The organism is Burkholderia sp. MSHR3999 (assembly GCF_000833595.1).
GTDB lineage: Bacteria > Pseudomonadota > Gammaproteobacteria > Burkholderiales > Burkholderiaceae > Burkholderia > Burkholderia ubonensis.
Window position 1 is genome coordinate 2,281,081 of the sequence record NZ_JRFO01000007.1, and the last position, 57,671, is coordinate 2,338,751.

The 57,671-nt window shown below is 67.3% G+C and carries 47 protein-coding genes and 2 pseudogenes (2 of these 49 only partly in view); 21 read left to right on the forward strand and 28 right to left on the reverse strand.

The window, feature by feature from the left end; genetic code table 11:
* On the reverse strand, positions 1–1,023 hold the 5' portion of the coding sequence (locus KY49_RS33395) for a methyl-accepting chemotaxis protein (RefSeq protein WP_042588501.1). The gene continues 513 nt to the left of window position 1, outside the view; the window shows 1,023 of its 1,536 coding nt (coding positions 1–1,023); its start codon is at positions 1,021–1,023; its stop codon lies off the left edge, out of view.
* A 253-nt stretch (positions 1,024–1,276) separates the two neighbouring features.
* Between KY49_RS33395 and KY49_RS33400 the strand changes: the two genes are divergently transcribed.
* Positions 1,277–1,711 (forward strand): YciI family protein, encoded by a 435-nt coding sequence (locus tag KY49_RS33400; RefSeq protein ID WP_042588502.1) that lies wholly within the window; start codon positions 1,277–1,279, stop codon positions 1,709–1,711.
* 52 nt (positions 1,712–1,763) lie between these two features.
* Here KY49_RS33400 and KY49_RS33405 read toward each other — a convergent pair whose 3' ends face one another.
* On the reverse strand, positions 1,764–2,459 hold the full coding sequence (locus KY49_RS33405) for a hypothetical protein (protein WP_042588503.1): 696 nt from the start codon (positions 2,457–2,459) through the stop codon (positions 1,764–1,766).
* Between the two features lie 283 nt (positions 2,460–2,742).
* Between KY49_RS33405 and KY49_RS33410 the strand changes: the two genes are divergently transcribed.
* Positions 2,743–2,922, forward strand: a complete 180-nt coding sequence (locus KY49_RS33410; protein WP_042588504.1) for a hypothetical protein — start codon at positions 2,743–2,745, stop codon at positions 2,920–2,922.
* 94 nt (positions 2,923–3,016) lie between these two features.
* On the opposite strand, the gene KY49_RS33415 is transcribed toward KY49_RS33410, so the two are convergent.
* Positions 3,017–3,295 (reverse strand): hypothetical protein, encoded by a 279-nt coding sequence (locus KY49_RS33415; RefSeq protein ID WP_042588505.1) that lies wholly within the window; start codon positions 3,293–3,295, stop codon positions 3,017–3,019.
* A 263-nt stretch (positions 3,296–3,558) separates the two neighbouring features.
* On the reverse strand, positions 3,559–3,876 hold the full coding sequence (locus KY49_RS37955) for a hypothetical protein (protein WP_139253257.1): 318 nt from the start codon (positions 3,874–3,876) through the stop codon (positions 3,559–3,561).
* A gap of 252 nt (positions 3,877–4,128) precedes the next feature.
* Between KY49_RS37955 and KY49_RS33420 the strand changes: the two genes are divergently transcribed.
* From KY49_RS33420 to KY49_RS33430, 3 genes and pseudogenes are all read left to right on the forward strand, one after another.
* Complete coding sequence (locus KY49_RS33420; RefSeq protein ID WP_042588506.1) at positions 4,129–4,923, forward strand: DinB family protein; 795 nt, start codon at positions 4,129–4,131, stop codon at positions 4,921–4,923.
* Positions 4,920–5,648 (forward strand): annotated as a pseudogene (locus tag KY49_RS33425) (alpha/beta fold hydrolase). Before KY49_RS33420 ends, KY49_RS33425 begins: the two are co-directional and overlap by 4 nt.
* A 124-nt stretch (positions 5,649–5,772) precedes the next feature.
* Entirely contained in the window at positions 5,773–6,675 is a 903-nt protein-coding gene (locus tag KY49_RS33430; protein WP_042588507.1) for an alpha/beta hydrolase, read from the forward strand.
* Between the two features lie 123 nt (positions 6,676–6,798).
* On the opposite strand, the gene KY49_RS33435 is transcribed toward KY49_RS33430, so the two are convergent.
* Together KY49_RS33435 and KY49_RS33440 are read right to left on the reverse strand one after the other, a co-directional pair.
* A complete protein-coding gene (locus tag KY49_RS33435; protein WP_042588508.1) occupies positions 6,799–7,029 on the reverse strand; it encodes a hypothetical protein in 231 nt (76 codons plus the stop codon).
* A gap of 264 nt (positions 7,030–7,293) precedes the next feature.
* On the reverse strand, positions 7,294–8,199 hold the full coding sequence (locus KY49_RS33440) for a hypothetical protein (RefSeq protein ID WP_042588509.1): 906 nt from the start codon (positions 8,197–8,199) through the stop codon (positions 7,294–7,296).
* A 79-nt stretch (positions 8,200–8,278) separates the two neighbouring features.
* On the opposite strand from KY49_RS33440, the gene KY49_RS33445 reads away from it, so the two are divergent.
* Entirely contained in the window at positions 8,279–8,617 is a 339-nt protein-coding gene (locus KY49_RS33445; RefSeq protein WP_042588510.1) for a helix-turn-helix domain-containing protein, read from the forward strand.
* A gap of 275 nt (positions 8,618–8,892) precedes the next feature.
* On the opposite strand, the gene pqqE is transcribed toward KY49_RS33445, so the two are convergent.
* From pqqE to KY49_RS33470, 6 genes are all read right to left on the reverse strand, one after another.
* Positions 8,893–10,029 carry a pyrroloquinoline quinone biosynthesis protein PqqE gene (gene pqqE / locus KY49_RS33450; RefSeq protein WP_042588511.1) on the reverse strand — a complete coding sequence of 379 codons (1,137 nt, stop codon included), beginning with the start codon at positions 10,027–10,029 and terminating at the stop codon, positions 8,893–8,895.
* A 1-nt stretch (position 10,030) separates the two neighbouring features.
* Entirely contained in the window at positions 10,031–10,312 is a 282-nt protein-coding gene (gene pqqD / locus KY49_RS33455) for a pyrroloquinoline quinone biosynthesis peptide chaperone PqqD (protein WP_010093544.1), read from the reverse strand.
* Positions 10,309–11,028, reverse strand: coding sequence for a pyrroloquinoline-quinone synthase PqqC (gene pqqC / locus KY49_RS33460; protein ID WP_042588939.1), 720 nt, complete (start codon positions 11,026–11,028; stop codon positions 10,309–10,311). The genes pqqD and pqqC overlap by 4 nt, the downstream gene beginning before the upstream one ends.
* 2 nt (positions 11,029–11,030) lie before the next feature.
* Complete coding sequence (pqqB, locus tag KY49_RS33465; RefSeq protein ID WP_042588512.1) at positions 11,031–11,954, reverse strand: pyrroloquinoline quinone biosynthesis protein PqqB; 924 nt, start codon at positions 11,952–11,954, stop codon at positions 11,031–11,033.
* 64 nt (positions 11,955–12,018) lie between these two features.
* Complete coding sequence (gene pqqA / locus KY49_RS36655; RefSeq protein ID WP_006485436.1) at positions 12,019–12,093, reverse strand: pyrroloquinoline quinone precursor peptide PqqA; 75 nt, start codon at positions 12,091–12,093, stop codon at positions 12,019–12,021.
* A 306-nt stretch (positions 12,094–12,399) separates the two neighbouring features.
* A complete protein-coding gene (locus tag KY49_RS33470) occupies positions 12,400–14,400 on the reverse strand; it encodes a sigma-54-dependent Fis family transcriptional regulator (protein ID WP_042588513.1) in 2,001 nt (666 codons plus the stop codon).
* Positions 14,401–14,714: 314 nt separating this feature from the next.
* Here KY49_RS33470 and KY49_RS33475 point away from each other — a divergent pair, with 314 nt between their 5' ends.
* The 7 genes and pseudogenes from KY49_RS33475 to KY49_RS33505 all read left to right on the forward strand — a co-directional run bounded on the left by KY49_RS33475 (position 14,715) and on the right by KY49_RS33505 (position 21,258).
* Positions 14,715–15,692, forward strand: coding sequence for an alpha/beta fold hydrolase (locus KY49_RS33475; protein ID WP_042588514.1), 978 nt, complete (start codon positions 14,715–14,717; stop codon positions 15,690–15,692).
* A 403-nt stretch (positions 15,693–16,095) separates the two neighbouring features.
* Positions 16,096–17,817 carry a methanol/ethanol family PQQ-dependent dehydrogenase gene (locus KY49_RS33480; RefSeq protein ID WP_042588515.1) on the forward strand — a complete coding sequence of 574 codons (1,722 nt, stop codon included), beginning with the start codon at positions 16,096–16,098 and terminating at the stop codon, positions 17,815–17,817.
* A 75-nt stretch (positions 17,818–17,892) separates the two neighbouring features.
* On the forward strand, positions 17,893–19,101 hold the full coding sequence (locus KY49_RS33485) for a c-type cytochrome (RefSeq protein ID WP_042588516.1): 1,209 nt from the start codon (positions 17,893–17,895) through the stop codon (positions 19,099–19,101).
* Between the two features lie 88 nt (positions 19,102–19,189).
* Positions 19,190–19,504, forward strand: coding sequence for a high-potential iron-sulfur protein (locus KY49_RS33490; protein ID WP_042588517.1), 315 nt, complete (start codon positions 19,190–19,192; stop codon positions 19,502–19,504).
* Positions 19,505–19,522: 18 nt separating this feature from the next.
* Positions 19,523–19,744, forward strand: a pseudogene (locus KY49_RS33495) (porin); the annotation flags it as partial.
* Between the two features lie 154 nt (positions 19,745–19,898).
* Positions 19,899–20,300 carry an OsmC family protein gene (locus KY49_RS33500; protein WP_042588519.1) on the forward strand — a complete coding sequence of 134 codons (402 nt, stop codon included), beginning with the start codon at positions 19,899–19,901 and terminating at the stop codon, positions 20,298–20,300.
* A gap of 28 nt (positions 20,301–20,328) precedes the next feature.
* The gene (locus KY49_RS33505) at positions 20,329–21,258 is read left to right on the forward strand and encodes a pirin family protein (RefSeq protein ID WP_042588520.1); all 930 of its coding nucleotides are present in this window, start codon (positions 20,329–20,331) and stop codon (positions 21,256–21,258) included.
* Between the two features lie 36 nt (positions 21,259–21,294).
* On the opposite strand, the gene pbpC is transcribed toward KY49_RS33505, so the two are convergent.
* From pbpC to KY49_RS33530, 5 genes are all read right to left on the reverse strand, one after another.
* A complete protein-coding gene (gene pbpC, locus KY49_RS33510; RefSeq protein ID WP_052495827.1) occupies positions 21,295–23,709 on the reverse strand; it encodes a penicillin-binding protein 1C in 2,415 nt (804 codons plus the stop codon).
* Between the two features lie 54 nt (positions 23,710–23,763).
* The gene (locus KY49_RS33515; protein ID WP_042588521.1) at positions 23,764–29,769 is read right to left on the reverse strand and encodes an MG2 domain-containing protein; all 6,006 of its coding nucleotides are present in this window, start codon (positions 29,767–29,769) and stop codon (positions 23,764–23,766) included.
* Between the two features lie 211 nt (positions 29,770–29,980).
* Complete coding sequence (locus KY49_RS37960) at positions 29,981–30,784, reverse strand: DUF6708 domain-containing protein (RefSeq protein WP_156162662.1); 804 nt, start codon at positions 30,782–30,784, stop codon at positions 29,981–29,983.
* A 192-nt stretch (positions 30,785–30,976) separates the two neighbouring features.
* Positions 30,977–33,799 carry a T6SS effector BTH_I2691 family protein gene (locus KY49_RS33525; RefSeq protein WP_197083631.1) on the reverse strand — a complete coding sequence of 941 codons (2,823 nt, stop codon included), beginning with the start codon at positions 33,797–33,799 and terminating at the stop codon, positions 30,977–30,979.
* A gap of 478 nt (positions 33,800–34,277) precedes the next feature.
* Positions 34,278–36,170 (reverse strand): DUF3857 domain-containing transglutaminase family protein, encoded by a 1,893-nt coding sequence (locus KY49_RS33530; RefSeq protein ID WP_082062492.1) that lies wholly within the window; start codon positions 36,168–36,170, stop codon positions 34,278–34,280.
* Positions 36,171–36,941: 771 nt separating this feature from the next.
* On the opposite strand from KY49_RS33530, the gene KY49_RS33535 reads away from it, so the two are divergent.
* The 7 genes from KY49_RS33535 (at position 36,942) to arcC (ending at position 44,389) form a co-directional block, all read left to right on the forward strand.
* Positions 36,942–37,145: a hypothetical protein gene (locus KY49_RS33535; protein ID WP_010092364.1), complete on the forward strand. Its 204-nt coding sequence runs from the start codon at positions 36,942–36,944 to the stop codon at positions 37,143–37,145.
* A 94-nt stretch (positions 37,146–37,239) separates the two neighbouring features.
* Entirely contained in the window at positions 37,240–38,745 is a 1,506-nt protein-coding gene (gene glnA / locus KY49_RS33540) for a type I glutamate--ammonia ligase (RefSeq protein WP_042588524.1), read from the forward strand.
* Between the two features lie 346 nt (positions 38,746–39,091).
* Positions 39,092–39,424: a hypothetical protein gene (locus KY49_RS33545; protein WP_042588942.1), complete on the forward strand. Its 333-nt coding sequence runs from the start codon at positions 39,092–39,094 to the stop codon at positions 39,422–39,424.
* A gap of 156 nt (positions 39,425–39,580) precedes the next feature.
* Positions 39,581–41,044, forward strand: coding sequence for an arginine-ornithine antiporter (gene arcD, locus KY49_RS33550; protein WP_042588525.1), 1,464 nt, complete (start codon positions 39,581–39,583; stop codon positions 41,042–41,044).
* A gap of 16 nt (positions 41,045–41,060) precedes the next feature.
* On the forward strand, positions 41,061–42,317 hold the full coding sequence (arcA, locus tag KY49_RS33555) for an arginine deiminase (protein WP_042588526.1): 1,257 nt from the start codon (positions 41,061–41,063) through the stop codon (positions 42,315–42,317).
* Positions 42,318–42,381: 64 nt separating this feature from the next.
* A complete protein-coding gene (locus KY49_RS33560) occupies positions 42,382–43,392 on the forward strand; it encodes an ornithine carbamoyltransferase (RefSeq protein WP_010092369.1) in 1,011 nt (336 codons plus the stop codon).
* 58 nt (positions 43,393–43,450) lie between these two features.
* Positions 43,451–44,389 carry a carbamate kinase gene (gene arcC / locus KY49_RS33565; protein WP_042588527.1) on the forward strand — a complete coding sequence of 313 codons (939 nt, stop codon included), beginning with the start codon at positions 43,451–43,453 and terminating at the stop codon, positions 44,387–44,389.
* Between the two features lie 57 nt (positions 44,390–44,446).
* On the opposite strand, the gene sctC is transcribed toward arcC, so the two are convergent.
* The 10 genes from sctC to KY49_RS33615 form a co-directional block, all read right to left on the reverse strand.
* Positions 44,447–46,258, reverse strand: a complete 1,812-nt coding sequence (gene sctC, locus KY49_RS33570) for a type III secretion system outer membrane ring subunit SctC (protein WP_042588528.1) — start codon at positions 46,256–46,258, stop codon at positions 44,447–44,449.
* Positions 46,259–46,376: 118 nt separating this feature from the next.
* A complete protein-coding gene (gene pilV, locus KY49_RS33575; RefSeq protein WP_042588529.1) occupies positions 46,377–48,059 on the reverse strand; it encodes a shufflon system plasmid conjugative transfer pilus tip adhesin PilV in 1,683 nt (560 codons plus the stop codon).
* Complete coding sequence (gene pilM / locus KY49_RS33580; RefSeq protein ID WP_042588530.1) at positions 48,059–48,538, reverse strand: type IV pilus biogenesis protein PilM; 480 nt, start codon at positions 48,536–48,538, stop codon at positions 48,059–48,061. The genes pilV and pilM overlap by 1 nt, the downstream gene beginning before the upstream one ends.
* A 39-nt stretch (positions 48,539–48,577) precedes the next feature.
* Positions 48,578–49,138 (reverse strand): type 4 pilus major pilin, encoded by a 561-nt coding sequence (locus KY49_RS33585; RefSeq protein ID WP_042588531.1) that lies wholly within the window; start codon positions 49,136–49,138, stop codon positions 48,578–48,580.
* A 33-nt stretch (positions 49,139–49,171) separates the two neighbouring features.
* Positions 49,172–50,248 (reverse strand): type II secretion system F family protein, encoded by a 1,077-nt coding sequence (locus KY49_RS33590; RefSeq protein WP_042588532.1) that lies wholly within the window; start codon positions 50,246–50,248, stop codon positions 49,172–49,174.
* Positions 50,238–51,848 (reverse strand): GspE/PulE family protein, encoded by a 1,611-nt coding sequence (locus KY49_RS33595; RefSeq protein ID WP_042588533.1) that lies wholly within the window; start codon positions 51,846–51,848, stop codon positions 50,238–50,240. Before KY49_RS33595 ends, KY49_RS33590 begins: the two co-directional genes overlap by 11 nt.
* Positions 51,845–52,339: a type IV pilus biogenesis protein PilP gene (gene pilP, locus KY49_RS33600; protein WP_042588534.1), complete on the reverse strand. Its 495-nt coding sequence runs from the start codon at positions 52,337–52,339 to the stop codon at positions 51,845–51,847. The genes KY49_RS33595 and pilP overlap by 4 nt, the downstream gene beginning before the upstream one ends.
* A gap of 13 nt (positions 52,340–52,352) precedes the next feature.
* On the reverse strand, positions 52,353–53,639 hold the full coding sequence (pilO2, locus tag KY49_RS33605) for a type 4b pilus protein PilO2 (RefSeq protein WP_042588535.1): 1,287 nt from the start codon (positions 53,637–53,639) through the stop codon (positions 52,353–52,355).
* A gap of 11 nt (positions 53,640–53,650) precedes the next feature.
* Entirely contained in the window at positions 53,651–55,396 is a 1,746-nt protein-coding gene (pilN, locus tag KY49_RS33610; RefSeq protein ID WP_042588536.1) for a PilN family type IVB pilus formation outer membrane protein, read from the reverse strand.
* A complete protein-coding gene (locus tag KY49_RS33615) occupies positions 55,396–55,917 on the reverse strand; it encodes a toxin co-regulated pilus biosynthesis Q family protein (RefSeq protein WP_042588537.1) in 522 nt (173 codons plus the stop codon). The genes pilN and KY49_RS33615 overlap by 1 nt, the downstream gene beginning before the upstream one ends.
* A 307-nt stretch (positions 55,918–56,224) precedes the next feature.
* Here KY49_RS33615 and KY49_RS33620 point away from each other — a divergent pair, with 307 nt between their 5' ends.
* Positions 56,225–57,328 carry a type IV pilus twitching motility protein PilT gene (locus KY49_RS33620; RefSeq protein WP_042588538.1) on the forward strand — a complete coding sequence of 368 codons (1,104 nt, stop codon included), beginning with the start codon at positions 56,225–56,227 and terminating at the stop codon, positions 57,326–57,328.
* A 184-nt stretch (positions 57,329–57,512) separates the two neighbouring features.
* Here the strand turns inward: KY49_RS33620 and KY49_RS33625 are convergent, their stop codons facing one another.
* A protein-coding gene (locus KY49_RS33625) for a secretion protein (protein ID WP_042588539.1) crosses the window boundary here: on the reverse strand, positions 57,513–57,671 show its 3' portion. Its footprint extends 1,314 nt past the window's final position; only the last 159 of its 1,473 coding nucleotides appear in the window; the start codon falls outside the window, past its right edge; the stop codon is at positions 57,513–57,515.

Genomic DNA, 57,671 nt, shown 5'->3' on the forward strand with positions numbered 1-57,671 from the left:
CACCACTTCCTCGACCGCCGCGCCGCCGCGCTCGGTCGCATCGTTGGCCGTCGCGACGAGCCCGTTGGCCTGCCGCGCGTTGTCGGCGTTCTGCTTCACCGTCGCGGTGATCTGCTCCATGCTCGCGGCGGTCTCCTGCAACGACGCGGCCTGCTCCTCGGTGCGCTGCGACAGGTCGAGATTGCCCTGCGCGATTTCGCCCGCCCCGATCGCGATCGAGTGCGTCGCGGACTGGATTTCGGCGATCATCCCGACGAGCCCCGCCTTCATGTCGGCGAGCGCCGCGAGCAGGCTGCCCGGCGCCGCCTTCGCGACGTCGAGCGGCACGTTCAGGTTGCCGGTCGCGATCGCGCGCGCGATCTGCGTCGCGTGCGCGGGTTCGCCGCCGAGCGTGCGCTTGATGCTGCGCAGGATCGCCCACGCGATCGCGCCGAGGCTTGCCGCGATGCCGAGCGCGATCGCGCCGAGCACGACGGCGAGCTTCGAGAATGCGGCGTCGATGTCGTCGTAGAAGAAGCCGGTGCCGATCCACCAGTCCCAGTCCGGGATCGCCACGACGCCTTGCAGTTTCGGCTCGGGTTCCGCGTCCGGGCTGCGCTTCACGAGCACGTCGACGAGCGCGAAATGCGATTGCGCCATCCCGGCGCGGTACGCCTCGCTGTCGGTCAGCCCGCCGGTCGTCCGGTTGCCCTTGGCCTTCGTGCCGACGAACTTCGCGTTCGGGTGCACGAGATTGACGCCGTCGGCCGTCGTGACCCAGTAATAGCTGCGGGTGTTCGCGTTGAGCCGCGACAGCGCTTCCTTCGCCTGCTGCTGCGCCTGCTCGCGCGTCAGCGCGCCGCTCGTCTGCAGTTCGCGGTACGCGTTGACCAGATGCTCGGCCTTCGTCAGGAGAATGACGATTTCCTCGCGCCGGCCGTCGATCAGCGCGCCGCGCAACGTGTGCAGCGCCGTCGCGGCCAGCAGCACCACGCCCAGCAGCGCCGCGCCGACAAGCAACAGCAGTTTCGTGGAAAGCTTCATGCGAACGCCCCGATTCGTTAACTAACCGGTACAGATAACGACATCCGGCCGCGAGACTTAAGCGGCGTCGCCTCGGCGTAAACCCGCAGTCCGGAGCGCGGCGGAGCGCCGGACGATCCGTCGGCGATGCATGCGCCTGCCGGCCGCGTGTCGATTTCTGGCATCCTGATTCGTCGTAGTGTCGGAGGCGCTCATCGACACGCAATGGCTGTCGGCGGGAGCGCGATCTTTCCCCACTCGAGGAGAAACGAACATGCGCGTCATGGTGATCGTGAAGGCGACGAAAGAATCCGAGGCCGGCGAAATGCCGGGCACCGAACTGCTGGCCGCGATGGGCCGGTACAACGAGGAACTGGTGAAGGCGGGTGTGATGCTCGCCGGCGAAGGGCTGCACCCGAGTTCGCGCGGCAAGCGCGTGCGCTTCTCGGGACCGGGCCGCAGCGTGATCGACGGGCCGTTCGCCGAGACCAAGGAGCTCATCGCCGGTTTCTGGATGTGGAAGGTGAAGTCGATGGACGAAGCCGTCGAATGGGTGAAGCGCTGCCCGAATCCGATGAAGGGCGACTCGGAGATCGAGATTCGGCCGGTGTTCGAAGCGGAAGACTTCGGCGCGGAATTCACGCCGGAGCTGCAGGAGCAGGAAGCGCGGCTGCGGGCCGAAATCGAGGCCGCGCAGAAGAAGCACTGACGGCGGCGGCGGATGGGGGCGGATGGCGGCGGCATGCCCGCCTCGGCCGCGCTCAGCTTCCGATCGCCTTCCCGCCGCCTTCGGCCTCCAGCCCGCGCGGCAGCGGCGACCGGGGCAACAGCTCGAACGTCACGTTGACCGTGCCGCCCTCGCTGGAGATCCGCATCGCGCCGGCGCCGCGCGTTCTCGTCAGGCAGCCGAGAGCGGTCGGCGACGCGCTGGATACGCCGAGCTGGCAGGACCAGACGAGGGTCGCTTCGCGCCGGCCCGCGTCGCTGAATGCGATCAGCCCGCTCCATCCGCTCGGGCCGTTGCTGACGGCGGGGACGAACTCGGCGTGGCGAATGCCCAGCGGCTGCCATCCGCAACGCCCAGGGTCGTAGCGATCGACGTAGAAACGAACCTCGAACCGGTCCTTGCCGGCCGGCAAGCGGATATTGTCCGTGACGACCTGCGGAAGGTCCGGCGCGCCGAACAGGCGGCCGAACCATGTTTGCGACCGGCACTGCGGATGGGTGGACGCGAAATCGATGCCGAGCCACAGCTCGACTTTCGGGTCCTTGCGGCCCTGGATGACGAGCACGTGGTGCGGTTCGTCCGTTTCGGTCGGGCGGTCCGATAGCTGGTTGTGGGGAGCCTCGATGTGGGCTTCGAAGTGCAGGCGGCTGTCGTCGGCAAACGCCCGGCCGGGGATCGCGGCGAGCCAGCCGATCGCTAGAACGAGCACGAAATAAGCGCGCGGTGACATGGCTCCCCCACTATTGGCGGTGCGTTCCCCGGGCGGCGGTGCGCGTTGTTCCGGGTTGCTCGGAGCGGGTTCGTCGGTCCGCGCGCAGAGCGATCCGGTCTGTGATGCCGATCAGGCATTGTGGGCGGTGGGGCGTGGCGGGGTAAAGCTGGGATGAACCCCTGACGGGGTTGTGCGGGACCGGAGCAAGTGCAAAAGCGCTCACCCCGGATCGACAGACGGCGAGGGAGAACCCTATGAAAACACCGAGTCGCATTCGTGCGCGAGGCGTTTCGCGTCGCAGATGCGCGACGAGGGGATTTCGGTGCTGCTGGTGGAGCAGAACGCGCGCATGGTGCTCAAGATCAGCGACTACGCTTATGTGCTGGACGATGGCGGCATCGTCCATTCGGGCAGCTCGCGAGAGCTCGCCGCCGACGAGAATCGGGTGCGCGCGCTGACGGGTGTCAGCACGCGCGAGTAGATATGTCGAGACGCGGAACGAGCCGTTGCAGACGTTCGCCCCGACCTCGCGTCGTAGGCAGTTCCCGAGCTGAAACAGTCTCGAGCGTCTGCAATCAGGTGCTGGCGGCAAGACGCGGGCCCGTGTTGCGGGGCGCAGACTCGGCCTCGGTCCAATGCAACGGTCGTGTGCTGACCCAAGGATCGATGCCGAGCTTCTGCACTTCTTCGAGAAACGCCACGCGCGTGCGCCAGTAATCCGCTTGCAATATCGCATCGGTGACACGCTGCTCCGCAGTGAACAACTCCATGCGCGCAGTCACCAGCATCGACGCAGCGGTTTTTTCCGGCGTGGGTGCGTGGCGCATCGACCAACGATTGATCCAGTTCATCATGTTGACCTCCCCCGAAATAATGGACGAACCCGCATCAGGCAACTGCAAGCGGCCGCGCGCCCGCCCGAACGCGCGCGGCCGCCACTACATTTCTCCAGCCTGATTCCACGCGCCTCCGACACCCCCGCATCGCAGACGATCGCCCCGGCGTGCGTGCGCCCGGCAATGCGCCACGACGCATGCTGGCGCAAGCGTGAGCGACAAACGCGGTATCTGAAGCGGCACGTGGCGCGCGCTACCGGAACAGGCTTTCTGGTATTCGGCTATCGCCCGGAGGCTTCGCGACGTTCGGCGAATGCGCGGACCGTGTTGACGCACCTGACGCCGACGAGGGCTGGCCGCGCCGACGACGTCATGTAATGCGCAACAGGGACATTGATGCGAGACAGCAGCCGCATGACGACCGACAGGTAATTGGACATGATTTCCCCGACCCCGCTTGATGGTTGTTTGTCGCCCGCATCGAGCCAGCTGGCCGTGCGGATTCTGGTGTGCACGGGAAATGGAGCAAGTTGCGGGCCAGTTCTGGAGATGCCAATGGATCCGGGGCGGCCATCGCCAACGATATGGCGGTGAAACATTCCGGAGGCCGCCTTGTTTCAACCGTGTAACGTCGGGTCTCCGGGTTGGGGGCGGAATGCCAGGCCAGATAAGGATCGGCCGGAAAAGCGGAAAGCGCATCGGCGGCACGCCTTCGATCCGACGATATGAATGGCTGCCGAGCCACCAGAAATGTTTCAACTACGCAACGTGCGCGGAGGCGTGCTTCGGATTGACGCAGCGCCTCATAGTAACGTATCGTTTCGATACGTTACTATGAGGCGCTGCCCCACATGCACTCCCGCTTCGACCGCTTCCGCACCACCCCACTCGGCGCACAGCTCGAAGCGCTGATCGAGCAGCCTGACCGCTACGTCGAATTCGCCGCCCTCTCCCGCGTCGGCGTGGCCGCAATCGGCGCGATCCAGGATGAAATCGCCCAAAAATTCCCGGAAATCTCGACCGACACCACCGCACGCCAGTTCTGCGGCGCGATGGTCGCCGACGTGATGCGCCGCCGCGGCCACGACGTCGTTCAGGCGCGCGGCCGCCTCGGCGGCGCGCTGTTCAGCTACGGCGCTGTATTCAGCCCGCACCCGCAACTGCTGCCTTTTGCCGACATCGTCAGCGAACTCGCGCGCATGCCCGACACATTCGCAGCACTCATCGCAGGCGTACCCACCGCACTGAGAACCCAACGCCCGGACGGCACCGGCTTCTCGCTGGTCGAACACGCCTGCCACCTGCGCGATCTCGACGCGATCTTCGCCGCGCGCATCGACGCAGTGCGCACCACCGACCTGCCGGAGATCGCGTCGGTCGACGGCACCGCGCTCGCAGAACAGCGCGACTACGTGCATCAGGATCTCGACGAAGCACTTGATGCGTTCAGCGCCTTGCGGCAACAGCTGTGCGCAACACTCACGACGCTCGCGCCTGAAGAACTGAGACGCTGCGGCCTGCGCGACGGCATCCGGCGCATGTCGCTCGACGAACTCGTGCGCGAGTTGCTCGACCACGACCGCACCCATTCTCTCGAACTCGACGAACTGCTCGCCGAACTGAACCCGTCCCCGCGCCCCGCATGAACCTCCACACCCCCGTCATCTTCATCCACGGCTTCATCGGCACGTTCGACGTGCCTGCGTGGCCCGGCCCGCACCTCGCGCCCGACCTGCTCGGCTACGGCGCGCATCGCGCAGCATCGCCGGACACCATCACGCTCGCCGCACAGGTCGAACACCTGCGGCAAACGATCGACTCGCACTTCGGCGACGCACCGGTCGACATCGTCGGGCACTCGGTCGGCGGCGCGATCGCGATGCTGTTCGCGCACACGCATCCCGCGCGCGTGCGCCGGATCGTCAACGTCGAGGGGAATTTCACGCTGGACGACGCATTCTGATCGGGGTCGGTCGGACGCATGTCACCCGCCGAAGCCGACGCGATGCTCGACACGTTGCGCGCCGATCCGCTCGCGTGGCTGCGCGGCGCCATCGCCGATCCCGCGCCGGAGCTGGCAGCCACGGCCACGCGCTGGCTCGCGCATCAGCCGGCATCGACGCTGCGTGCGATGGGCCGCTCGGTCGTCGCGACGACCGGCGACGCCGGCTACCTGAACGCGCTCGCGCAGGTGTTCGAACGCCATCCGGTCTACCTGACCGCTGGCGAACGTTCGCGCGACGGCTGGCACGTGCCGGACTGGGCGCTGGCGCGCAGCGCCGGCATCGAGATCATCGGCGGCGGCGGGCACCTGATGACGACGGAACAGCCCGACGCCTTCCGCGCATCGATCGAGCGCTGCCTGACATAAAGCGACTGCCCCGCCAACCTGACAAACCCGTAGGCGCCACCGAAATTTGAATGAAAGGCCCCGTTGCTACAGTCATTCCACATAGGGTTTCCGGGCATGCCCGACCATTTGGCGGACACGACGAATGCGACGATCGACGAACCTGGCGCGCGCCCTCCAGCTGATCCTGCTGCTAGCCATCGCAAGCCCCGCCTGGGCCTTCCAGACGCGCGTGGTCACGATTCCCAGCGCGACGATGCGCCAATCGTTCGCGGCGACCGTCGTGCTGCCCAACGCTTACACGCACAGTACCCGCGCCGACCGCTTCCCCGCCGTCTACGTGCTGCACGGCTCGGGCGGCGACCATACCGACTGGACCTCGAACACGCGAATCGGCGAGCTGGCCGACCGCTATCACGTGATTCTCGTGATGCCCGACGGCGGCCGCGAAAGCTGGTACATCGACAGCCCGTTCGATTCGGGCAGCCGCTACGAGACCTTCGTCGGCAAGGAAGTGGTGTCGTACATCGACACGCATTTCCGCACGATCGCGACGAAGCATGCCCGCGCGATCACCGGCCTCAGCATGGGTGGTTTCGGCGCGCTGCGCATCGCGCTCGACCGGCCGGACGCGTTCGGCGCGGCCGGCAGCATCAGCGGCGCGGTCGATCCGCGCAAATGCGGAGACGAGCCGGGCATCGATCACGTTTTCGGCGACCCGGGGCGGCATCCGTCGTTCTGGAGCCGCAATGCGATCGTCGAGAGCGCCCGCGCATTCGCGCACCTGCACATGGACCTGACGATCGACTGCGGGGCCGACGACTCCCTCGTCGGCGCGAACCGCACGCTGCACGAACGGCTGAACGCGCTCGGCGTGCCGCACGACTACGCGGAGCGGCCCGGCGGCCATACGTGGGACTACTGGGCGAATGCGATCCGCTACCAGGTGCTGTTCTTCGCGTCGTCGTTCCAGCGCAGCGGCTACGCATTCCGCCGGCACACCGATGTCGCAGGCCCTGCGACCGCCGCCACGTCACGCGACGGCTGACGCCCCTTACGCATCGCGCGCAAGCGAAGCGATTTGGCGCGCGGCCATCAGCGCCGCATACGGATGTAGATGAACGCGTCGATCATTGCGATCGACGCCATGCAAGCGGGAAATCGGGGGGAGCTAGTTGCGCTCGCGCGCGTCGGCGCTCACGACCCGGTCGAAGAATTCCTGCGCGCGCGCGAGCTCGTCGAGCGCGCGATCCAGCCGGGACATCGCCATCGCATATTCGACCGACGACACGTCGTCGTCGGCTTCGCCGCGCACCGCGCGGAACGCCTGATCGACGTTGCGCGTCGCTTCGACGAAGCGTTGTGCAGCCCGGGCTTCTCGCGAACAGATGTGGGTGGACATCGACACCTCTCCCTCAGAATGCTGTATGAAGCATGCCGACGCTCAGTGTGCGTGGTGCCCATGGCGACGGCATGAACAAAGCCAACTGCCGGTCAACGCATCGGCCGCCGCGCTGCGCGCGTCAGCCGATTGTCCCTCTGCGCTCGCCGGTCCGCCACGACGAGATTGCAACAATTTCTTGCGTGAAGCGCAACGCCCGCCGCACGCGCATCAATCGCGCCGCCCTTCCTGAAACGCTCCCGCCCTGTTCAACCGCCGCGTGCGTTACGCACGGCCGACGCGCGGATGCGTCAGCCCGCCGAACGGCGCGGCTTCGCCCGGCGACAAGTCGAACAGATCGCGCGTGAAGCCGCGCGCATCCTCGGCTGCCGGACGGTTGCGCAAGCGCGTTGCATGCGCCGGCGCAACATACGCCGACGCCGTTTCGATCAGCGGCACGTCGAACAGGTCGCGCGTGAAGCCGCGCACGTCCTCCGTCGACGAGCGGCCGCGCAAGCGCGTGACCAGTTCGACGAAACGATCGAAATCGCCGTCGCGCGTCGCCTTGTTCACCGCCGCGAGATCGCGCGCCTTCAGCACGCTCGGCTGCGTGAGGCGCACGAAATACGGCGCTTCGAGCTCGACGGACAGCGCAAGCGGATAGCTTTTGCCGCCCTGCTCCGCGGGCCGGCCGACAGAGTCGACGACCACCGCGCCTTGCGCGGCGCCGAGCGCCCTGCCGGTGCTCACGTTGCGCAGCTGGTCCGGATACACGCGCAGGCGCGTGCCGATCGTGAGCGCGGTGGACGACGCGCACACGAGCGCGTAGTGATGCTCGCGCGGACGGCCGGACGGCAGCTTCGCGCGGCTCGTGATGAACGTGTGCGGCGGCAGTTGCCGCACCTGGCCGCTCGCATCGACCCACGCATTCCACAACAGCACGTTGCCGCGCCCGCGCTCGGCCGCGCGCGTGCGCGCCGCGACCGGCGAGAACAGCGCGAGCAGCGAGCCCGTGCGATGCGCGGCGACCTGCGCGCTGTTGCCGAGCGGCTGGTTGATCCCCCACAGAAACCGCCCGCCCCCCAGCCGGCGCTCCCATTCCTTGCGGAGCACCACGGTGGCCAGTTCTTCGCCGGACTCGGCGCCGATCTTGGTCCAGCAAAACGTACGAGGGAGGTGTTTCAGTGTCATCAACTTTCTCAGGGCGCAGCCGCTTGCCAGTTTCAGCAAGTCATTCAACAACCGTAACTGTATAGGTATAATGCATGACATGGAAGCCCCGGACGATGATTTTCCCATTGATGACCTGTTGCGCCGCCTGTCGGAAGATACCCGCTCGTCCAGCGAAATAGCGCGGCTTTCCGGAGTCAGCCAGCCGACCGTGTCGCGCCTTCGGCAGTCGAACGGCCGGCGTCTGCGTCGTAGCACTCCATTCAATAAGCTATGCAGTTTCTATGGTGTCGACGTGCATCCGTCGCGACGCCGCTATAACGAATTGCTGCGCGACGCGATCGTCGACGCATGGGACGGCTCGGACGAGCACGGGCGCGCGCTGCTGGTCGTGATCAAGGGTTTGAAGGATTTGCAGGCGAAGGCCGACGACGGATGACGGCGCGTGGCAAGCGCGCAGCAACATCACGCGGGCGGTGACGATCGAGTGTCGTCACCGCCCGCGTCGCATGGCGGCGAGGTCAATGCGTGTTCGCTGCTGACGCGCGCGGCGGCGGCGTCAATGGCGGGTCAGGCTGATCGCAGGCTTGCGCTGACCGCCGGAGGGGATATTCAGGTCAGGGAAGCGTCCAGGTCGCATCTCGCACATCGGCGACGGCTGTGCTCATCGCGTTGCCTTGCTCGTCCTCCGTCGCGGCCGCCCGGCGCGTTCGCTCAATCGCACGCGGCCGCGCAGCGCGCCAGCGAATTTTCCTTGCTGCGAAAGACCAGCGGCTGTTCACCGCATCGCGCGGGTTGCCGCGCAAGCCGCACCGCCTGCTCCACCTGCCCGTGATGCGCCGACTTCGCACAGACCGGATCGGCGTTCGCCGGATCGCCCGTCAGCAGGTACGCCTGGCATCGGCAGCCGCCGTGATCGGCGTGACGCTCGTCGCAGGTGCGGCACGGCTCGCGCATCCAGCCGTCGCCGCGAAACGCGTTGAACGCGTCGCTGTCGTACCAGATCTCCTTCAACGACCGGTCGCGCACGTTCGGCAGCGCGAGCCCCGGCAGCGAGCGCGCGGCATGACACGGCAGCGCGGCGCCGTCCGGCGCGACGCCGAGGAACACCGAGCCCCAGCCGTTCATGCATGCCTTCGGGCGCTGCTCGAAATAGTCGGGCACGACGAACAGGATCCGGCAACGCTCGCCGATGCGCTCGCGATAGCGGTTGACCGTCTCCTCCGCGTCGCGCAGCTGCTCGGCGGTCGGCATCAGCTGGTCGCGGTTGAGCATCGCCCAGCCGTAGTACTGGGTGTTCGCCAGCTCCAGGTAATCGGCGCCGAGATCGAGCGCCATCTCGATGATCTGGCCCACGTGCGGCAGGTTGTAGCGATGCAGCACGCAGTTGAGCACCATCGGATAGCCATGCGCCTTGACGAGGCGCGCGACGCTGCGCTTCAGCTCGAACGTGCGCGTGCTGGTCAGGAAATCGTTCAGCTCGCGCGTCGAATCCTGCAGCGACACCTGGATATGGTCGAGCCCGGCGGACTTGAGCCGCTCGATGCGCGCCGCACTCAAGCCGATGCCCGACGTGATCAGGTTCGTGTAGAAGCCGAGCCCGCGCGCATGCGCGACGAGCGTCTCGAGGTCGCCGCGCTGCAGCGGCTCGCCGCCCGAGAAGCCGATCTGCGCGGCGCCGAGCGCGCGCGCGTCGCGGATCACCGTGCGCCACGCATCGGTGTCGAGCTCCGGGCCGTGCGTCGCGAAGTCGACCGGGTTGTAGCAGAACGCGCAATGCAGCGGGCAGCGGTACGTGAGCTCCGCGAGCAGCCACAGCGGCGCGGACGGACGGGAAGGGTCGGGCGTCATGTCAGTCGAGCCAGCCGCGCAGCCGCGCATGATCGAGGAAGCGGTACACGTCGGCGGCGAGGTCGGACTGGCTGAACAGCTGCTCGAGTTCGCCGATGATGTCGTCCAGCTCGCGCGTGCCGTCGCAGCGCGCGAGGATCTCGCCCGCGCTCGGGTTGAGCTTGACCATTCCTTCCGGATAGAGGAGCACGTAGGCATCCTGGGCCACCTCCCACTGCAGGCGGTACATGCCCCTCAGGCAGGGGCGCAGCGGCACGCCGCTGGCGGCATCGATGGCGTTCATAGGGGATAGGCCTTTTCGACCGCGTCGAGGATCGACCAGAGAATGTCCAGCTTGAATTGCAGGATGCCGAGCGCGTGCTGCTGCGCCTGCGGCGTCGTGAAATGCTGCAGCGTGACCGCAAGCCCGTGCTCGACGTCGCGCTGCGCGAGCGGCACGCGGCTGCGGAAGTAATGCAGCCCGTCCGGCTCGATCCACGGGTAATGCGACGGCCAGCCCGCGAGCCGGTCGAGATGGATCTGCGGCGCGAACATCTCCGTCAGCGACGAGCACACGGCTTCCTGCCACGGCGCACGCCGCGCGAAATTCACGTACGCGTCGACCGCGAAGCGCACGCCGGGCAGCACGTGCTCGAGCGACCACAGCTCCGCGCGATCGAGTCCGCACGCCTCGCCGAGCCGCACCCACGCCTCGATGCCGCCTTCGTCGTCGCCGTTGCCGTCGTGGTCGATCAGCCGCTGGATCCACCGGCGCCGCGTGTCGCGGTCGGGGCAGTTCGACAGGATCGCCGCATCCTTGAGCGGGATGTTGATCTGGTAGTAGAAGCGGTTCGCGACCCAGCCGCGGATCTGCGCGGGCGAGCACGCGCCGCTGTTGAGCCGCCGGTTGAACGGATGGTGGATGTGATAGCGCGATTCGAGCGCGCGCAGCCGCGATTCGAATTCGGTTGCGGTCCATGGCGTCGCGTGCAACGCCGTAGCGGGGATCGGTGCGTTCATCGTCATACCTGGAATTGCATGCCGTCGTGCGCGACGTCGATGCCATGCGCGCGCAGGCGCGCGTGCTCGGCGGAATGCGGGTCGAGAATCGGGTTCGTGTTGTTGATGTGCGTGAGCACCTTGCGCGTGCGCGCGGGCAGCGCGTCGAGCCAGTCGATCATGCCGGGCTGCCCGTGTTCCGCGCACTGCGCGAGATGCCCCATGTCGGCCGCGTGCTTGCTCGACAGGCCGAGATCGATCATCTCGGCGCCGGTCCAGAACGTGCCGTCCACCAGCACGAGGTCGGCATCGCGCATCGCCGCGCGCACGTCGTCGGTGACGGCCGCGAGCCCCGGCGCGTAGAACGCGCGCCGGCCGCTCGCGACGTCTTCGATCGACAGCGCGACGTTGTCGCCGGGCGCGGCCGATGCGCGCCGCGGCGAATAAGGCGGCGCCTTGCTGTCGACGGGGATCGCGGTAAAGCGGATGCCGCCGGCCGCGGGCACCGAGAACGGCTCGCCGAGCGCGATCGTGTGCACGTCGACGCCGCAGTAATGGCCGAGCAGCGGCACGAGCGGCAACCCGGTCGACAGGTCGTCGAGCACCGGCGCGGTCGCGTAGAGCGGCAGCGGCGTCGAACGCTCGCGCAGCATCACGAGGCCCGTCACGTGGTCGATCTGTGCATCGCACAGCACGACGGCGGCAATGCCGCTGTCGCGGATCGCGCGCGCCGGCTGCAGGTCCGGATTCGCGCGCAACTGGGAAAGCAGGTCGGGCGACGCGTTGACGAGGATCCAGTCGATGCCGTCGTCGCTGACCGCGATCGACGACTGCGTGCGCGGCACCACGTCGCCGGCGCCGTTGCGCGCGCGGCGGCAGTTCGCGCAGTTGCAGTTCCATTGCGGCAGGCCGCCGCCGGCTCCCGAGCCGAGTATCTTGATCTTCATGGGCGTCCACTCCCGAGGCTGCCCGCGCCGCGCACGGCGGCACGGGCAGCGCATCGCGCGGCGATCAGCGGTTGGCGATGTACATCGTGATTTCGAAGCCGAAGCGCAAGTCGGTGTAAGACGGGGTCGTCCACTGCATGATGTGTCTCCTTGTTCAGTTGGTGAGTCGAAGCACCGCGCCAATCGAGCGGCCGATTCCTTTTCAGCAAGGAGCGTGCCGAAGTCGCGCAAAGCGCGCGTGAACGCTGCGTGCACCCGCCGCCCGGGCGTCCGGACGCAATCCTTACGAATCGCCGAAACGATCCGCGCGCATGCGCGCCTGCGCCCCCGGCGGGACGACGCCCGGGGACGAGGACGAGTGTTCAATCGTGGAGCACCGGTGTTGCAACCTGACACACCGGCTGTGACAGGTCGCATGCCCGGCGACAGCCGGGCGGCCTGCGCGTCAGCTTTCGTCGGGCGGCTGCCGGCCCGCGTCGGCCGCGGGCATCTTGCGGTAGATCGTGTTGCGCGACACGCCGAGCGCGCGCGCCGCCGCCGACACGTTGCCGCCATGCCGCGCCAGCGCGGCGGCGATCGCGGACGCGGCGACGTCCTGCAGGCGCGTGTCGGCAGCGCATGGCGCGGCGCACGCTGCGGCAGGCGCATCGGGCGCCGCCTGCGCGTCGCCGTCGCGCAGGTCGTCGAAGAAGTCGTCCGGCAGGTGCTCGCGCCGGATCTCGCCGTCGTCGTCGACCATCGCCGCCGCCGTGCGCAGCAGGTTGCCGAGCTGGCGGAAATTGCCGGGCCACGAGCAGCGCTCGAACAGCGCCATCACGTCCGGCGCGACGGTGAGCGGCGCTCGCCCGGCGCCCGCGATCGCTTCCCGCTGCAGCATCTTCTGCACGACGACCGCGAGATCCGTGCGGTCGCGCAGCGGCGGCAGGCGCACCACGAGGCCGTTCAGCCGGTAATAGAGATCCTCGCGGAAGCGGTTCTGCGCGATCATGTCGCGCAGGTCGCGGTGCGTCGCGCAGATGATCGAGATGTCGACGGCGATCGTCTTCGTCGAGCCGAGCGGGTTGACGAGGCGCTCCTGCAGCACGCGCAGCAGCCGCACCTGCAGCGGATACGGCATGTCGCCGATCTCGTCGAGGAACAGCGTGCCGCCGTTCGCCTGCAGCAGCTTGCCGACCGCGCCCTTGCGGCGCGCGCCGGTGAACGCGCCCTCCTCGTAGCCGAACAGCTCGGATTCGATCAGCGTCTCCGGAATCGATGCGCAGTTGACTGCGACGAACGGGCCGTCGCGCCGCGGCGAATCGTTGTGGATCGCCTGCGCGAGCAGTTCCTTGCCGGTGCCGGTCTCGCCGGTGATCAGGATCGGAATGTCCTTGCCGATCACCTTGCGCACCTTCGCGATCACCGACGCGACCTGCGGATCGCCGGTGTCGAGGTAGACGAGCCGCGACAGGCCCGCCGCGTTTCCCGCCGCCGGCGCGGTGGTGCACGCGCGCGCGGCCGGCGCGCCCGCGTCGTGAACATCGGTCGGCCGGCTGCCCTCGGCCAGCGTCTCGCGCCGGAAGTGCACACGCGCGCACACCACCGCGCCGTTGCCGAGATTCAGCATCAGGCGCTGGTCGGGGCTCGCGCGCATGCGGTCGATCAGCTGCGCGGGCGTGACGTCGAACAGCGACGACAGCGTGTGCGCGCGCAGCGCGGCGAGCGGCATCCCGAGCTGGAACTGCGCGCTGCGGTTCGCCGACAGGAAGCGGCCGTCGGCCGTGAACGCGACGATCCCCTCCATCAGCGTGCCGAGAAACTCGGGGCGGCCATGGAACGACACCTGCAGCGTCTCCTGAAACGTCGTCGTAAACAGGTGATTCTCGATCATCTGCACCGACATCTTCGCGAGCGCCATCGTGTGCTGGTGATAGCTGCGGTGGTCGCCCGTCACGTCGAGCACGCCGATCGCGTCGCCGTACGGATCGAGGATCGGCACGCTCGAGCAGGTGAGGAAGCGGTTCGCGGCCAGGAAATGCTGGTCGCCGTGGACGACCATCGGGCACAGCTCGGCGAGCGCCGTGCCGATCGCGTTGGTGCCCTGCCGGTTCTCCGCCCAGTTCGCGCCCGGGCGCAGCGCGACCTTTTCCGCGCGGCGCAGGAAGTCGTCGTCGCCGATCGAATGCAGGATCAGGCCTTCCGCGTCGGTCAGCACGATCATGCTCTGCGTGTTTACGATCTGCTCGTGCAGCGTCTCCATCACCGGCATCGCGTGCACGCACAGCACGCGGTTCTGCTCGCGCTTCAGCACGAGCGCCGCATTCGACAGCACGTCGTAGTCGGGGCGGGCCGACACCTGCAGGCCGAACGTCTCGGACCGCTCGTGCGCTTTCTGGATCGACGGCGCGGGCCAGCCAGCGGGACGCGCGGCCGGTGACCCGGCCGCCTGAGGTACGTCATCGCGCATTGTCTCCTCCGGGGATCCTTCCGGTCATCTGCCGGACTCCATGCCGTCATGCAAGCAAGCATCGGGCCACGCGATCGTCGCGGTGCGGACGGACGTCCGGCGCCGGGTTCGCGGCCATCCATGAAAGACGGTTGTAAGGCATGATCCGGGGAGTCGCGCGCCGAGCCGCCGGACGGGTGAGATTTCCTGATACCGCGATCGCAACGCTGCCGCTACTCGTGCAAATCCCGATCTGCGGCGCTGGCGCGTTTCTGGCTTTGCTTCATTCCGATCACGCGACCATCGCCCGACACCCGCTCCCGAGCCGAACCGACATGACGCCTGCCCCGCTCCAACCCGCCGCGCATGCGGCGCCCGACCGCCGGCGCATCCGCCGCGACGCGCAGTCGGTCGCGTTTGCCGTCGCCGGCAACCCGCGCGGCCACCCGGTCGTCGTGCTGCACGGCGGGCCCGGCAGCGGCAGCCAGCCCGGCATCCTGCGCCTGTTCGACCTGACGCGCGTGCGCGTCGTGCTCGTCGACCAGCGCGGCGCCGGCGCGTCGGCGCCGCGCGGCGGCACGCGCCACAACAGCACGGCGCGGCTGATCGGCGATCTGGAAGCGATTCGCGAACGGCTCGGCATCGCGCGCTGGGGCGTCGTCGGCGGATCGTGGGGCGCGGCGCTCGCGCTCGCGTATGCAGGCCGGCATCCCGAGCGCGTGACCGGCGTCGTGCTGCGCGGCTTGTTCCTGACGTCGCCGCGCGAAGTGCGCGGCCTGTTCACGACGTCGCGCACGCGCGCGCCGCGCGAATGGCGGCGCCTGTGCGCGTCGGCCGGCTGCCGCGATCCGCTGCGCGTGCTGTCGTGCTGCGCGCGGCGGCTGCGCCCCGGCGCGGGCGCGGCCGGACAGCGCGCGGTCGCGCTCGCGTGGCGCGCCTACGAGGACGCGATCCTCGCGTCGCCGCAATCGCGCCGTTCGCATGCGCGCACAATCCGCTCGCACCCGGACGTCCTCCGGTTGATCGACAAGTACCGGGTCCAGGCACATTACCTGCAGCACGGCTGCTGGCTCGGCGAACGCCGGCTGCTCGCGCTCGCACGCCGCGCGTCAGACGCGGGCGTGCCGCTGTTCGCCGCACACGGCATGCGCGATCCCGTCTGCCCGCTCGGCAACGTCGCGCGGCTCGGGCGCGCTGTGCCCGCCGCCCGGATCGAGCGCGTGCCGGCCGGGCATCTGGCGGGCGACCCCGCATTGGCCCGCAGCGTCGCCCGCGCCATCCATGCGATGTTCGCGGCGATGCCGTGCGCGTGACCGCGCATGCCGGCGGCCCCGCTTCGCACCGTCATGACCCGATGCATTTGGTCTCCTGATCATTCTCCTTTGTCTCCTGTTCGGGTCCTGTCGCACGGTGCGCCCGTTCCACGCGGTACGCATCAACGCAGCGGCACGCTGACACAGGCGAGCCGCCGCCTGTGATGTTTGGCAACACTTCGCGCACCGCGGTGTACCTGAATGCAACACCTGCGCCGACGCCGCCGCACAGCGCCTTCGACGCCGCGCAGCGCGCGATGCGCCCGCATGCCGCACCGCGCGAGCTTCGCGGCGCGATGGCATGCGACTTGCGTGAACGGCAGCGCACTCGGCCCGGAACCCCACCGTGCCGGCGCGACGAACCGTTCGCGGCGGCGCGGCCACAATGACTCAGGAGACAACCATGAAGACACTCTCGGCTTCAGCAAGCCGACTGGCGGCGATCGGAATCGCGGCGGCAGCCGCCGTCGCGCTGCACCCCGGCCGCGTCGAAGCGGCCGCGGACTACCCGGCCGTGACCTACCAGCGGCTGACCGATGCGCAGGCTGATCCGGGCTGGCTGACCTACTACCGCACCTACAACGGCCGGTCGCATTCGCCGCTCACGCAGATCGACCCGTCGAATGCGAAGGATCTCAAGCAGGTGTGGGCCTACAAGTTCCCCGCCGACCTCAAGCAGGGCTTCGAAGCCACACCGATCGTCAACGGCAATTACCTGTTCGTGACGACGCCGAAGGACAACGTCTACGCCTTCGATGCGAAGACGGGCAAGCTGCTGTGGAAATACGAGCCGAAGCTCAGCCCGTCGTCGTTCAAGACCGCATGCTGCGACGTCGTCAACCGCGGCGTCGCGCTGTACGGCAAGAACGTCTATGTCGCGATGCTGGGCGGCGAAGTCGCCGCACTCGACGCGCAAACCGGCAATCTCGTCTGGAAGAAGCGGCTGTTCGATCCGGGCCTCGGATACTCGTTCTCGCTCGCGCCGCTCGCGCTCGACGGCGCGATCGTCGTCGGCACGTCCGGCGGCGAATACGGAATTCGCGGCTACATCATGGCCTTGAATCCGGACGACGGCTCGGAGGTCTGGAAACGCTACACGATCCCGGCTTCCGGCGAAAAAGGCGCGGACACCTGGCCCGACGGCATGCAGTCTCACGGCGGCGGCGCCGCATGGCTGACCGGCACCTACGACGCCGTGTCGCGCACGCTGTACTGGGGTGTCGGCAACCCCGGGCCGTGGCTCGCGGCGCTGCGCCCCGGCGACAACCTGTATTCCGACTCGCTGCTCGCGCTCGATGCGAAGAACGGCAACCTGAAGTGGCACTACCAGTACACGAACAACGACACGTGGGACTACGACGGCGTGAACGCGGCGGTCCTCGCCGACATCACGTACAAGGGCAAGGACTACGACGCGATCATCCACGCGGACCGCAACGGCTTCTTCCACGCGATCGACCGCACGACCGGCAAGCTGATCTATGCGACGCCGTTCGTGAAGGCAACCTCGGTCACCGGTTACACGGCCGACGGCAAGCCGATCCAGGACGAATCGAAGTTCCCGAAGGCCGGCACGACGATCGAAACCTGCCCGAGCTTCCTCGGCGGCAAGAACTGGTGGTCGATCTCGTACGACCAGAAGCGCAACATCGCGGTCGTGCCCGCGCTGCACGCGTGCATGAGCCTGACCGGCAAGTCGGTCAGCTACCAGGAAGGCCTGCCGTATCTCGGCGAAGGTTTCGAGATCAAGCCCGAGCCCGGCAGCCAGGGCTACGGCGAGCTGACGGCAATCGACGTGAACACCGGCAAGAAGCTGTGGAGCCACTGGACGAAGAAGCCGTGGAACGGCGGCGTCGCGACCACCGCGAGCGGCCTCGCGTTCAGCGGCTCGCTCGACGGCCGCCTGTACGCATTCGACACGGCGACCGGCAAGGTGCTCTGGGAGAGCCCGCAGCTCGCGAGCGGCATCATTTCGCAGCCCTCTGTATATGAGGTCGACGGCAAGGAATACGTCGCGGTGCTCGCCGGCTACGGCGGCGCGAACCCGATCTGGGGCGGCCCGATGGCCGACATCGCGAAGGACGTTCCGCGCGGCGGCACGCTCTACGTCTTCGCGCTCGACTGATCGGGCTCGAACCCCGCGCCCGCATGCGCCCGATGCGGGCGCGACGCCCCAACGGCTTCAACCGGAAACACGATCATGACGACTCGCCTCACTCCCCTTGCCCTCGCCAGTCTGCTCGCCGTGGGCATGGCGCTGACACCGGCATCCGCGTCGGCCGGCGTACGCATCTGCACGCTGCCCGGCAGCCCGACGACGGCGCTCGACAAAGCCGTTGCGCGCGAAGTGTTCCGCACCGCGGGCATCACCGCATCGTTCAACCAGCGCGGCGTCGACGACGACGGCGGCGACGACGGCATCTCCGCCGCCGAACTGAAGAAATCGCTCGAACGCGACTGCGACGTGATCGTCGGCTTCCCGCGCTCGGCGATCGCCGATGCGTCGGAGTCCAGAATGACGTTCTCGCAGGGCTATCTGCGCGCCGGCTACGTCAGCGTCTCGCTGCGCGACGCGCAAGCCTCGTCCGGCGCGAAGGAAACGATCGCGGCCACGTACGGCAGCCCGTCGCAGTTGATCGCCGCGCAGCAGACGAACGCCCGCTTCGTTCTGGAAAACACGAGCGAGCAAACGATCGGCGCGCTCGCGGCCGGCCGCGCACAGCGCGCCATCGTCTGGTATCCGAGCGTCGTCGCGTATGAGCACGCGCACCCGCAACAGCGGTTCCAGATTGCGGCGACGTCGTCGCCGTACTCCGACTGGCAGTTGTCGTTCGCATTCGGGCCAGGCAAGGAAGCGCTGCAGAAGCGGATCGACGCGGCGTTGTCGCGGATGAACGGCAACGGCCGTCTCGCCGCGCTCACGCGCGGCTGGGCACTGCCGGAGACGGTCGCGCAAGCAGCGGGGGCGCCTGCGCCCGGCCGGTTTCTCGACGGCGCGGTCGCATCCGCCCGGCAGCAGCCGGCGAAGAGCGGCTTCATCAAGGTCTCCGCCAGCGAAGGCAGCGACGTGCCGTCGTTCGACCAGGCGCAGGTGCAGCATGGCAAGAAGATCTATGCGGACGCCTGTGCGAAATGCCACGGCGACCAGCTCGAGGGCAATACCGCCCCCGCGCTGAGCGGGGAAGCCTTCGCTCCCGAAGGCAAGTCGCATATCACCATCGGCGGCGTGTACCAGTACATGTCGAACAACATGCCGGCCGATCGCCCCGGCAAGATGACGGAACAGGAATATTCGGATCTGATGGCGTTCCTGCTTTACTCGAACGGCTATGACGCGTCGAAGGCCAAGCTGACCGCCGATATCGCCAACGCGTCGAAGGCGCCGCTCGTCGCCGGGCCGCGCAAGTAACGCCCCCTTTCGTTTCGGCAGACCCGCCGCGCCGGCAAGCATTCCGGCGCGGCTGGGCGACTTATTTCATTTCATTTAGGAAAACGACATGATCTCCCGCAATCGCAGGACCTTCATCATTCACGCGGCCGGCCTGTTCGCCACGCTCGCAACCGGAACCCGAGCATTCGCGGCCACGCCGCTCGTCGACGAAAACGACGCAACCTCGAAGACGCTCGGCTACCGCGCGAAGGCGACGACCGTCGACGCGGGCAAGTTCCCGAAGTATCAGGCCGGCCAGACCTGCGAGAACTGCCGCTTCTACAGGGCCGCTGCGGGCGAATCCGCCGGCGCGTGCCCGATGTTCGCGGGCAAGGCGGTTGCCGCCGAAGGCTGGTGCAACGTCTATGCGAAGCGTGCCTGAGCGCGGGCACGACACCGCGCCGCGGCGAGCACGAGCGGCTTCGCGCAGGGCAGCGTGACGCTGTACGGCAACCTGGACACCGCACTGCTCTATACGAGCAAGACGCTGGATTCGGCCACCGGGCACAACGCCGGCCATCAGTTCGCGATGACCGACACGGGATTGACGCCCACGACGTTCGGGTTGACCGGCGCCGAGGATCTCGGCGGCGGCCTCGAGGCGATCTTCAAGCTCTCCACCTGAACGGCGGCGTCCGCGTGACTGTTGCCCGCCGAGCGACAGTCCGTTCCGCGCGTGCGGGCTACCGGACGCCGGCCCGCCCCTGTAAGGTTGCGATCGGTGCGCGGCATGCCGCCCCGCTTTCCACCGACCTCTCGAACCTCCAGGATTCCCCATGGCAAATTCGACCGTCGTCGCCCATCTCGGCGCGATCCGCTACCAGGTCACGCTGACGTCCGGCGCCCACGAATGGCGCAGCGACGTGCCGGCCCGTCTCGGCGGCGGCGACACCGGCCCCGATCCGCACGACCTGCTGCTGTCCGCGCTCGGCTCCTGCACCGCGATCACCGTCGCGATGTATGCGCAGCGCAAGGAATTGCCGCTCGACGGCATCGACGTGCGGCTCGCGATCACCGACGAGCAGCCCGGATCGCCGACGAAAATCGCGCGCGACATCACGCTGAGCGGCAACCTGACTGTCGAACAGCGCAACCGTCTGCTGGAAATCGCCAACGCGTGCCCGATTCACCGGCTGCTCACCGGCGACGTCGAGATCGACAGCCGCCTGAGCGCCTGACGTGACACGACTACAGGAGATTCACGACATGGACACGCGCATCGAAACCCCTTCGGCATCATCCGAACCCGGCCCGCAGACCGCCGAGCGCTACCCGGCGCGCGCCGCCGAAGTCGGCGCGCTGCCGATCCACCGCGCCTTGCCCAATCGTCAGCGGAAAACCGTCGGCGCGTGGTGCTTCCTCGACCACGCGGGCCCGGTCGCGCTGTCCGGCGATACCGGCATGCACGTCGGCCCGCATCCGCACATCGGCCTGCAGACGTTCACGTGGATGATCGAAGGCTCGGTGCTGCATCGCGACAGCCTCGGCTACGAACAGGTGATCCGGCCCGGCGAGGTCAATCTGATGACCGCCGGCCGCGGCATCGCGCACACGGAAGACACCGAGGACGCCTTGTTGCCCGGCGGGCGCTTTCACGCGGTCCAGCTCTGGATCGCGCTGCCCGACGCGCATCGCGATCGCGCGCCCGCGTTCGAAAACTACCGGAACCTGCCCGTTCACCGCGACGGCGGATTCACGATCACGGTGCTGGCCGGCGCCGCGTTCGATCGCGTGTCGCCGGCGCAGGTCTATTCGCCGCTGGTCGGGCTGGACTTTGCATCGGACGGCCCCGCCCGTCTCGCGATGCCGCTCGATCCTGCCTTCGAATACGCGGTCTTCGCACTGACGGGCGACGTGGCCGTCGACGGCGCGGCACTCGAACCGAACGAGTTGCTCTATCTGGGCGCCGGGCGCGACCGGCTCGAACTGACGACGGAGGCCGCCGCGCGCTTCATCGTGCTCGGCGGCGCCCCGTTCGAGGAAGACCTGCTGATCTGGTGGAACTTCGTCGCGCGCAACCCGGCGGAGATGGTCGCCGCGGCCGACGCGTGGAACGCGCAGCGCGGCTTCGGCGACGTGCAGGGCGAGACGGCTCCGCGCATGGAAGCGCCCGCGCTGCCGCCGGCGTGGAAATGAGCGCAGCCGGCGCGCGCGCACCGCGCGCCGCGCCGGCTACTGCTCGATCCCGACCGCCAGCGGCCGCTGGTCGCTGCGGCCGTGGTCGTCGACCACCCGCACCGTAAAGCTGCCCGCCGTTGCCGGCTGCCAGAACAGCGCGTCGCCCGGCGCGCTGCGGCCGACGTACGCGTCGTTGACGAACCAGTAGAGCGCATGCGCGCTCGCATCGGCGGTCGCGTTGAACGCGATGCGCGTGCCGCCCGCGTCCTTCACGCGCATCGCATACGTGCTGCCGCGCAGCGGCGACGTGATGCGCGGCGGATCGCCGTCGACCTGCCCGGCGTTGCCGCAGTCGGGATTCTGCGGCGGGCGCCTGCGCGGAATGCCCGCCTGCGCGAACACCTGCTGCAAATCCGACGGCCAGAACTCGAACACTTCGGTGTGCGTGCGCTTGCCGTCATAAGGCGGGCACGCGGGGCGGCCGGTCGCGTCGTCGATCACGACGGGCCGGTGCACGGTGCTCACGCGGATCGGCGACGTGCCCGGAATGAACCACGTCCAGCCCTGCTGCGGACACCACTCGTTCGGCAGGTCGCCGCTCGCGAGACAGATCCGCACGCGCTTCACGCGCGCCGGCGCCGGCCGCGCCGGCTCGGCGAGCGCGCGCTCGGCGTTCAGCGCATCGACGATCTGGAAGAACAGCGGCGCTGCCGCGTCGACGCCGACGAACGCCGTGTTGCTCGAATTGTCGAAATTGCCGACCCACACGACCAGCACGTACGGCCCGAACACGCCGGCCGTCCACGCATCGCGGAACGACCACGACGTGCCGGTCTTCCAGTACACGGGCAGCCGTCCGGGCTGCGCGCCGCTCGTCTCGTCGGGGCGCAGGTGCTGGCGCAGCATGTCCATCGTCATGAAGCTCGCCTCCGCGCTCAGCAGCCGCCGGCCCGGCGCGACCGGCTCGTCGTCGCGCAGCCGCAGCGGCCGCAGCACGCCGCCGTTCGCGAGCATCGCGTACAGGCGCGCGAGATCCTGCATCGTGACCTCGCCGCCGCCGAGCACGAGCGCGAGCCCGTAGTGCTGCGCACTCGCGAGCCGGCGCACGCCGGCCTCCTGCAGGAACCGGTAGAGATCGGGCTGCCTGAGTTGCGACGCGACCCACACGGCGGGCACGTTGCGGCTGCGGTTCAGCGCATCGGTCGCGGTGATCGGCCCGAGGAAGCGGCCGTCGAAGTTCTCCGGCGCGTACGGGCCGAACGACGTCGGCACGTCGCGCAGCACCGTCTGCGGATGCAGCACGCCCTGGTCGAAGCCGAGCGCATAGATGAACGGCTTGAGCGTCGAGCCCGGCGAGCGCCGCGCGAGCGTGCCGTTCACCTGCCCCTGGATCGCGCGGTCGAAGAAGTTCGCGGAGCCGACGAGCGCCTTCACGCCCATGTCGCGCGTGTCGACGAGGATCGCCGCCGCGTTGCGGATGCCCTGCGTGTCGTTGCGCGCGACGTAGCGGCCCACCTGCCGTTCGAGCGCGCGCTGCAGGTCGAGATCGAGCGACGTGACGACGCGCGCGTCGTCGCTTTCATCATCGTCCCCGCCCACACGGGTGCGCCACGCGTCGCGCTCGGCCAGCGCCTGGTCGACCGCGTGCGGCGCGTCGAACGGCAGCGCCGCGAGCGGGCGCATCGCGAGCGGCAGCGCGAACAGCGGCCTCGATGCCGCATCGCGCGGATGGCGGGCGAGCCAGCGCGCATACAGCCGGTTGCGGGACGCGGCGAGCGCGCGGTTGATCGCGTCCTGCCCCGCGCCGCCGCGCACGCGCCGCGCCGGATCCTGCGGGATCACCGCGAGCGCGAGCGCCTCGGGCAGCGTCAGCGCATCGGCCTGCCGGTCGAAATACACGAGGCTCGCGGTGCCCGCGCCTTCGACGTTGCGGCCGTATGGTGCATCGTTCAGGTAGGCCTCGAGGATCTGCCGCTTCGAATAGAACAGCTCGAGCTGCACCGCGCGGCCGACCTGTTCGAGCTTGCCGAGCGGCGTGCGCGTGTTGAGCCGCCACAGCGAGCGCGCGAGCTGCATCGTCAGCGTCGAGCCGCCCTGCGGATTGCCGCCGCGCACGTAGGTGACCCACGCGCCGCGCGCCAGGCCGTACGGATTGAAGCCCGGATGCCGCCAGAACCAGCGGTCCTCGTGCAGCAGCACCGCTTCGACGAGTTGCGGCGACATCCGTTCGAGCGGCACCCACAGGCGGTAGCGGTCGTCCTTCGCGAGCGTGAGCCGCAGCAGCCGCCCGTGCGCGTCGAACACGGCGGTCGACGACGGCTTCCAGTCGCGCAGCGACGGATGCGGCCACAGCCGTAAACCGGCCAGCACCGCCACGACGAGCAGCGCGCCCGCGATCCAGTTCTGCCAGCGATGCAGCCAGCGGCCGGCACGATGCAGCGCCCGGCGGAATGCGGACCCGTCAGCCATGCACGCGTCCACCTTCCGCCGAACGCGGCGCACACATCGCATGCCACACCGCGATCATCGCGCGCGCCCGACCGTAAGCGTCGCGCCGCCCGGCGACTGCGCCTGCACGCGCCGGTCGTACATCGACTCGCCATACGCGGGCGGCACGACGAAGCGGCCCGCGTTGCTCGCCTTGATCCGGTACACGAACTCGCGCACGTCGGTCGTCGCGGTGCCGTAGATCACCACGCGGTCCTCGCGCACGTCCGCGTATTCCGGCTGCCAGGTCGAGCCCGCGACGCCGATCGGCGAGCGCCACCGCGCATTCGCGGCGCTTGCCGCATCCGCGCCGTCGGCATCGCCGTTGCCGTCCTGCGCGTCGGTCGCGGGCGGCGGCGCGATCACCGGATCGAAGCCGCCCGGCAGCAGGTCGACGATCGCGACGTTCCCGACGCTCGCCGAGCCCGTCGCGCGGATCTTCACGTGCACGTCGATTTCCTGGCCGAGCGTGACCTTGTCGAGCGGCTTGCCGCTCGTGTCGGTGTACTCGCGCACGATCTCGAGGCCGTTCCTGATCGCCTTCGCCGACGCGCCCCGGTCGTAGCCCGACTGGCTCGCGATCCACCACGCGGGCAGCGCGCTGCCGTTCACGAAGTCGACCCGCGATGCGCCCGCGCCCCAGGTGCCCGAGCGCACGAGGTTCGCCTGCACCGACGACACGTCCTTCGGCGCGCCGCCCGCGCGCACCTCGTCGATCGCGAGCTTGTCGAGGCCGCCCGCGCTCGAGCCCGCGTACGCGTCGAGCGCGAGGATCGTCATCGCCGACGACAGCGTGTTGTAGCGGTTGCGTTCGAGCGGCGCCGCGACGTTCTCCATCACGCGCGGCGACAGCTTGCGCGCGCGCTCGGGGAAGTGCTTCGCGAGCAGGTACAGCACGCTCGCGTCGCGCGTCAGCGGATCGATGTAGTAGCCGGCTTCGTACGGCTCGTTGCGCGCCGCCTTGCGCTCGAGCAGCCCCTGCGGGCCGGCGATCAGCGCCGCCGCCTCCTTGTCCTGCTTCAGCAGCTGGTACGACGCGGCGAGCCACGCGGCCGCGAGATCGGTCTTCCAGTCGTTCGGGTACGCGTCCTGCAGGCGCTTCTGCACCGCCGCGAGGCTGTTGGTCGTCACGTTGCCCTCGCGCGTCAGCAGGTACACCGCATACGCGCGCTGCCGCAGCAGGTCGAGCGAGCCGAGCCGGTCGTTCGCCGCGAGCTGCTGCAGGTACGCGCTGCCCGTGTCGAGCATGTCCTTCGGCACGGCCGCGCCGCGCTCGCGCGCGTCGATCAGCACGTGCATCGCGTACGCGGACAAGAACGGATCGGCATCCGGCGTCGCGCTCCACAGCCCGAAGCCGCCCTGCGCGTTCTGCCGGCTGCGCAGCGCGCCGAAGAACTGCGCGGCCGCGTCCGCGGCGGCTTTCTCGGCCGACGCGGACGATGCGGCCCGCGGCTGCCGCGGGCTCGTCAGCGCGCGCACCGACAGCCACTTCGATGCGAACAGGCGCGGCACGATCGCGCTCACCATCTGCTCGCTGCAATAGTGATCGAAGTTGACGAGATACGACGCCAGCCCTTCCGACAGCACGAGCGGCGCGGTCGAGATGCTCGCGTCGCGCGCCGCGTATGCGTCGTACATGCTGCGCAGGTTCGGCACGCTCGCCTTCTTGCCCGCGTCGAGCCGCGCGAAGTCGAGCTGCGTGCGGAACGCGGCGGCCGGCCGCACCGACACGTCGACGCTCTGCTGCGCGGCCTTCGCGCCGTAGCGCGCACCGAATGACAGCGTGCCGGAGCCGAGCGCGTCGGTCGCCTTCACGCGGAACAGCGCGACGCCTTCGCGCATCGGCGCGAGCGTGACGTTCTGCGTCGCCGGGCCGACCACCTGCAGCTGCGGGCCCGTCTTCAGCGTGACCGCCACCGGCACCGGCGCGTTGCCGACGCCCGTCAGGTTGTTCGCGACGCCGACGCTCACCTCCGCTTCGTCGCCCGGCGCGAGCGTGGCCGGCACGTTCGGCGACAGCACGAAATCGCCGCGCACGGTCGTCGCGCCTTCGTAGGTGCCGACGAGATCCGGCGACACCGACACGGCCATCACGCGCAGCCGGCCGTTGAAGTAGTCCGGCACCGTGTAGCTGACGCGCGCGTCGCCGTTCACGTCGACGATCCCCGACCAGTAGACGACCGGCTTGTCGCGCTTGCGCTTGAACGGATTGAGCTGGCGGCCGAGCGCGTCGTCGGCGTCGCCGCCGGGCGCGGCCATCGACATCAGCTTCTCGAAGTCCGGCAGGATCAGGTCGAGGATCTGCGACGTGCCGACTTCGAGCATCCGCTTGCGGAAGAAGAACTTCAGCGGATCGCCGAGCTTGTAGCGCGCGACCTGCAGGATGCCCTCGTCGACCGCGAACACGACGACCTTCGCGGGCTTCGCCGAATGCACGGTGAAGGTCGCGGTGTCGCCCGGCTTCACGAGCGCGGGCGCGTCGACCGTGAGCGCGTTACGGCGCGCGTCGAGGTTCACCGAGAACGGCACGACGCCGTAGCTCAGCGGGCTCATGAAGATCTCGTCCGACGACGGATCGCGAATGTACTGCACGTTGATGTAGCCGTTGCCTTCGAAGCCGGCCGGCACCTTGATGTGCTGGATCGAGCTCGTCGTGTCCGCATGGAACCATGCGTGCGCGTACACCTTGTCGCGCTCGATCGTGATCAGGCCGCTGCCCGCGTAGGGCGCGCGGATCGCGATCTCGACCTGCTCGCCGGGCTTGTAGTCATGCTTGGCCAGGCTCACCTGCAGCTCCGCGTTGCGGTCGAGCGAGCGCGTCACGTTCGCGTCGCCCGCGACCGTGTACTCGATGCGGTTCACCGCGACGCCGTCCGCGCGGCGGATCACCAGCGCATAGCTGCCGGGCTTGTCGGTGCGCAGCGCGAAGTCGCGGCCCGCGGCGGGAAGCGCCAGCGGCTGCTCGTCGACCGGCACTTCCTTCAGCCGCGAGTCGTACTTGTACGCGCCCGAATCCTGCTTCGTCAGCACCGACACGTAGCGTTGCTCGACGAGCTGCGCGCGCAGGTCCTTCAGGTCGATCGCCTTCGCGCGCGGATCGATCGCGACGAGCCGCACCGTGCGCGGGCTGCCGCGCTTCACGTAGCCGAGATCGTCGACCGACCGGTAGCCGACCAGCCAGTCGTTGTTCGACACGAGCGTCTGCGCGTTCGCGGCGACGCTGCGCCCGCCTTCCGCTTCATAAGTCTTCGCCTGGAAGTAGAGCTGGTAGGTCGCGTCCGCGTACTTGCCGAGGTCGAGATCGAATTCCGCATGGCCCTTGTCGTCGGTCTGGCCGTCCTGCAGCGTGGTCGTGTAGCCCTCCTGCGCGCGCCGCGCGTCGAAGAAGCGATAGCCCTGCCAGCTGCGGAACGACGGCCATGCCGGCCGCAGCGTCAGCGTCGCCGCGACGCGGCGCTTCTCCGCCGGCGTGCCGAACAGGTTCTGCGCATCGACGATCCCCTTCAGCCCGTCCGGCTTCACCCAGCCTTCGACGACCTGCTGCGACAGCTTCGCGTCGACCTTCATCCGGTCCGGCAGGAATTCCTTCACCTGCACCGTCGTGCTGCCGATCGGCTCCGCGCCCGGCTGGCCGTCCTTGACGATGTACAGGTTGATGGTCCACGCGCCGGTCGGCGCGGTCTCGGCGGTCGTATAGCCGAGCTCGGTGAAACCGGTCGCGTCGACGGTCACCGGCCGGCGCTCGACCGTCATCCCGCGCGGATCGACGATCTCGGCCTGCAGCGGCACGCCGGCCGGGCTGCGCGCCCAGTTCGCCGCCCGCACGATCAGGCCGACATGGAACGGGTCGCCGAGCCGGTACAGCCCGCGATCCGAGAACAGGTAAGCGGACAGCTGCCCCTGGCCGGTCGCGTTGCGCTCGCCGCCGACGTCGAAGCGCGAGAAATCGAGCTGGCGGTCTTGTCCGGACACGGGCAGGAACGACAGGTCGCCGTCCTTCTTCACGACGTAAAGCTGCGGACGCTTCTCGCGCTCGAGCCCCTTGAACGCAGGGAAGTGCACGACGCCGTCCGCGGCGGTCGTCTGCGTGAACAGCGCCTGGCCGTTCACCGCGAGCACCGACACCGTCGCGCCCGCGACCGGTCGGCCCGAGCGAATCGACTGGACGAACACGTCCTGGCTGCCGTCGAGCGCGCGCTTGACGAGCATCCCGAGGTCCGTCACGACGATCAGGCGCGTGTCGCCGAGCGAGCTGTCGTCGTCGCTGCCGTCGCCGCCTGAATCCGCGCTGTCGGCGTGGTCCGGGTCGCCGTTGCCGTCCGCCGCCGCGTCGTCGCCCTGGGCGGCGTCCGCGTGCTTCTTCTCGGCGGCCGGATCGTATTTGGACAGGTGCAGCAGGAACACGCCGCGCTTGCCGCCCTTCAGGTACTGCCCGAGATCGACGCCCTCGTAGTGCGCCTTGCCCGGCTCGCCCGCCGGGAACGCGCGCTTCTGCACGAAGCGCTCGACGATGTGGTCCTCGCTGAACGAATACGACAGTTCGGGGCGCGCGTACGTGCCGTGGTTGAAGCTGACGAGGTGCTGGAGCTGGTCGGGCACCACGCGGCCGATCTCGACCTTCATCCCGGGCAGGTTGCGCGACACGACCGAGATCCGCTTGCTGCCGCTCATCGACAGCAGCGCGCCGTCGGCCATGAAGCGCAGCAGCTTCGGATAGTCGGGCACCGTGAACGCGCGCGTCACGGCCTTGCCGAGCAGGTAGCCGCCGGCCGACTTCAGGCCGTCGTCGAAACGCACGTAAATGCGGTCGCCCGGCGTGGCGTGGTACTTGAAGCTCTGCAGCGTCGCGTAGTCGTTCTCGGTCGGGACCGGCTCGAGCGGCAGCGGCTTCGCCTGCTTCAGCACCGCGTCGCCGACGTCCGCGACGTTCCATTCGTAGGGCGGGTCGTCATCCGCCTGGTCGACGCCCGGCTTGCGCTTCGGCAGCACCCACGCCTTCGCGCGCGTGGCGAGCTCCGCGCTGCGCACGCCGTCGGACGTTTCCGCGACCAGCACCTGCTCGGGCTCGTAGCGATCGTTGTCGACGAGCGTCGGCGACACGCCGCCGATCGACAGGCTGAAGAGGCCCGGCACGCCGACCGACGCGCGCAGCGCGTCCTTCGTGCCGTTGCCGCCGCGCGCGCTCGTCACGCCCTTGTCGACGTCGAGCCGCACCGACAGCGGGTCGCGCGGAATCTCGAGCGGCTGCGACTGCACCCAGGCGCTCAGCTTGCTCGCGTCGTAGTTGACCGTGTAGCGCAGCGGCGTCGCGCCCTTGCCGTCGCGGCCGACGAGCACGAGCCCGATGCGCTTCTCGAACGCGGCCGGATCGACCGGGTAGTTGAAGCGGACCTGCAGGATCGCCTGCTTCTGCGCGGGGTTTTCCGGGTCCTGGTAGAACTGGGTGCTGCCCGTCTGCGCGGCGAATGCCGGCACGTCGAACGCGAAACGGTCGTCGGCCATCGTCACCTGCGGCGCGAACGCTTCACGCACCGCGAAGCGCCCTTCGACGTGCGCGCCGACCGGCCAGTCGGCCGCCGGCGTGAAGCGCAGCGTCTTGTCGTCGACCCATTGCCACACGCCCTTCAGCGCGGGCGTGATCTCGATGCCGCGCTCGATCGGCTTGCCGACGCGGTCGAGCGGCGCGGCCGAATGCGAGAACGCGATGTCGAGCGGATGGATCGTCACCTTCGGCTTGCCGCTTTCGTCGGTGTCGTAGCTCGTGACGGCGGGCGGCTTCACGGTGAAGCTGACCGTTTCCGGTTCGGGCGGCTTCGGGCGGTGCTTGTACCAGTGCCAGCCGCCCGCCAGCGCGACCCCGAGCAGCACGGCGCCGCCGGCATGCCACGGGCGGCGGCGCACCGTCGCGACGGTGAAGCCCACCCAGGCGGGCGCGCGCCATGACACGTCTCCGACGAGCGGCCTCAGCACGTGGCCGAGCAGACGCCAGACGAAACCGATCGCGCGAAACGGCAGGCGCAGCAAAAAGCGCAGCAAATCCATGTTGTTGTTTCCTCGTCAAGGACGTGCTGCCGGCCTCGGCGACGTACCCCGAATCGTTATCTTTGACGGCGCGGCCCAGTTGCGCCGTGGATGCTTGGTATGCGTGATGCAGGCCCCGCTGCGTGCGGCGTGCAGCGGGACGCTGAATTATCGCGGAACGCGTGGTGATCGCGCCAGAGTGTGTTCACGACAAGACTTGGGGCGGCGTCGATCAGTTTTCTTGTTTGTCACGGCGTTTCGCCCGTGCAAGCATTGCGGCCCAAACCTTGTCGTCCTTGGCGAACTCGCCTGTGAACCTCGGTTCCGCCCACTGGTAGGGATCGTTCGGTTCGATGGCCGACGTCGCCTCGATTTCGGCCGGCCAGACAGGATCCTTGCAGCTTTGCATGACGAGCCAGCGCATGCAGGTTACCAGCGCCGTCGCGACCCAGGTAATCAATGGTATCGGCAGCCAGATGTCGCAATACGATTTGGCCCAAAGGAAGCAGTTCGTCCAGCTTCGGCTGGTCGAGGTACCAATCACCATGTCCTTGGGTAGGGCCTGCGGCCCCTGTTCCATGTAAACGACGATGAATTTCCAGATCTGGCGAACTGGTTGCTCATCGCGACCGAAGAAATGGCCGACGGCAAAGGTATCGATCACGTTATCGCCATCCATCACGTGACCGCGGATATCAGTAAGATCGCGGTTAACTTCACCTTTTCCGATATGAAAATAAACTTGATCCCATGGCACAGATAGCACTCCATTCCGGCCATTGTGACGAAACACATGGATCATTCGCGTTTGACGGTTAAAGCGAATCGGGAAATAAGAATACGAGAAAAATTCTCGCCCCAATGTCCGCTTGATCATTCGCATCACACCCCACGACATCAAATAAAATAAAATTAATGCAACCACATCCACCAAATAATTCTTTTCACGAAATAAGTCAACAATCAAAACCCAGATCACCGACAAAATCGCCGCATAAAATACTATTGATATCAAAACCCCCAAAATAGTCTGCATTCCCCCTCGAATCGAGTACCATCTATCTATCATTTCTAGATAGGTTGAATTAAACCCAATTAGACTAGATCGGTCGTCAGGCTCTGTACCGGCCAACAGTTTTGGGTCCCGAGGCAAACCATAATAACGCCTCTCATAATACGAATATTTTTTTTGCGTTTTAAATGGGGCAAAAAATCCACTTTCCATGATTCATTCTCCCGCAAGTTTCGCAAACGCCGCTTGCTGGTCCAACAATGATCCAAATCGCTCACCCTCTGAAAGCCTTCCAAGCTTTGATTGAGCCATCCACTGTTGAATTGCATTACTTTGAAATCTTGAAACCACCCACAAGGATGCCGCAATCAATATCCCAATCACAAAATAAACGCCAGCCGTCATTAAAGATGCATAAACTGCAGCAAGCGCAACGTACGCCATTGCACCACCCAATCCAACCATTAATATGCCAACAAAAAAGTTATATTTTTTCTCAACAAAACCTTGAATTATAGTAACAACTCCCATTCCCACCCCACCGGCAACACCTAACCACTTTCCCGCTCCAATCAACCATCCAGCAGTAAAATTACGTGTAATACGCAAAGAAGCAAGCACCCGACTAACCGCACTTTCCAACCAAGGCATTTTTTGCATTGAACGTCCGGTCACCTCCACCGTAATCCCCAAAAAAGCCGTCACCGCCGCACCAAAATTCAATCCCAGCAAACCCGTCTTCCCGCCCCGAACATAATCTCCGTAATACCCAATCACCGTCGCGGCAGCAAAGATCCCGACAACGACCCCCGCCTTGATTTCAGGGCGAGCCAATTCGCTTGCGGTTCTGGTCAGCAAGGATTCGAAGGTTTGTGGATCAACCGTAGCCAGCTTCTGCGCATTGCTGTAACCCCTGCCCATCCGCGATAACTCGGAGCTATCGACGAGAAACATCCCGCGAGCCGGGATGCTCGTGGCGGCACGCGTTTCAACGATCAAGTCCTCCGCTCTTTTATACAGATTCGATGCACCGCCCCCCGAGATCGCGTTGACCGCACGCGCCAACGTTCTGGCCGCCTGCTTCGGCGACAGATCGCTCGATACCTCGATCAGTTCCAGATGGGGATTCTGCGCACGTGCGACGCCCAGCATCAGCGCAATCAAACGTCGCTCCGGCAGCGCGGCCATGCCGGCCACCACGCCCTTGTTGATCACTTTCCCCAAACGCTCGGTGACGAGACCGAGAAGCTGAAACAAATATTTGCTGATATTCGTGAACGGCCCTTGAAGGTTCTCGCCCATGCGTATCTTGACAAACGTATCTTTGACCGCGTCGAGCATTCGAGCACTGATATCCCGCCACGGTATGTTGGGGCTGGTGTTCTTGTCGGTCTGTGACTGCGACCAGGTCGTCGCGAGTTTCTGGTGGTTGAAAATCAATGCCCGGAGAATCGGGTTGTCGGGCAACATCGGATCCTTGCCCAGGCACTCGTTGAAAAAGGATCGAGCATGACGCCGGCCGCTGGCATCGATGATGCAGCCGTGAACCACTTGCTGATAAATCACGCCGTTGCGGATATCGTTCGGATCGAAGTTGTGCGTGAAGTGGTCGACGAAGAAGCGGCTTTTGAGCCACGCGACATAGGCTTGATCGAGCGGCCCGATCGTGTTGGTGTCAAGCGTGTTCAGGCCGTCCGTGAATCGGGTCTGCGCATCCTGATAATTCTTCGGATTCAGATAGCTGACGTACTTGGGCCAGGTTTCGGTTTCCAGCCTCAGTATCTGGTCGGGCGTCAGCATACCCGCCTGTTCGATGTTCCGGCTCATCGCAGCGATATTGCCGGAATGACGAATCAGCGCACCCGGCACGAATGGCCGAAAGATCGCCGCGGTATTCTGCTGATATTCGCTTCGCTCGACCATCGCGCCATTGATGACGGCTTTGCGAATGGCATTGATTGCGCCGACCGTTTCAAATTCCCATTTGAGGTCCGCCTGCTCGGTATATTCCAGCGCCCGCTGGATGGCGAGACCGTTCAGTTCCATCGCGATCCCCACCGGGTCGACCACTCCGACGACTGCGGGACGGTATGGCTGCGCCATACGCTTGGCCCAGGCGCTCATCCGTTCGGCTTCCGGCTTGGCAAAGCGCAACGGCTGGGGCGAAAACGCCCAAGCCGCCGTCATCAGCTTTGCGTTGAGGTCATCCGGTTTCGGACGTGCTACCGCGCCTTTGAGTATCTCCTGAAATAGCGGCGAAATCAGGTCAAGCGCCTGTTTGCTCTTGTCATCGCTCTTGACCGAGCCGTCGCCTTTCAGCAACGCCTGCGGTCGCTTGTACGGCGCGGGCAGGAAGCGTTGCAGATACGCGCGTGTTTCATTCCGCAACGTTTCAGCGTCCGCGGCGAATTCGGCGATATGCGGCAGTGTGTCGAATGAGCCCATGTGTTGCAGGCTCGCCCCCTGGATCCAGGCTGCAACGTCGATACATTGCATATGCGCCTCTCGATGCGCCCGCGACCCGTGATCTTTGAGTACCTGCGCAGTCCAGGGTGCCGTGCTAAAGGCGATCCATATCTTTGTTGCGTACCGCGCATCCGCTACCGTAAAGCAGCGGGCAAGATATGGATCGTTTTTGGCTCTGCATGCGGCATTGAAGTTGAGCGCATCCACCTTGGGAGGCGCTTCCCGGATGTTGAATTCCCATAGATAGCTTTGCTCGTTGACGACATATCCGCTCCAATGATTGAGCTGCTCGTCGAAAACGTATAGATATCCGGCACGCAACGTGCGCAACATATAGCGAGCCGAATCGGCCGGCAACTCGATATCGGCGACTCCTGCTCCGAACCCCTTTGGCAATGCGGGAGCATGACCCATGTCGGTTCGCGCTACCGCATAACGAACCGGCAGAATTGGCAAGCCGAACTTGTCGCAAATCGGACAGCGGAGTTGGGTCGGGGAGGATGCCGGTCGAGCTGTAGTCGCCATGGTTGCGGTTATGGGTTCGATTAGGATCTTGAAAAATTGGCTCGACATCAAGCTGATGCGGATGTCAGTCCATTACTTTCGGAGTTCCGAGCAGCACATTCAGCGATACGAGCAGCCCATACCGCTATTCCGATGATCGACCGAATGGTATCTCCAATAGTCATCTCAAAAAATACCTGACATCACTGCGACGTCGGATAGTGCAAACTGATGCGCGCTCCTGTTTTTTTGAGATACATATCGCTATCCTGAATACGTCCAGCGACGGCCGATTCACGGCTGCACTTCCGCATCGACGCACTTCGCTCATGCAGCAAGCCGGACAAAGAAAAGCCCCGCAAAGTCCGAAAACTTGCGGGGCTTGTTCCGCCAGAAGTGGCGGAAACGGAGGCCGGCAAACCAGATCTCAAGCCGATCCAATCGCATCCAGCGTTTGCTGATGGGCTGAGCGATGGGCTAGAAAATCGATGCCATCCCTATCGCACCACCTACGGGACCACTTGCACCATTCCCTTTCAAGAGCGCGCTAAACCGGCGACGCAACCGACACCGTCTGCCGCAACGCATTCGTGCAACGCTGCGCGTCGTCGATGAAGCGCCCGAACGCGTCGCTCGTCAGTTCGTCGTGATCCAGCCAGCGCGCCTTCTGCACGAGGCGCTGGCGATACGCGATGCCTCGCGCCGCCGGCTCGGGCGTCACGTCGAGGTCGAACCACGGCGACCGCACGCTGCAGGCGGCAAGCGGCTGTTCCGCGCGCACGCCATCGAGGCGCACCTCGGCCCGGCTTTCCTCCCGGTCGCCCAGATACAGGTCGCCGACGTCGCCGTTGCGCCGGTAGTTGACCAGCCGCTCCCACTTGTCGCGCCATCCGGCGCCGCCGTTGTACACGTAGCCGCTCGACGTGCGGTCGAGCGCGCGCCGGTCCACGCCGTGCGCACCGATCCGGTAGCGGCCGAACCCGGCGGCGCTTGTGTCCGGCCGGTCGATCCGGCATTCGACCGGCTCCTTGAACCATGTGTTGCACAGGTGCTGATCGACGGCCGTCGCGCCCTGCGCATAGTCGCCGTCCATCAGCGCCCACAGCAGGTTCCCGTCCTTGTCGACGCGCAGATCGACGCGCGCGCTGCCGTCGTCGCGCACGCTCGCATGGTACGTGCCGTCGAAGATCACCCGCGGCGCCTGCGCCGCGATGCGGTCCTCGTCGACCGCGCCATTGCGCTCGACGACCAGCGCCCATCGCTCCTGCAGGTCGGGCGGGATGATGCCCGGCAGATAGACGTTGTTGGTCGGGTCGAGCCACCAGGTCTCGCCGTTGACCACCGCGCGCACGATCGCATGATTCGGCGCGGCGAGGCCGGGCACCAGCAGCGGGCCCGCGTCGACGCCGCGGAACACGAACGCGGGCCGCGCATCGATGCCGCTCGCGTTGAGCATGGCTGCCAGCAGCACCGCGAGATCCTTGCAGTCGCCGTAGCCGTTCGCCTCGACCTGCGCGAGATCGAACGGCACGAGGCCGCGCTCGCTCATGCGCCAGTCGCCCATGTAGCGATAGTGCGCGCTGATGTGCTTCATCAGCGCGGCGACGCGCTCGGGCTCGGGCCTGCCGCGCGCCGCCGCGACGGCGCCCGCCGCACCGGCGGGCAGCGGCGCGGCAAGAATCGCGTTGTAGCGCGCCGCGAACGGGCCGAAGTGCGCCTGCCGGTCGAGACTGCTGGTCAGCTCGATGCGCGGCACCCGGCGCGCCATCGTGCCGTCCTCGTTGATCAGGTTGACATAGCGCGGCGCCTTCAGCGTGACGACGAGACGGTGGTCCTGCCCGGACGTCTCGACGTCGAATGCGTCGAGCTGCTCGCCGCGCCATGCGATCGGCCGGTCGGCGGAAAACGCGGCGCGGTACGCGTCGAGCCGGACGGGCATCGGCCCGAACACCGCGCGCTCGTGGAATTCCGTCGCATTCGGCGTCGCGGCGACGTGCTCGACGAGCGTGTACGTGATGGTGCTGCCGACCCGCAAGCCGGGAAACGCGACCGACGTCTGGCGCTTGCGGTGGAAGCCTGCCTCCGGGTTCGGCGCGGTGCGCGTGTCGATCTGCTTCGACGACAGCGGGACGCGCCGGCCGTCCGGCTGGATCACCGCGGCATCGCGGATCTCGAGGCGATCGTTGTCCAGGAAGTCGAAATCGAGCCGGGACAGCTGTGCGCGCCCGGCCGGGCGCAGGATCGTCAGCTTTTCGTGCGTCGTGCAGTCCTTGCTCGCATCCCGGTTGAGCCGGCAGGTCATGTCGGTGCGCCGCGCCACCGGCGCTTCGTCGCTCGGCTGCAGCGCGGCGTTCGATCCGGCTGACGCGATGCACAGCAGCGCGGCGACGCCCGCGCTCACGCCGCTACGCATATGTTTCGATCGGGTTCGGAAGGTCATCGGTTGGACTCCTCAAAATGGTCGTGACTGGTTGAAACGCTGCTTTCCTTTCGAACGGACCTGCTGATTTCACATGGGCTCGTCGCTTCCGATTGCATGAATGCCGTCGCCGCTCGCATCGAGGCGGCGAACGAATCGATTCAGGAATGGCATATCAGGCGCGCAAAAGCGCGCCCGGGCGGAATGTCCGAGGTCTTCGGCGCATCGGACGGATGCGCGTCGAGACGGACGCTGACGACATGGCTAAAGAGGGGCGCGCCGCATGACGAGGTGTGCGGGCTTCGTGGCGAGTGTCGCTGTACCGATGGCGATTGCATGCGGGCGATGCAATCACGTTGAATCGCGGTTGCCCGCCTTCAACGAAGCGGGCAAGCGGCGCATTGATTCCGTAGAACTGCTATGGGTATTCGCTTGATCGAACAGGATGAAATTTTAAAACGCGACGATCGTATCAAAATGTACTTTCAAGGTCAAATACGACCGTTCGCATTCCGTCGAATCGACGATCATTCATTTGCATAACATATTAAGTAGACAAGCGATGGATTCGACTCGGCGATTCATCCGCGTTCCTGGCAACGGCTTGCCCGGCGCCGTGCCCGGCATGCCCGAGCATCAGGGCCCGCCCCTGCGACGAGATGTCGCCGGCGTCGCGCTGCGCCGCAAAAACCCGACCCGATTCGCCGGTTCCCATTGCCTACAATCAATGTGTCGTACCCACCGGCCTCGCGTGACGGCCGATCGAAGTGCCCCCTTTTTCAGGAGATCGCCATGAATGCGGAAACCAGCAGCAATGTCCGTGCCTTCGTGCAGACCGCGGAGCATGCGGGCGCGTTCGTCTGGGTCATCGCGCTCGTCGATTTCGACGCGCAGCACGTGAAGCGCACACTCGTGTCGGACGAAACGTTCGGCACGGCCGCCGCCGCGCGGGACGCCGGCGAAGCCCGCCTGGCCGGGATGAGGGAGGACCGGTAACACGCGCGCTTGCGTGTATGGACCCGTGCTGTGTTTCGCGCGCGGGCAGACCAAGTCAGGAATACAGGCAAAGGGCCGGAAGAGGAGAACGTCCATGCCCGATACGCAAGCCAGCCCCGGGGCTTCTTCCCCGGTATCCGTCGACGCAGGCAGCTATCGCGTCGCCCGCCCCGAAAGCGTGAGCGACGTGATCGATCTGGTGCACAAGCACGCGATCCAGATCGTCGACCTGAAATTCACCGATCTGCCGGGACTCTGGCAGCACTTCTCGATTACGCTCCCCGAAGTTCACGAAGGCCTGTTCGAAGCCGGCATCGGTTTCGACGGCTCGTCGATTCGCGGCTTCCAGGAGATCCACGAGTCGGACATGCTGCTGAGGCCGGACCCCGCCACCGCGTTCGTCGATCCGGTGTGCGGCACGCCGACGCTGTCGCTGATCTGCGACGTCGTCGATCCCGTGCTGCAAAAGCCGTACTCGCGCGATCCGCGCCATGTCGCGAAGAAGGCCGAGGCGTATCTGGCGCAAACCGGCATCGCGACGACCTGCTATTTCGGGCCCGAACTCGAATTCTTCATATTCGACTCGATCCGCTTCGGGCAGGATCAGCACAGCGGCTATTACTACGTCGAATCGGCCGAAGGCGACTGGACCACCGGCCGCGACGAAGGCGCCTACGGCGGCGGCAATCTCGGCTACAAGGCGCGCTACAAGGAAGGGTATTTCCCGGTGCCTCCCCAGGACACGCTGCAGGAGATCCGTTCCGAGATCGCGTTGACGCTGCAGCAGGCCGGCGTGCAGGTCGAGGTGCACCACCACGAAGTGGCGACCGCCGGACAGAACGAGATCGACCTGCGCTTCGCCCCGCTCACGCGGATGGCCGACAACGTGATGATCTACAAGTACATCTGCAAGAACGTCGCACGCCGGCACGGCAAGGTCGCCACCTTCATGCCGAAGCCGCTCTACGCCGACAACGCGAGCGGCATGCACTGCCACCAGAGCCTGTGGGACGACGAGCGCAACCTGTTCTACGACGCGGCCGGCTGGGCGCTCACGTCGGACCTGTGCCGCTGGTACATCGGCGGCCTGCTGCAGCACGCGCCCGCGCTGATGGCGTTCTGCGCGCCCACGACGAACTCGTACAAGCGGCTGGTGCCCGGCTACGAAGCGCCGGTGAACCTCGCGATGTCGCAGCGCAACCGCTCGGCCGCCGCGCGCATCCCGATGTACTCGGATTCGCCGAACGCGCGGCGCGTCGAGTTCCGCTGCCCGGACCCGTCCGCCAATGCGTACCTCGCGTTCGCGGCGATGCTGATGGCCGGGCTCGACGGCATCGAGAACCGGATCGATCCCGGCGACCCGCTCGACCGGAACATCTACGACCTGCCGCCGGAAGAAGCGCGCAACATCCGGCAAGTGCCGGATTCGCTCGATGCCTCGCTGCGGGCGCTCGAAGCCGACCACGCGTTCCTGCGCAAGGGCGACGTGTTCAGCGACGACGTGATCCGGACCTGGATCGATTACAAGCGCACGCACGAGATCGACCCGGTCAGGCTGCGTCCGCATCCGTGGGAGTTCTATCTGTATTTCGATATCTGAAGCCACGAATCCGCGGGATCGATGCCGTCGATCCCGCCGGACTCGTCCCCCTTCGACACGGCCGTTTCACCCGCATTTCCCCCCTGCCTGCCCCCCGTCCACCTTCCCGCGTTCTTTGATCCACGACAGAAAGTGCGGTTTAAATTGTTTCAAATTGCAACGCCATCGGGAAGAATTGAATCAACGAAAGCACACATTCAAACACGAAATTCGACGGATTCGGTGTGGGTTTGATCGGCTCGTTTCGCACGCGGGAATCGGGAAAACAGCTTGATTCCTGAGCGTATGCAAATTCGATCGTCACAAGCGGTCGAGAACGGAATTGAACAACAAGGCAGGCAGTGCGATGAGAATCTTTGTCGATAATCTCCAGCCTGAAGTGACGAAAGAAGAGCTTCAGGATTTTCTACTCAAGTACACCGGCAAGCAGTTCACGGACATTCAATTCATCGGCCAATCGGGCCTGCGGCCCGGCGCGCTGATCGGCGTCGACGGCGCGAACTGGCGCCTGCTCGCGGAAATCCGCCGCCGTCTGAACGGCATGTACTGGAAACGGCGCCGGCTCGGCGTCTGGCTCTTTTCGTTCTGGGACAGCAGCGATGCCGCCGAGGCGCGGCGTCAACGGGAAGCCCGGACGCAACCCGCAGGGAGCGCACCGATGACGACGCTCCGCCGATAGCGCCCGAAACGGGCACGCTTCTTCGACTTTCCAACCACGCGCGTTCCGCCGGACCGCGCATGCCAGCGGCAAAACACCGCGCCCGCCATTCCGGCGGCAGCGCGATGGCCGCGCGCACGCCGCGATCCTGCGCGAACGCGATCGAGAGGAAACATCATGGCTGAAATCACACAAAACGAAGCCGTCGCGGCGAAACCCGCCGCCGCGCACAAACTACGACTCGGCGCGCTGACCGCGCTCGTGGTCGGATCGATGATCGGCGGCGGCATCTTCTCGCTGCCGCAGAACATGGCCGCCAACGCGGAGGCCGGCGCGATCCTGATCGGCTGGGCGATCACCGCGATCGGCATGCTCACGCTCGCATTCGTGTTCCAGACGCTCGCGAACCGCAAGCCGCAGCTCGACGGCGGCGTCTACGCATACGCGCAGGCCGGCTTCGGCGATTACATGGGCTTCTCGTCGGCGTGGGGCTACTGGATCAGCGCGTGGCTCGGCAACGTCGGCTACTTCGTGCTGCTGTTCTCGACGCTCGGCTACTTCTTCCCGGTGTTCGGCGAAGGAAACACGCCCGCCGCGATCGCGGGCGCATCGGTGCTGCTGTGGGCCGTGCACTTCCTCGTGCTGCGCGGGATCAAGGAAGCAGCGTTCATCAACCTCGTCACGACCGTCGCGAAGATCGTCCCGCTCGCGCTGTTCATCCTGATCTGCGTGTTCGCGTTCAAGCTCGACGTGTTCCGCACCGACATCTGGGGCCGCGCGCATCCGTCGCTCGGCTCGGTGATGACCCAGGTGCGCAGCATGATGCTCGTCACCGTCTGGGTGTTCATCGGCATCGAGGGCGCGAGCATCTTCTCGGCGCGCGCGGAAAAGCGCAGCGACGTCGGCCGCGCGACCGTGATCGGCTTCGTCGGCGTGCTGCTCGTGCTGGTGCTCGTCAACGTGCTGTCGCTCGGCATCATGACGCAGCCGCAGCTCGCGAAGCTGCAGAACCCGTCGATGGCGGCCGTGCTCGAGCACGTCGTCGGCCACTGGGGCGCGATCCTCATCAGCGTCGGCCTCGTCGTGTCGCTCGCCGGCGCGCTGCTGTCCTGGGTGCTGCTCTGCGCGGAAATCCTGTTCTCGGCCGCGAAGGACCACACGATGCCCGCGTTCCTGCGCAAGGAGAACGCGAACCACGTGCCGGCGAACGCGCTCTGGATCACCAACGCGATGGTCCAGGTGTTCCTGCTGATCACGCTGTTCTCGCAAAGCACCTATCTGTCGCTGATCTATCTCGCGACGTCGATGATCCTGATTCCGTACTTCTGGTCGGCCGCTTACGCGCTACTGCTCGCCGTGCGCGGCGAGACCTACGAAAGCGATCCGCGCCAGCGCCGCAACGACGGCTTCGTCGCCGCGCTCGCCGTGCTCTACGCGGTGTGGCTGCTGTACGCGGGCGGCGTCAAGTACCTGCTGCTGTCCGCACTCCTCTACGCGCCGGGCGCGCTGTTCTTCGCGAAGGCGAAGCGCGAGCTCGGCAAGCCGGTCTTCACCGCCACCGAAAAGCTGATCTTCGCGGCGGTGGCCGCCGCCGCGCTCGCCGCGGCCTACGCGCTCCATAGCGGGCTCCTCACCCTTTGATCGATAAGGTAACCATATGAACAACGCCATTCCTCAAGTCGGTGTCCATTCCGAAGCCGGCAAGCTGCGCAAGGTGCTCGTGTGCTCGCCCGGGCTCGCGCATCAGCGCCTCACGCCGAGCAACTGCGACGACCTGCTGTTCGACGACGTGATGTGGGTGAACCAGGCCAAGCGCGACCACTTCGACTTCGTGTCGAAGATGCGCGAGCGCGGCGTCGACGTGCTGGAGATGCACAACCTGCTGACCGAGACCGTCAAGAACCCGGCCGCGCTGAAGTGGATCCTCGATCGCAAGCTCACGCCGGACAGCGTCGGCATGGGCCTCGTCGCCGAGGTGCGCGCGTGGCTCGAAAGCCTCGAGCCGCGCACGCTCGCCGAATTCCTGATCGGCGGCGTCGCGGCGAGCGACATCCCGGGCGCCGAGCGCTCGAAGGTGCTCACGCTGTTCCGCGACTATCTCGGCAAGTCGTCGTTCGTGCTGCCGCCGCTGCCGAACATGATGTTCACGCGCGACACGTCGTGCTGGATCTACGGCGGCGTCACGCTGAACCCGATGCACTGGCCCGCGCGCCGGCAGGAAACGCTGCTCGTCACCGCGATCTACAAGTTCCATCCGGCGTTCGCCGACGCGCAGTTCGACATCTGGTACGGCGATCCCGACCGGGATCACGGGATGGCGACGCTCGAAGGCGGCGACGTGATGCCGATCGGCCGCGGCGTCGTGCTCGTCGGGATGGGCGAGCGCACGTCGCACCAGGCCATCGGCCAGCTCGCGCAATCGCTGTTCGCGAAGGGCGCGGCCGAGCGCGTGATCGTGGCCGGCATGCCGGCCTCGCGCGCGGCGATGCACCTCGACACCGTGTTCAGCTTCTGCGACCGCGATCTCGTGACGATTTTCCCGGAAGTCGTGAACCGGATCGTGCCGTTCACGCTGCGCCCCGGCGACGACGCGCACGGCGGCATCGACATCGTGCGCGAGGACCAGCCGTTCGTCGACGTCGTCGCACAGGCGCTCGGGCTCAACGCGCTGCGCACCGTCGAGACCGGCGGCAACGATTTCGCGGCCGAGCGCGAGCAATGGGACGACGGCAACAACATGGTGTGCGTCGAGCCGGGCGTCGTCATCGGCTACGACCGCAACACGTACACGAACACGCTGCTGCGCAAGGCCGGCATCGAGGTGATCACGATCAGCTCGAGCGAGCTCGGGCGCGGCCGCGGCGGCGGCCACTGCATGACCTGCCCGGTCCTGCGCGATCCGATCGACTACTGACCTCGACACGAGCATCGCGGCGCCCCGGCGCCGCGCCCACCCCGACAACCTGCGGAGAAACCAGATGAGCTTCAACCTGCACAATCGCAATCTGCTGAGCCTGATGCACCACAACACGCGCGAGCTGCGCTACCTGCTCGATCTCGCGCGCGACCTGAAGCGCGCGAAGTACAGCGGCACCGAACAGCCGCGCCTCGTGCGCAAGAACATCGCGCTCATTTTCGAAAAGACGTCGACCCGCACGCGCTGCGCGTTCGAGGTCGCCGCGTACGACCAGGGCGCGAACGTCACGTACATCGACCCGACGTCGTCGCAGATCGGCCACAAGGAAAGCATGAAGGACACCGCGCGCGTGCTCGGCCGGATGTACGACGCGATCGAGTACCGCGGCTTCAGCCAGGAGATCGTCGAGGAGCTCGCGCACCACGCGGGCGTGCCCGTGTTCAACGGCCTCACCGACGAATACCACCCGACGCAGATGCTCGCGGACGTGCTGACGATGCGCGAGCACAGCGACAAGCCGCTGCACGACATCAGCTACGCGTATCTCGGCGACGCGCGCAACAACATGGGCAACTCGCTGCTCCTGATCGGCGCGAAGCTCGGGATGGACGTGCGGATCGGCGCGCCGAAGTCGCTGTGGCCGTCCGCCGAGCTCGTCGCGCAGTGCGAGGCGTTCGCGGCCGAAAGCGGCGCGCGGATCACGCTGACCGAGGACCCGCTCGAAGCGGTCAAGGGCGTCGACTTCATCCACACCGACGTGTGGGTGTCGATGGGCGAGCCGGTCGAGGCGTGGGACGAGCGGATCAAGGCGCTGCTGCCGTACCAGGTGAACCGCAAGCTGATCGAATCGACCGGCAATCCGCGCACGCGCTTCATGCACTGCCTGCCGGCGTTCCACAACTGCGAGACGAAGGTCGGCAAGCAGATCGCCGAGCGCTATCCGCATCTGAAGGACGGCATCGAAGTCACCGACGAGGTGTTCGAATCCCCGCGCTGCATCGCGTTCGAGCAGGCGGAAAACCGCATGCACACGATCAAGGCGGTCCTCGTGTCGACGCTCGGCGGCATCTGACGCGTCCACGCGCCCGGCGTGCCACCGTGCGCCGGGCGCACCTTCAAGGAGAAACACGATGCGTATCGTCATCGCATTGGGCGGCAATGCGCTCCTGCAGCGCAATCAGCCGATGACCGAGACCCAGCAGCGCGAAAACGTGAAGATCGCGGTCGCGCAGATCGCGCAGATCGCGGCCGGCAACGAGCTCGTGATCGCGCACGGCAACGGGCCGCAGGTCGGCCTGCTCGCGCTGCAGGGCGCGGCCTACACCGCGGTCGCCCCCTACCCGCTCGACGTGCTCGGCGCGCAGACGGAAGGGATGATCGGCTACCTGATCGAGCAGGAAATGGGCAACCTGCTGCCGTCCGACGTACCGTTCGCGACGCTGCTCACGCAGGTCGAGGTCGATCCGGCCGATCCGGCGTTCGACCATCCGACCAAGCCGATCGGCCCCGTCTACGTGCGCGAAGAAGCCGAACGGCTCGCGCGCGAGAAAGGCTGGCGCATCGCGCCGGACGGCGACAAGTTCCGCCGCGTGGTGCCGAGCCCGCGGCCGCGGCGCATCTTCGAAATCCGGCCGATCAAGTGGCTGCTCGAGAAAGGCTCGATCGTGATCTGCGCGGGCGGCGGCGGCATTCCGACGCGCTACGACGCGAACGGCAAGCTCGCGGGCGTCGAGGCGGTGATCGACAAGGATCTGTGCGCGGCGCTGCTCGGGCGCGAACTGCACGCGGACCTTCTCGTGATCGCGACCGACGTCGACGGCGCGTACATCGACTGGGGCAAGCCGGCGCAGGCGCTGATCGAGGCCGCGCATCCGGACGCGCTCGAGCGGCTCGGCTTCGCGGCCGGCTCGATGGGGCCGAAGGTCCAGGCGGCGATCGAGTTCGCGCGCGAGACCGGGCGGGACGCCGTGATCGGCTCGCTCGCGGACATCGTCGCGATCGCCGAAGGCCGCGCCGGCACGCGCGTCAGCACGAAGGTCGACGGAATCCGTTATCGCAAGCCGCAATGACGGCAGCCTGACGAACACCCGGCCGGCGGCGGCATGCGCCGGCCGATCGACGTCCGCTCAAGGCTCGATCACTTTCGGCGTCACGAGAAAGAGCCGCTCGCTGTGGCTGTCCTCCTTGTCGGTCGAGCGGAACAGCCCGCCGATGAGCGGCAGCTTCGACAGCACCGGCACGCCCGATTGCGTGCTCGAGCGCGCATCCATCTTGTAGCCTGCGATCAGCAGCGCCTGCCCCTGCTCGATGAACGCCTGCGTGTTGATTTCGGTCGACACGATCACCGGAATGTTGTCGACCGTCTGTCGCGACAGCTCGCCGTCGACGATCCGCACGTCGAGCTTGATCTGCGTGCGCCCGCCCTCCTCCACGACCATCGGCAGCACGCGCAGCGACACGCCCGTCGAGATGCTGTACAGGTCCGCCGACGTGTAGCCCGCGACGCGCACGAAGAACTGCTTCTTGTTGTCCATCACCGCCTCGACGTTGTCGAGCGTCGTGACTTTCGGGCTCGCGTCGGTGCGCGCCTGGTTCGCCGATTCGAGCGCGTTGATCCGCGCGAGCAGATAGCGGCCCGCGTCGCCGAGCACGGCCGTCAGCGACAGGCCGAGCGGGCTTGCCGGCACGCTGACCGAGTCGTTGCCGGACAGCGAGATCGAGCCGAAGGTCGGATTCAGCGAGCCGTTCGCATACGAATTCTGCGACGTGAGCCCCGTGCCCGTCTGCAGGTCGAAATGGCTGTTGTGCGCGCGCCAGTCGATGCCGAGCTGCTTGAGCGCGCCTTCGTCGATCTCGATCATGCGCGCCTCGATCTCGATCAGGCGCGGCTTCACGTCCAGCAGCGCGATCAGGTCCGGGTACTGCGCCATGTGCTCGGGCACGTCGCGCACGAGAATCGAGTTCGTGCGCGGATCGGCCTGGATCACCGGCAGGTCGGCCGAATCGCCCGCGCCCACGGGCGCGCCGCTCGCGCCGCCGAGCGGATCGAGCACGCCGCCGCCCTGGGCGCGCGTCGCGCCCGAGTTCGCGATCGCCGCGGCGAGCATGCCGCTCGGGCGCGGCTCGCCCCCCTGGCCGCCGCCCTGCATGCCCGTGCCTTCGCCCGACTGCGCGCCCTGCATGTACGGCGGCAGCGGCGGCAACGGCGGCGTGCCGCTGCGCCCGCCGCCGAGGTCCGTCATCGGCGCGGCGCGGCTGATCGGCTTGCCGACCGTCGTCTGCGACGCGCGCTTGCCGTCGCCCGGGTGATACATCCGGTTCAGCAGCGACGCGACGCCCGGCATCGTCACGGTCGTGCCGTCGACGTTCACGTCGCGATCGGCGGCCCACGCGTGCTTCAGCGAGAACACCCGGATCTGCGTGCCGCCCGTGCGCGCGGAATTCTCGTCGAGCCGCGCGGCGACGCTCGTCACGAGTTCGACGTAGCGCGGCGGCCCCGCGACGAGCGCGGTGCGCTGCTGCGCGTTGTAGGTGACCGGGTAGCGCGGGTCGGCGATCTTCATCTGTTCGAGCAGGTCGCGCAGGTCGCCGGTGTTCGCGCGATCGAGCTTGACGAGGGTGCTCTTCATGTCGCTCGCGGGCGTCACGTACAGCACGGTGCCGTCGTAGTACCAGACGAAGCCGAACGATGCGGCGAGCGTGTCGAGGAAGCGCTGCGGCGACATCTTCATCTTGCCGCTGACGGCACCGCCCACGCCGGGCGCGACGTTCGCCGCGATGTTCTGGCTCGCGGCGAGGTCGCGCAGCACGTCCTTCACGTCCTTGCCTTCCGCCGCGTACTGGATTTCGGTGCTGCGCCAGCGGATCGGCGCGGCGTCGACGGATAGGCTTGCAAGCGAGCACAGCAGGGACAGCAAAACGGGGATCTTGGCCTTCATGGGTCCGTCCGGTGGGGGCGCGCGGCACGTCGGTCGGACGTGCGCGCGCCGCAGATGGGAGACCCGTGCAGTAAACCGCAGCCGCGCGCGGCGACGGCCGCGCGCGGCGAAGGTCCGTTCAATAGAACGAATTGATGGTCCAGCCGGTGGCGAGCGGCGTCTGGAGGAAGGTCTGGCCGTTGCTGCAATAGCTGGACGTCCACGGCGTCTTCGCGTAGCCGTCGTACGTCGCCCATTTGCTCGAAAGCCTGACCGTGTAGCCGCTGCGCGGCTCGGCGGCCACGTTCAGCGTGACGTTGATCGTCGCGGCGTCTTCCTTCAGCTTCGACGACTGTGCCTCGTTGTGAGCGATCGCCTTGCCGCTCCTGGCGTCGATGACCTCGACGACGAGACGCATCTGTCCTTCCCGTCCCTTCTGGTCGCACGTCGAATAGGCCATGTGCATGTATGCGCTCACCGCGATCAGCCCGTTGTTGTCGAGCTTCACCTGCCGGTCGATCGTGTACGTGTACGTGCCGTCCGGTTCGTAGGTGATGAACGATCCGTTCGGATAGCCGCCGGTGTAGGTGTACGAGCATTGCGGGAAGTCCCTCGCGCCGGGCGTCGCCATCAGGATCTGGCAATCGATGTCGGTGCTGCCGATCTTGATCCCCGACTGCGGGAGCCATTTGCCGTTCTGGCAAGACAGCACTTGTCCGTCCTGGCCCATTGATATGAGGCCGGCGTCCGGCCGCCTATCATCGGGCGAGCACGGCGTGTTGACGACGACGCGGCCGGTGATTTCGTACTGTTTGGCCGAGACGACGCCGGGCACGATCAGGTTGTCGTTCTGATCGATCGCGAGTGCCTGCCAGGCGGCCCCCGTCCACGCATACGCACGGAACGTGTCGAGCGTGAGGCGCACGTCGCCACGTTCGTTCGATGTGTTGGGCAACTGGTCGGTCTGCTCGACAGGATCCTTCCAGTGACCGCCCGCGCCGCGCCACACGCCGTCCTTGCAGCTCAGCAGCTTGCCGGTCGAGTCTGCGCCGAGCTTGCCGTTCGTGTAGTTGCCGGCCGTTCCGCAGTTCGCCGCGTCCGCGCTGCCATCGTCGAACGTGTGCGTGAGCCAGATCGGCACCTGCATCGCATTCGCCTCCGGATGGCCGCCGACGCCGACGCGGTACAGATAATCGCTGTTGATCTGCTGGCCCGGCCCGTTGAAGAAGATTTCATTCGCGAGGTGGCCCGCGTTCGGTGGCGCGGCGTCGTTCGGATCGCACTTCGGCGAGCTTCCGCTCAGGAACGTGCCAAGTGGCATCCGCCACGCGTTGAACGCGCCGCGTGCGAGCGTCGGATCGCTCTCCGAAATCGAGCCGCCGCCCGGCCCCGCGCTCGCGGCGACGAGCCCGAGTTCCTTGTCGCCGATCGCCGCGCCACCCGTCGTCACGACGAGCGCGTCGAGTCCGGTCCCCGTCGCGGTCCGCTTGACGAGCACGCACGTGTGCTGGCCGTACGCGTTCTGCGGCCGCAGTGCGGCCGGCAGATCGTTCGTCGCCTGCAGATCGGCCAGACTCATCACGACGGGCGTCTGCGTGTTCGCGCGCTGCCACCATGCGTCGTAATCGCGCTTCAACGCGCGCGTCGCCGCGGCCGTCACCTGCGCCTGGTATTGCGCGGCCTGCTGTGCGCGCACGTCGTCGAGCGACGTATCCATCATCATCGCGATGCCCGCGAGCATCAGCGCGGCAATGGCGAGCGCCGCGAGCATTTCGATCAGCGCGAAGCCGCGCGCGCGGCGGCGGGAAGACATGAGATGCATCAGTAAGCTTGCCCCATCCAGACCGGCGCACCGTCCGCAATCGTCAACCCGGCCGGCAACGGCACGCCATCCGCCGGCGCGTTCGGATTCGCATGGCCGGGGCGCACGACCGTGTTGCGATACGCGACGCCCGCGAGCAGCGAGCCGTCGGCGAGCGTCGCGATCTCGCCCGCGATGTTGACGGGCGGCATCGCCGCCGCATACGCGACGACGGTGCCGTCCGCGACATAGTTGCGCCATGGCGGATTCGCGTTCGGATACCAGGTCGGAAACGGCAGCTTCGTGTTCGGCACCGCACCGCGCGTGCCCGGATGCGCGCGTGCGTAGTCGAGCGCCGCCTGACGGTAGATGGCGAGGTCTTCGGCGAGCGCCTGCGCGTTGCGTGACGGCTGCAGCGCGGGAACGGCGGACGGGCCTTGCAGCGTCGCGTAGACGGCGGCGATCGACGCGAAGGCCAGCACGGCGGCGAGGGCGTACATGAGGAGCGGCGTGGGTGATGGAGAAAGAGACGGTCGGCGTCAGTTCGACGTCCAGGTGATCGTGGCGTTGTCCGCACAGATTCTCGTCGCGTCGGTCGGTGAGACCGGATAGTTGATCGCGGCATTCTGACCGACCGCCACTGTCCGCCAGTTGCCGCCTGCCGTCAGCGTATTGATGCAGATGTCGCGCGGGACATTCGTGTACGCGACTGTGAAGGTCTGCCCGTTCGCGCTCCCCGTCACCGTGACGGTCCCGCCCCATGCATTCGCTACGTTTGCACCGTTGACAGGCAGCGTGCTCGGAAACACCCTCGCCGCGATCAGGTTCGCGTTGAGATCGACGCCATTTCCATAATTGTTCACCTGCCCCATATAAAGCTTCTTCGTCCCCGTCTGAATCGCATTCAGCTCTTCGGCAAGCCGATTCGTATTCGCACTCGAAAACGCCGACCCGAGCAGCGCGATCGCGCCGACGATCACGATCGCGGCGACGCCGAGATACGCGATGCTTTCGAGCAGCGACGCGCCGCGCTGCTTGCGGTGGCGCCGGCAGAACGCGGGCTGGTGTCGATACGCGGGATGATTGGCGAGTGGTTTCATATGGTCCTTCTCCTGAATTGAAAATGCGCGACGTCAATGCATCGCGCGCGTCATCGCGGCGATTTCCTGCTGAATTCCGAAAAATCCCGTCACGAGCCAGCCGATCAGCATTGCGAGCACGACGATCGCGACGCCGTTCAGCACGCGCATCTGCGCGGCGATCCGCGCGACGCCCTCTTCGAGCCACTCGTCGGCGAGCATCTTCAGCGCCGCGTCGAAGCCGCCGAATTCGGCGTAGATGCACAGATCCTCGACGATCTCGCGCGACGGAAACTGATAGCCGGTGTTGTGCAGCGCCTCGCCGGCGTTGAGGCCCGACTTCACGCCGTCCAGCGTGTCGTCGATCCGCTCGCGCAGCCACGGCCCCGCGACCGCGCCGATCTTCAGCAGCGCCTTCTCGACCGTGACGCCCGACGCCTGCAGCGCCGAGAACGCGATCAAAAAGCCGCTGCCCGTGACGAGCCGGTAAATCGAATAAGGCGGCACGCGGTCCGCATAGATGCGCAGCGGCCCGCGCCAGCGCGGCAGCGACCATGCGAGCGCGGCGAGCGCCACGACCAGGAGCGCGACGACGACGAGCATCCAGCCCTGCACGAACAGCGACATCAAATACAGCGAGCGCGCGGCGCCATGCCAGTGCGTCGGATCGGCGATCAGCGCGAATTTCGGGATCACATGCGTGCCGAACAGGTACAGGTAGCCGATCACCATCACGACGAGCCCGACCGGATACGCGACGCCGCCCGTCACCGCGCGGCGAATCTTCCGGCCCGACTGCACGATGTCGGCCACCGACGCGAGCGCGTCCTCGATGCGCCCCGCCTGCTCGCCCGCCGCGACGATCATCTGCTCGGTCGCGGGCACCCACGTTTCCATCGCCTCGGACAGCATCCGGCCGTTCTGCACCGCGAGCCGCCAGTCGGACAGCACGATCGCGAGCGGCTCGCGCGGCTTGCGGCCCTCGCGCGACGCACGCCATTCGAGTTCCTCGAGCACCTTGAGCAGCGGCAGCCCGTTGCCGAGCATCTTCGCGATCTTCCGGTAGACGCGCAGCCGCTCGTCGGCATTCAGGCACAGCTTCGCCCAGCGGCGGTTCAGCTCAAGTGCCATAGCTGAATCCGACGAGCGACAACTGCTGCCGCGCCTCGCCCGACACCGGCGCGAGCGTGCCGACGATGCGCTCGACGCCGCGCGGATCGACGAGCCCCGCCGCGACCTTGCGCAGCGCGTGCTCGGCGAGCGTCATCCCGCCGAGCGTGCGGGTCCAGTACTCGAGCGCGCCGGCCTTGTCGCCGTCGCGCAGGAACTCGAACAGCCGCGCATCGGGCAGGATCACCTCGGCGACGACCGTGCGGCCGATCGTGCCGACCGTGCGGCAATGCGCGCAGCCGTCGCCCGCGATGCACACGTCGTGCATCCGGCTGTCGAGCGCGAGCCGCAGCCGCGCGAACAGGCCCGGCTCGATGCGGTCCGGATGATCGACGAGCCGCAGCTTGCAATGCGGGCACAGCAGCTTCACGAGACGCTGGCTGATCAGCCCGGAGACCACCGTGTGATCGGTGACCATCCGCGCGTGCAGGCCGAGATCGATCAGGCGGTCGGCGATCGCGAGCGCGCTGTTCGCATGCACCGTCGTCCACACCTGGTGGCCCGTCATCGACGCGCGCAGCGCCGTCTGCCCGGACGCGCGGTCGCGGATCTCGCCGATCATGATCGTGTCCGGGTCGAGCCGCATCGCGTTCGTGATCGCCGCCGCGAACGCGAGCGCGCGCGCCTCCTCGGTCGGCGCGTTCGCCACCGGCGTCTGCACCGCGCCGCCGATCGGATACTCGATCGGGTCCTCGACCGTGATCACGTGCAGGCTGCCGCGCGATTCGTCGATCTGCGCGGCAAGCATCCGCTGCAGCGTCGTCGACTTGCCGGAGCCCGTCGGCCCGCTGATGATGTTCATCCCGTGCGGCTGCGCGCGCAGCGTGCGAAACGCCGCGACGTGCTCGGGCGCGAAGCCGAGCGCCGCGAGATCGGACGCGTCGCCCGCATCGTTGTACAGCAGCCGCAGCACCATCAGGCTGCCTTCGTTGGTCGGCGTCGTCGCGATCCGCACGCCGTACAGGTCGTCCGGCAGCTTGTCGCGGTCGCCGATGCTCGCATCCTGCCGCTCGTTCGGCCGGTAGCTGTTGTCCGACACGGTCGTCATCGCGCCGTACAGCGTCGCGAGCAGCCGCTCGCCGTGCTCGCGCGTGTGCTCGTTCACGCGCACGAGCTCGTTGTGGATGCGGAAGTAGACCTCGGTGCTGAAGCGGCGCACGCGGATATGGATGTCCGACGCGCGCTCGCGGCACGCGCGGCCGATCAGCTCCTTCGCGAGCACCTGCATCACCGTGTGATCGAGCCGCTCGCCGCCGCCCGCCACATGCTGCCGGTACGCCTCGCGCACCTGCGTCAGCGTCGCGGGCGTCGGTCGATAAGGCCGGCCCATCCGGTCGAGCCGCGCGCGATACGACAGCACGAACGGGTTCATCTCGTGGCCTTCGGCGATCAGCAGGCGCCCGTCGTCGAACAGGCAGACGAACTTGCGCTCCTCGACGCTCGCGGCGAAATCGCCCGCTTCGCTGACGGCGCGCGGGCCGCGCGGCTGCGCGGCGTCGGCACTGGCGGACGGCGTCGCGCGCGCGAACATCGGCTCGGGTCGTTGCGCGTCCTGGTTCATGACCCGCTCGCCGGCAACGAAGGCACGGAAGGCAGCGGCGCGGCCGCGTCGGCCGGCAGCGGCGGATTGCCCGCATAGGAAGGCGACGCCGTCGACAGCCGGACCGTGCGCCCGCGATTCGACACGACGACCGCGCGCGGCTCGATCGCGACGACGCGTCCGCCGTCCGGCAGCGCGTCGCCGCGCTGCACCTCGAATTCGGCGCCGCCGTTCATCCGCAGCGTCGCGAACGCGCGCTTGCCGACGCCTTCGATCGCCGTCACCGTGAATTGCCCGCCGGCCGGCGCGCCGCCGCCGAGCGCACGCGCGAGCTGCGCGGCACGCTCGATGACCTGCTGCTGGGTTTCGAGCTTCTTCAGCTGCGCCTGCAGCAGCACCGTCTCGCTTTGCAGCTGCGTGAGCCGCGCGGCGGTCGCGGCGCCGTCGTCGGGCGACGCGGGCCCGGCCGCGCACGCGGTGCCGGCGAACAACGCCAGGCCAAGCAAGCACATCGATCGAACGCGACTATTTCGCATAGAGCACTCCTTCGAGAGTCCACTGATTGTTCTGGTAAGCGATGCGCTGCACGCGCAGCCCCGGCACGTCGATCGCGCGCACGAACTCGGGCGGCGCGATGCCGCCGAGGGTCGCGTTCAGCCGGTACGCGCGCCACCCGGCCGCGGCGGCGGCCTGCTGCGCGAGATTCGCGAGCGGGGCGCCCGATGCCTGATCGGGAAGCAGCCGGTCGAGTTTAGCGGCCGTGTCGAGCCATTGGAGACGCGCCAGAAGTTGTGTCCTGACGGCCGAATCGTCGACGAGCGGCGTGTCGCCGGCCTTCGGCGCGGCGAGCGGCACGTCGAGCGTCGCGCGCTCGCCGTCGGTGTCGACCGTCGCGCCGGGCTCCACGGCGAGCAGGTAGCGCACGTTCGAGCCGTTGCGCGCCCACGCGTAGTGCACGGCGTCCGGCGTGCATTCGTAGCGCTCGAGCCGCCAGCCGCCCGGCGCGAGCCGGCCGAAACGCGCCGCGCATGCGCGCGCGAACCCGACCGCGTCGGGCAGCGTCGCCCACGGATGCACGATGGGCGCGCTCGTCTGCCGCGCCGCGAGCTCCGCGCGCACGCGCTCGAGCGCCGCCTCGCGCTCCTCGGCCTCGACCTTCGCGCGATGATGCCAATACGCGAGCGCGCTGCCGGCCGCGACGCACACGAGCGTCGCGGCGATCAGCGCGGTGCGCGGCGGCAGGCGCCGCTCGACGGGCCGCAGCGCCCACCAGCGCTCGGTGCGCGGCCGGCCGCCGCGGCGCGGCAGCAGTTCGTCGAGCCGTTTCGGCTGGAAATTCTGGAAGCCCTGCCGCTCGAGCTCCGGCTCGCCGATCACGACGTTCCAGCCGCCCCACGCGTAATCGGTGTGCAGCCGCTCCAGCGCTTCGTCGCGCGTGCCGATCCAGTCGCCTTGCGGCATGAACGCGTGGTCGCGCACCGCGAAGTACGCCCAGCGTCCGTCCGGCAGCGCGAACGCGCCGAGCCAGTTCGGCGCGGGCTGCCGGCGGCCGTTGTAGAACGCGCCTTCGAGCGCGATCGCGCGCGACACCATCGCGCCGAGCGACAGATGCCCGGGCGTGAAGCCGTCGCGCGTATTCGCATAGCCCGCCGCCGCGCCGCCGCGATCGATCCGCAGCACCATCAGGTCGAACTTCAGCTTCTTCGCGAGCTCGACCGCTTCGGCGCGCAGCTCGTTGCGCCGCGACAGCGATTGCCAGAACAGGCCGGCGACGAAGCGCTGGCGGCCGATTTGAATCACTTGCGCGCTCATCGCCGGCTCCGTCAGGCGCCGCCGCGCTGCGTGACGGGCGTGATCAGGATCACGATCACCTCGCGCGTGCGTTGCGCCTCGTAGCCGCCGCCGAGCGCGATCATCTTCGGCGTGCCGACGCCGCGCTCGTCGAGCGAATCGTTCGTGCCTTCGTAGCCGCTGATGACGAGCGTCTCGCCCGACTTCATCGCGACCCGCTGCAGGAAGTTGCGCATGTCGACGTCGGGCGTCTGGATCTTCGTCGCGCCCTTGGCCTCGCTGCTCGTCACGTCCTTCAACTGGAGCAGCGACGAGATGTTGGTCGAGAACTGCAGCATCACGGTGCCGTCGTCGAGCACGTGCGGCAGCAGCGTCATGTTGAAGCCCGTCGTCACGGTGCCCGGCGTGAGCGCCGTCGACGAGCCGACGTTCGCGGTATTGGTCGTCGACACCGACGCGAGGTAGCCCGTCTGCTTCGCGACCTGCACGGGCACCGGCTGGTTGTTGAGCGTCGTGACCGACGCCGACGTCTTGCGCCGCACCGTGCCCTGCTGCGACAGCGCGCGAATCAGCAGCTTCGTGCCGTTGAAGCGGCTCGTCGGGCTGAGCACCGTCGCGGACAAATCGGCCGGCGACGTCAGCGCGACCGGCGTGAACGGATTGGTGACGCCGAAACTCGCCGACATCGTCTTGTAGACGAGGCTCCAGTCGATTCCGTACGCGTCGCCCGCGTTCAGCGACACGCTGAGCACGGTCACGTTGAGCAGCACCTGCCGCGACAGCGAGCGGTTCTGCTGCGTCATGAATGCGGCGACGCGCTCGAGCACGTCGGGCGTGTCGGTCACCGAGATCGAGCCGGTGGCGGGCGACGACACCGAGCTGCCGTAGCGCGACAGCATCGACTGGATCGCGCTCTGCAGGCCGTTGAACACCGACAGCTGCGAGTTCACCGCGGTGTTCGCCGTGTTGTTCGCGGTGAGGCCCGTCGAGCCGGAATTCGCGCCGCTGCCGCCGCCGCCCGCGCCGCCGGACTGCGCGCCGCCCGACGTGCCGTCGCTCGTCGCGCCGCTCACCACCGACGCGTTCAGCGACGAGTCGCCGGGAATCGCGTTCACCTGAAACGTGCGGGTGTCGGTGAAGAAGAAGCGGATCGTCCCCTGCTCGTATTTCCAGAAGACGCCGAAGCGCGCGCACGCCGCGTCGAGCAGCCCGCGCAGCGTGCCGCCCGCATACACGATCCGTACCGGCGCGAACGACGTGCCGCCGCCGTCCGCGCCCGCACCGCCGCCGCCCGCCTTGCCGCCGGACGACGCGCCGCCCGGCATGCCGGGCGGCAGCGGCGGCGCCGAGCGCCCGCCCGACGCGTCGAGGAACGCGGGCGCGCTGCGCGCGGCGCCGTCCGCGCCGCCGTTCTGCGAACGCGCGGCCGCCTGCTGCGCGCTCGCGGCAACCTGCGTCGGCACCTGCGTGAGCCGCGTAACCTGCTCGGCGAATTCGGACAACGAAGCGACCGGGCGATCAAACGACGCGGGCTCGTCGAACAGCGACGGCAACTGCTCGCCGCGCTGCAGCTTGACGGCGCCCGCCGACACCCACAGCCCGTCGTTCACGACGACGGGCGCGAGCGCGTGCACGCTGTTGTCGCCGTCGGATACGCGCTTCAGGAGCGCGCCGGATTCGTTCGAATCGCGTTGCGCGTCCCGCTCGATGCCGCTGCGCAGCCCGGTGCAGCCGCTCAGCAGCGCTGCGAGTAACGAAATGACGAGAAAGACGCGCATCAGCCCGCTCCTTGCGCGACGACGCGCAATACATGATTGCCTTGATAGAGAATCGCCTGGATCGGCGTGGACGTGCGGCCGAGACTCGCGACGAGCGCTTGCAGCGCATCCTCGAACGAGCCGCGCAGCGTCGCCTGCGCGTCGACGCTGAAATCGACCGGCGCATCCCAGACCAGTTGCCAGCCCGCCGTGCGCGCCCAGCGCGACAGGACGCCGCGAATCGTGCCGTCGGATGCGCGCACGTCCCAGCTCGACGCGGCCGGGACGGGCGCGGCGGCCGCCGCCGTCGTCGCTGTCGCCGCCGCGGGCAGCGCCTGCGCGCCCGGCGCGGCCGCGGCCGAAGCCGGCGCGCGAAAGACGTCGCCGCGCTGCGCCGTCAGCGGCGCGTGATCGAAGCGCTCGGCAAACGGGCCGCCCGGCGCCGGATCGGTGCCGGCGGGCGGGCCGCTCGCCGCGCAGTCGGTTGCAGAAAGCGCGAGCGCGATGAACGCGGCCGCGGCGACCGTGGCGCCGTGCATCATGAAAGTCCTCGTTACTCGACTGCTGTGCGCCGCTGGCCCCGCGCTTTGCCGAGTGTCGATCCCGGAGGCCGCATCCGACGCCTCGGACCGCCTGCGCGGCCGGAAATGCCTTTCCGATTCCGGGATTACCTCGGCTTTACATAATAGGTCTACGCATGCAGTCGAATTATTGAATTGATTATTGCGCGGCAAATATACCCCGAACAGTTTGACAAAAGCTAGTTTGCGTGCAAAATTAAATAGACCATTCAATTTTCCAGTCACCGCGCGCATTGCGCCGTCCATTCCATTCATTCGGATCGCCAAAATGAACCAGCATGCCGCCGCCCCGCTGCGCGATCTCGCGGGCGAAGTGCTCGGCCTGATCGACCTGAAGCAGATGTTCACCGACATCCATATCGAACAGGACCGCCCCATCACGATCAAGACGCCGCGCGGCTGGGTCGAGACGAGCGACGAGCCGGTGCTCGTCGACGACATGCGGCCGCTGCTCGACGCGATCGACGAGCACTGGGAGAGCGCGCTGCATCAAGGCACGCTCGACCGCCCGTTCGTCCTCACGCGCTGCCGGCTGCGCTGCCACGTGTATCGCGCGGGCGGCGGCCGCAAGATCGTGATCTCGATGCGCCGCCTGCCGCTCCAGCCGCTGCCCCTCGAGGAGCTCGGCCTGCCCGTCTACGTGCGCTCGATGCTCGACAACACGAAGGGCATCATCCTCGTCACCGGCCCGACGGGCTCGGGCAAGACGACGACGATCGCGTCGCTGCTCGAGCACGTCAACGCGACGCGCAACACGCATATCGTCACGATCGAGGAGCCGATCGAATACTATCTGGAGCGCCGCCAGTCGATCATCTCGCAGCGCGAAGTGCCGACCGATACGCCGAATTTCCAGCACGGGCTGCGCGAGGCGCTGCGGCAGAAGCCGGACGTCGTGATGGTCGGCGAGGTGCGCGACGCGCAGACGGCCGACACGCTGCTGCAGGCGGGCGAATCCGGGCACCTCGTGCTCGCGACGATGCACACGGGCAGCGCGGTCAGCGCGCTCAACAAGCTGCTGTCGTTCTTTCCGGTCGAGCAGCGCGACCGGCACGCGGTCGCGCTCGCCGAATCGCTGATCGGCATCGTCTGCCAGAGCCTCGTGCCGAGCGCGGACGGCGAGAGCCTCGTGCTCGCGAGCGAGCTGCTGTTCAACAACAACAACCAGGTCGCGAAGCTGATCGCGGACCCGACGAAGCTGCACCTCGTCAACGAGTTCCTGCGGCGCCGCGAGGACAACATGTCGCGCTCGCTGAACGACGATCTCGCCGCGCTCGCGGCCCGCAACCGGATCACGGCGAAGGACGCGTTACGGGCGACTTACAACCGGATCGAGCTGCATGAAATGATGCAGTCCATTGTTAGCCGTTAGTTAACCTGTTAGCCGTGCGCGCGCCCGATCCGGCATTTTTAGCCGTCGATCTAAAACCGGAAAAAAACAATATAAACACGCAAAATCGTGCGTTAATTGACTTGCCGCATTAATTTCAATAGACGCTTGCCGTCGAGCGCTAAAATCGGGCTCGATCGTCGTTTAATAATGAGCGGGCTTTGCATCAATTGCCGAGCAGGCGCGTCTGCGTCCTGAGGCCGAGGCTGTCCGGCGTCGCCGGCGGACGCGCACGCGACGGCGTGCGCGGCCGTGCCGCGGGCTTCGCGGGTTCGGGCGGGCTGGCGGCGCTCACGCGCGGCGTCACCAGCACGAGCCGCTGCTC

Coding starts and splice junctions, on each gene's coding strand:
- KY49_RS33435 (WP_042588508.1), bottom strand. CDS start 7,029: ATGTCCACCCACATCTGTTCGCGAGAAGCCCGGGCTGCACAACGCTTC.
- KY49_RS33590 (WP_042588532.1), bottom strand. CDS start 50,248: ATGGCACTTGAGCTGAACCGCCGCTGGGCGAAGCTGTGCCTGAATGCC.
- glnA (WP_042588524.1), top strand. CDS start 37,240: ATGCCCGATACGCAAGCCAGCCCCGGGGCTTCTTCCCCGGTATCCGTC.
- KY49_RS33440 (WP_042588509.1), bottom strand. CDS start 8,199: ATGACACTGAAACACCTCCCTCGTACGTTTTGCTGGACCAAGATCGGC.
- KY49_RS33620 (WP_042588538.1), top strand. CDS start 56,225: ATGAACCAGCATGCCGCCGCCCCGCTGCGCGATCTCGCGGGCGAAGTG.
- KY49_RS33415 (WP_042588505.1), bottom strand. CDS start 3,295: ATGATGAACTGGATCAATCGTTGGTCGATGCGCCACGCACCCACGCCG.
- arcD (WP_042588525.1), top strand. CDS start 39,581: ATGGCTGAAATCACACAAAACGAAGCCGTCGCGGCGAAACCCGCCGCC.
- KY49_RS33615 (WP_042588537.1), bottom strand. CDS start 55,917: ATGATGCACGGCGCCACGGTCGCCGCGGCCGCGTTCATCGCGCTCGCG.
- pqqE (WP_042588511.1), bottom strand. CDS start 10,029: ATGACGCCCGACCCTTCCCGTCCGTCCGCGCCGCTGTGGCTGCTCGCG.
- KY49_RS33530 (WP_082062492.1), bottom strand. CDS start 36,170: ATGACCTTCCGAACCCGATCGAAACATATGCGTAGCGGCGTGAGCGCG.
- KY49_RS33480 (WP_042588515.1), top strand. CDS start 16,096: ATGAAGACACTCTCGGCTTCAGCAAGCCGACTGGCGGCGATCGGAATC.
- KY49_RS37960 (WP_156162662.1), bottom strand. CDS start 30,784: ATGCAGACTATTTTGGGGGTTTTGATATCAATAGTATTTTATGCGGCG.
- KY49_RS33500 (WP_042588519.1), top strand. CDS start 19,899: ATGGCAAATTCGACCGTCGTCGCCCATCTCGGCGCGATCCGCTACCAG.
- pbpC (WP_052495827.1), bottom strand. CDS start 23,709: ATGGCTGACGGGTCCGCATTCCGCCGGGCGCTGCATCGTGCCGGCCGC.
- KY49_RS33560 (WP_010092369.1), top strand. CDS start 42,382: ATGAGCTTCAACCTGCACAATCGCAATCTGCTGAGCCTGATGCACCAC.
- arcC (WP_042588527.1), top strand. CDS start 43,451: ATGCGTATCGTCATCGCATTGGGCGGCAATGCGCTCCTGCAGCGCAAT.
- pilV (WP_042588529.1), bottom strand. CDS start 48,059: ATGCATCTCATGTCTTCCCGCCGCCGCGCGCGCGGCTTCGCGCTGATC.
- KY49_RS33585 (WP_042588531.1), bottom strand. CDS start 49,138: ATGAAACCACTCGCCAATCATCCCGCGTATCGACACCAGCCCGCGTTC.
- pqqB (WP_042588512.1), bottom strand. CDS start 11,954: ATGAAGATCAAGATACTCGGCTCGGGAGCCGGCGGCGGCCTGCCGCAA.
- KY49_RS33410 (WP_042588504.1), top strand. CDS start 2,743: ATGCGCGACGAGGGGATTTCGGTGCTGCTGGTGGAGCAGAACGCGCGC.
- KY49_RS33420 (WP_042588506.1), top strand. CDS start 4,129: ATGCACTCCCGCTTCGACCGCTTCCGCACCACCCCACTCGGCGCACAG.
- KY49_RS33535 (WP_010092364.1), top strand. CDS start 36,942: ATGAATGCGGAAACCAGCAGCAATGTCCGTGCCTTCGTGCAGACCGCG.
- KY49_RS33485 (WP_042588516.1), top strand. CDS start 17,893: ATGACGACTCGCCTCACTCCCCTTGCCCTCGCCAGTCTGCTCGCCGTG.
- KY49_RS33445 (WP_042588510.1), top strand. CDS start 8,279: ATGGAAGCCCCGGACGATGATTTTCCCATTGATGACCTGTTGCGCCGC.
- sctC (WP_042588528.1), bottom strand. CDS start 46,258: ATGAAGGCCAAGATCCCCGTTTTGCTGTCCCTGCTGTGCTCGCTTGCA.
- pilN (WP_042588536.1), bottom strand. CDS start 55,396: ATGCGCGTCTTTCTCGTCATTTCGTTACTCGCAGCGCTGCTGAGCGGC.
- KY49_RS33405 (WP_042588503.1), bottom strand. CDS start 2,459: ATGTCACCGCGCGCTTATTTCGTGCTCGTTCTAGCGATCGGCTGGCTC.
- KY49_RS33400 (WP_042588502.1), top strand. CDS start 1,277: ATGCGCGTCATGGTGATCGTGAAGGCGACGAAAGAATCCGAGGCCGGC.
- KY49_RS33595 (WP_042588533.1), bottom strand. CDS start 51,848: ATGAACCAGGACGCGCAACGACCCGAGCCGATGTTCGCGCGCGCGACG.
- KY49_RS33545 (WP_042588942.1), top strand. CDS start 39,092: ATGAGAATCTTTGTCGATAATCTCCAGCCTGAAGTGACGAAAGAAGAG.
- KY49_RS33470 (WP_042588513.1), bottom strand. CDS start 14,400: ATGCGCGATGACGTACCTCAGGCGGCCGGGTCACCGGCCGCGCGTCCC.
- arcA (WP_042588526.1), top strand. CDS start 41,061: ATGAACAACGCCATTCCTCAAGTCGGTGTCCATTCCGAAGCCGGCAAG.
- KY49_RS33525 (WP_197083631.1), bottom strand. CDS start 33,799: ATGTCGAGCCAATTTTTCAAGATCCTAATCGAACCCATAACCGCAACC.
- KY49_RS33515 (WP_042588521.1), bottom strand. CDS start 29,769: ATGGATTTGCTGCGCTTTTTGCTGCGCCTGCCGTTTCGCGCGATCGGT.
- pqqD (WP_010093544.1), bottom strand. CDS start 10,312: ATGAACGCCATCGATGCCGCCAGCGGCGTGCCGCTGCGCCCCTGCCTG.
- KY49_RS33490 (WP_042588517.1), top strand. CDS start 19,190: ATGATCTCCCGCAATCGCAGGACCTTCATCATTCACGCGGCCGGCCTG.
- pilM (WP_042588530.1), bottom strand. CDS start 48,538: ATGTACGCCCTCGCCGCCGTGCTGGCCTTCGCGTCGATCGCCGCCGTC.
- KY49_RS33505 (WP_042588520.1), top strand. CDS start 20,329: ATGGACACGCGCATCGAAACCCCTTCGGCATCATCCGAACCCGGCCCG.
- KY49_RS37955 (WP_139253257.1), bottom strand. CDS start 3,876: ATGTTTCACCGCCATATCGTTGGCGATGGCCGCCCCGGATCCATTGGC.
- KY49_RS33430 (WP_042588507.1), top strand. CDS start 5,773: ATGCGACGATCGACGAACCTGGCGCGCGCCCTCCAGCTGATCCTGCTG.
- pilP (WP_042588534.1), bottom strand. CDS start 52,339: ATGTGCTTGCTTGGCCTGGCGTTGTTCGCCGGCACCGCGTGCGCGGCC.
- KY49_RS33475 (WP_042588514.1), top strand. CDS start 14,715: ATGACGCCTGCCCCGCTCCAACCCGCCGCGCATGCGGCGCCCGACCGC.
- pilO2 (WP_042588535.1), bottom strand. CDS start 53,639: ATGAGCGCGCAAGTGATTCAAATCGGCCGCCAGCGCTTCGTCGCCGGC.
- pqqC (WP_042588939.1), bottom strand. CDS start 11,028: ATGAACGCACCGATCCCCGCTACGGCGTTGCACGCGACGCCATGGACC.